The 55,844-nt window shown below is 51.8% G+C and carries 59 protein-coding genes and 1 tRNA gene (1 of these 60 running past the window's edge); 35 read left to right on the forward strand and 25 right to left on the reverse strand.

Annotated features, from left to right (window positions below):
* The 4 genes from HG1285_RS10705 to HG1285_RS10690 form a co-directional block, all read right to left on the reverse strand.
* Positions 1-527, reverse strand: a 527-nt coding sequence (locus HG1285_RS10705; RefSeq protein WP_008287177.1) for a hypothetical protein, incomplete at its 3' end; no start/stop codon positions are given.
* A 13-nt stretch (positions 528-540) separates the two neighbouring features.
* Positions 541-1,470, reverse strand: coding sequence for a hypothetical protein (locus HG1285_RS10700; RefSeq protein ID WP_008287178.1), 930 nt, complete (start codon positions 1,468-1,470; stop codon positions 541-543).
* Positions 1,471-1,474: 4 nt separating this feature from the next.
* The gene (locus HG1285_RS10695) at positions 1,475-1,732 is read right to left on the reverse strand and encodes a hypothetical protein (RefSeq protein WP_157560545.1); all 258 of its coding nucleotides are present in this window, start codon (positions 1,730-1,732) and stop codon (positions 1,475-1,477) included.
* 3 nt (positions 1,733-1,735) lie between these two features.
* Positions 1,736-2,197 carry a DUF1232 domain-containing protein gene (locus HG1285_RS10690; RefSeq protein WP_008287180.1) on the reverse strand — a complete coding sequence of 154 codons (462 nt, stop codon included), beginning with the start codon at positions 2,195-2,197 and terminating at the stop codon, positions 1,736-1,738.
* Between the two features lie 51 nt (positions 2,198-2,248).
* On the opposite strand from HG1285_RS10690, the gene HG1285_RS10685 reads away from it, so the two are divergent.
* On the forward strand, positions 2,249-3,013 hold the full coding sequence (locus HG1285_RS10685) for a hypothetical protein (protein WP_157560546.1): 765 nt from the start codon (positions 2,249-2,251) through the stop codon (positions 3,011-3,013).
* A 19-nt stretch (positions 3,014-3,032) separates the two neighbouring features.
* Positions 3,033-4,163 (forward strand): tRNA guanosine(34) transglycosylase Tgt, encoded by a 1,131-nt coding sequence (gene tgt, locus HG1285_RS10680; RefSeq protein WP_008287182.1) that lies wholly within the window; start codon positions 3,033-3,035, stop codon positions 4,161-4,163.
* Here tgt and HG1285_RS10675 read toward each other — a convergent pair.
* Complete coding sequence (locus tag HG1285_RS10675; RefSeq protein WP_008287183.1) at positions 4,160-5,890, reverse strand: bifunctional 3'-5' exonuclease/DNA polymerase; 1,731 nt, start codon at positions 5,888-5,890, stop codon at positions 4,160-4,162. The genes tgt and HG1285_RS10675 overlap by 4 nt on opposite strands.
* Positions 5,890-6,579, reverse strand: a complete 690-nt coding sequence (locus tag HG1285_RS10670) for a rhomboid family intramembrane serine protease (RefSeq protein WP_008287184.1) — start codon at positions 6,577-6,579, stop codon at positions 5,890-5,892. The genes HG1285_RS10675 and HG1285_RS10670 overlap by 1 nt, the downstream gene beginning before the upstream one ends.
* Here HG1285_RS10670 and HG1285_RS10665 point away from each other — a divergent pair.
* The 4 genes from HG1285_RS10665 to aspS are packed head-to-tail and all read left to right on the forward strand — an operon-like array spanning position 6,569 to position 9,866.
* Entirely contained in the window at positions 6,569-6,973 is a 405-nt protein-coding gene (locus HG1285_RS10665) for a hypothetical protein (protein WP_232219470.1), read from the forward strand. The two genes, HG1285_RS10670 and HG1285_RS10665, sit on opposite strands and share 11 nt — an antisense overlap.
* The gene (locus HG1285_RS17330) at positions 6,970-7,638 is read left to right on the forward strand and encodes an SDR family oxidoreductase (protein WP_008287186.1); all 669 of its coding nucleotides are present in this window, start codon (positions 6,970-6,972) and stop codon (positions 7,636-7,638) included. Before HG1285_RS10665 ends, HG1285_RS17330 begins: the two co-directional genes overlap by 4 nt.
* A gap of 44 nt (positions 7,639-7,682) precedes the next feature.
* The gene (locus HG1285_RS10660) at positions 7,683-7,997 is read left to right on the forward strand and encodes a c-type cytochrome (protein ID WP_008287187.1); all 315 of its coding nucleotides are present in this window, start codon (positions 7,683-7,685) and stop codon (positions 7,995-7,997) included.
* Between the two features lie 57 nt (positions 7,998-8,054).
* Positions 8,055-9,866, forward strand: coding sequence for an aspartate--tRNA ligase (gene aspS / locus HG1285_RS10655; protein WP_008287188.1), 1,812 nt, complete (start codon positions 8,055-8,057; stop codon positions 9,864-9,866).
* A gap of 17 nt (positions 9,867-9,883) precedes the next feature.
* Here aspS and HG1285_RS10650 read toward each other — a convergent pair whose 3' ends face one another.
* A complete protein-coding gene (locus HG1285_RS10650) occupies positions 9,884-10,801 on the reverse strand; it encodes a hypothetical protein (protein ID WP_008287189.1) in 918 nt (305 codons plus the stop codon).
* A 54-nt stretch (positions 10,802-10,855) separates the two neighbouring features.
* On the opposite strand from HG1285_RS10650, the gene HG1285_RS10645 reads away from it, so the two are divergent.
* Genes HG1285_RS10645 through HG1285_RS10620 form a run of 6 tightly spaced genes read left to right on the forward strand, consistent with a single transcriptional unit; the run spans position 10,856 to position 16,255 of the window.
* Positions 10,856-11,851, forward strand: a complete 996-nt coding sequence (locus tag HG1285_RS10645) for a 3-dehydroquinate synthase II (RefSeq protein ID WP_008287190.1) — start codon at positions 10,856-10,858, stop codon at positions 11,849-11,851.
* A gap of 11 nt (positions 11,852-11,862) precedes the next feature.
* On the forward strand, positions 11,863-13,047 hold the full coding sequence (locus HG1285_RS10640) for an amino acid ABC transporter substrate-binding protein (RefSeq protein ID WP_008287191.1): 1,185 nt from the start codon (positions 11,863-11,865) through the stop codon (positions 13,045-13,047).
* On the forward strand, positions 13,048-13,923 hold the full coding sequence (locus HG1285_RS10635) for a branched-chain amino acid ABC transporter permease (protein WP_008287192.1): 876 nt from the start codon (positions 13,048-13,050) through the stop codon (positions 13,921-13,923).
* Positions 13,910-14,830 (forward strand): branched-chain amino acid ABC transporter permease, encoded by a 921-nt coding sequence (locus tag HG1285_RS10630; RefSeq protein WP_008287193.1) that lies wholly within the window; start codon positions 13,910-13,912, stop codon positions 14,828-14,830. The genes HG1285_RS10635 and HG1285_RS10630 overlap by 14 nt, the downstream gene beginning before the upstream one ends.
* Positions 14,827-15,558 (forward strand): ABC transporter ATP-binding protein, encoded by a 732-nt coding sequence (locus HG1285_RS10625; protein ID WP_008287194.1) that lies wholly within the window; start codon positions 14,827-14,829, stop codon positions 15,556-15,558. The genes HG1285_RS10630 and HG1285_RS10625 overlap by 4 nt, the downstream gene beginning before the upstream one ends.
* Positions 15,539-16,255 (forward strand): ABC transporter ATP-binding protein, encoded by a 717-nt coding sequence (locus tag HG1285_RS10620; protein WP_008287195.1) that lies wholly within the window; start codon positions 15,539-15,541, stop codon positions 16,253-16,255. The genes HG1285_RS10625 and HG1285_RS10620 overlap by 20 nt, the downstream gene beginning before the upstream one ends.
* Before the next feature lie 27 nt (positions 16,256-16,282).
* On the opposite strand, the gene acs is transcribed toward HG1285_RS10620, so the two are convergent.
* Positions 16,283-18,184 (reverse strand): acetate--CoA ligase, encoded by a 1,902-nt coding sequence (acs, locus tag HG1285_RS10615; RefSeq protein ID WP_008287196.1) that lies wholly within the window; start codon positions 18,182-18,184, stop codon positions 16,283-16,285.
* 322 nt (positions 18,185-18,506) lie between these two features.
* On the opposite strand from acs, the gene HG1285_RS10610 reads away from it, so the two are divergent.
* Genes HG1285_RS10610 through rsmG form a run of 6 tightly spaced genes read left to right on the forward strand, consistent with a single transcriptional unit; the run spans position 18,507 to position 24,179 of the window.
* Positions 18,507-18,758 (forward strand): sodium/substrate symporter small subunit, encoded by a 252-nt coding sequence (locus HG1285_RS10610; RefSeq protein WP_008287197.1) that lies wholly within the window; start codon positions 18,507-18,509, stop codon positions 18,756-18,758.
* Positions 18,759-18,761: 3 nt separating this feature from the next.
* Positions 18,762-20,387: a sodium:solute symporter family protein gene (locus HG1285_RS10605; protein WP_008287198.1), complete on the forward strand. Its 1,626-nt coding sequence runs from the start codon at positions 18,762-18,764 to the stop codon at positions 20,385-20,387.
* Complete coding sequence (locus tag HG1285_RS10600) at positions 20,384-22,258, forward strand: putative nucleotidyltransferase substrate binding domain-containing protein (RefSeq protein WP_008287199.1); 1,875 nt, start codon at positions 20,384-20,386, stop codon at positions 22,256-22,258. Before HG1285_RS10605 ends, HG1285_RS10600 begins: the two co-directional genes overlap by 4 nt.
* On the forward strand, positions 22,255-22,902 hold the full coding sequence (locus HG1285_RS10595; RefSeq protein WP_008287200.1) for a 3'-5' exonuclease: 648 nt from the start codon (positions 22,255-22,257) through the stop codon (positions 22,900-22,902). Before HG1285_RS10600 ends, HG1285_RS10595 begins: the two co-directional genes overlap by 4 nt.
* Before the next feature lie 7 nt (positions 22,903-22,909).
* Positions 22,910-23,578, forward strand: coding sequence for an orotidine-5'-phosphate decarboxylase (pyrF, locus tag HG1285_RS10590; RefSeq protein ID WP_008287201.1), 669 nt, complete (start codon positions 22,910-22,912; stop codon positions 23,576-23,578).
* Positions 23,571-24,179 (forward strand): 16S rRNA (guanine(527)-N(7))-methyltransferase RsmG, encoded by a 609-nt coding sequence (rsmG, locus tag HG1285_RS10585; RefSeq protein ID WP_008287202.1) that lies wholly within the window; start codon positions 23,571-23,573, stop codon positions 24,177-24,179. The genes pyrF and rsmG overlap by 8 nt, the downstream gene beginning before the upstream one ends.
* Here rsmG and HG1285_RS10580 read toward each other — a convergent pair.
* The 3 genes from HG1285_RS10580 to selD form a co-directional block, all read right to left on the reverse strand.
* A complete protein-coding gene (locus HG1285_RS10580; RefSeq protein WP_008287203.1) occupies positions 24,176-24,571 on the reverse strand; it encodes a hemerythrin domain-containing protein in 396 nt (131 codons plus the stop codon). The two genes, rsmG and HG1285_RS10580, sit on opposite strands and share 4 nt — an antisense overlap.
* Before the next feature lie 76 nt (positions 24,572-24,647).
* A complete protein-coding gene (locus HG1285_RS10575; protein ID WP_032496621.1) occupies positions 24,648-25,337 on the reverse strand; it encodes a biotin--[acetyl-CoA-carboxylase] ligase in 690 nt (229 codons plus the stop codon).
* Between the two features lie 44 nt (positions 25,338-25,381).
* Positions 25,382-26,344, reverse strand: a complete 963-nt coding sequence (gene selD, locus HG1285_RS10570; protein ID WP_032496599.1) for a selenide, water dikinase SelD — start codon at positions 26,342-26,344, stop codon at positions 25,382-25,384.
* A gap of 133 nt (positions 26,345-26,477) precedes the next feature.
* Here selD and HG1285_RS10565 point away from each other — a divergent pair, with 133 nt between their 5' ends.
* On the forward strand, positions 26,478-27,737 hold the full coding sequence (locus tag HG1285_RS10565; protein WP_008287206.1) for a glycosyltransferase family 39 protein: 1,260 nt from the start codon (positions 26,478-26,480) through the stop codon (positions 27,735-27,737).
* Here the strand turns inward: HG1285_RS10565 and selA are convergent.
* Complete coding sequence (gene selA, locus HG1285_RS10560; RefSeq protein WP_008287207.1) at positions 27,721-29,073, reverse strand: L-seryl-tRNA(Sec) selenium transferase; 1,353 nt, start codon at positions 29,071-29,073, stop codon at positions 27,721-27,723. The two genes, HG1285_RS10565 and selA, sit on opposite strands and share 17 nt — an antisense overlap.
* A 21-nt stretch (positions 29,074-29,094) precedes the next feature.
* Here selA and HG1285_RS20475 point away from each other — a divergent pair, with 21 nt between their 5' ends.
* The 11 genes from HG1285_RS20475 to HG1285_RS10505 all read left to right on the forward strand — a co-directional run bounded on the left by HG1285_RS20475 (position 29,095) and on the right by HG1285_RS10505 (position 40,092).
* The gene (locus HG1285_RS20475; protein ID WP_008287208.1) at positions 29,095-29,217 is read left to right on the forward strand and encodes a hypothetical protein; all 123 of its coding nucleotides are present in this window, start codon (positions 29,095-29,097) and stop codon (positions 29,215-29,217) included.
* Positions 29,214-30,965, forward strand: a complete 1,752-nt coding sequence (gene selB, locus HG1285_RS10555) for a selenocysteine-specific translation elongation factor (RefSeq protein WP_008287209.1) — start codon at positions 29,214-29,216, stop codon at positions 30,963-30,965. Before HG1285_RS20475 ends, selB begins: the two co-directional genes overlap by 4 nt.
* 75 nt (positions 30,966-31,040) lie before the next feature.
* Positions 31,041-31,943 (forward strand): selenium metabolism-associated LysR family transcriptional regulator, encoded by a 903-nt coding sequence (locus tag HG1285_RS10550; protein WP_008287210.1) that lies wholly within the window; start codon positions 31,041-31,043, stop codon positions 31,941-31,943.
* Positions 31,944-32,181: 238 nt separating this feature from the next.
* The gene (fdnG, locus tag HG1285_RS10540; RefSeq protein WP_157560550.1) at positions 32,182-35,220 is read left to right on the forward strand and encodes a formate dehydrogenase-N subunit alpha; all 3,039 of its coding nucleotides are present in this window, start codon (positions 32,182-32,184) and stop codon (positions 35,218-35,220) included.
* A gap of 12 nt (positions 35,221-35,232) precedes the next feature.
* Positions 35,233-36,147, forward strand: a complete 915-nt coding sequence (gene fdxH, locus HG1285_RS10535; RefSeq protein ID WP_032496603.1) for a formate dehydrogenase subunit beta — start codon at positions 35,233-35,235, stop codon at positions 36,145-36,147.
* A gap of 2 nt (positions 36,148-36,149) precedes the next feature.
* The gene (locus HG1285_RS10530) at positions 36,150-36,785 is read left to right on the forward strand and encodes a formate dehydrogenase subunit gamma (RefSeq protein WP_008287214.1); all 636 of its coding nucleotides are present in this window, start codon (positions 36,150-36,152) and stop codon (positions 36,783-36,785) included.
* Positions 36,786-36,788: 3 nt separating this feature from the next.
* A complete protein-coding gene (fdhE, locus tag HG1285_RS10525; RefSeq protein WP_008287215.1) occupies positions 36,789-37,625 on the forward strand; it encodes a formate dehydrogenase accessory protein FdhE in 837 nt (278 codons plus the stop codon).
* Between the two features lie 64 nt (positions 37,626-37,689).
* Positions 37,690-38,154, forward strand: a complete 465-nt coding sequence (locus HG1285_RS10520; protein WP_232219471.1) for a glycine cleavage system protein H — start codon at positions 37,690-37,692, stop codon at positions 38,152-38,154.
* A tRNA-Sec gene (locus HG1285_RS10515) sits at positions 38,154-38,252 on the forward strand. Before HG1285_RS10520 ends, HG1285_RS10515 begins: the two co-directional genes overlap by 1 nt.
* 9 nt (positions 38,253-38,261) lie before the next feature.
* Positions 38,262-39,371 (forward strand): cysteine desulfurase family protein, encoded by a 1,110-nt coding sequence (locus HG1285_RS10510; protein WP_008287217.1) that lies wholly within the window; start codon positions 38,262-38,264, stop codon positions 39,369-39,371.
* A 7-nt stretch (positions 39,372-39,378) separates the two neighbouring features.
* A complete protein-coding gene (locus tag HG1285_RS10505) occupies positions 39,379-40,092 on the forward strand; it encodes a hypothetical protein (protein WP_008287218.1) in 714 nt (237 codons plus the stop codon).
* On the opposite strand, the gene upp is transcribed toward HG1285_RS10505, so the two are convergent.
* The 11 genes from upp to carB all read right to left on the reverse strand — a co-directional run bounded on the left by upp (position 40,089) and on the right by carB (position 49,727).
* A complete protein-coding gene (upp, locus tag HG1285_RS10500) occupies positions 40,089-40,703 on the reverse strand; it encodes a uracil phosphoribosyltransferase (RefSeq protein ID WP_008287219.1) in 615 nt (204 codons plus the stop codon). The two genes, HG1285_RS10505 and upp, sit on opposite strands and share 4 nt — an antisense overlap.
* A 15-nt stretch (positions 40,704-40,718) precedes the next feature.
* Complete coding sequence (locus HG1285_RS10495; protein WP_008287220.1) at positions 40,719-41,912, reverse strand: type II secretion system F family protein; 1,194 nt, start codon at positions 41,910-41,912, stop codon at positions 40,719-40,721.
* On the reverse strand, positions 41,912-42,769 hold the full coding sequence (locus HG1285_RS10490; protein WP_008287221.1) for a type II secretion system protein GspK: 858 nt from the start codon (positions 42,767-42,769) through the stop codon (positions 41,912-41,914). The genes HG1285_RS10495 and HG1285_RS10490 overlap by 1 nt, the downstream gene beginning before the upstream one ends.
* A 3-nt stretch (positions 42,770-42,772) precedes the next feature.
* Positions 42,773-43,444 carry a dihydrofolate reductase family protein gene (locus HG1285_RS10485; RefSeq protein ID WP_008287222.1) on the reverse strand — a complete coding sequence of 224 codons (672 nt, stop codon included), beginning with the start codon at positions 43,442-43,444 and terminating at the stop codon, positions 42,773-42,775.
* Positions 43,441-44,064 carry a CDP-alcohol phosphatidyltransferase family protein gene (locus HG1285_RS10480; RefSeq protein ID WP_008287223.1) on the reverse strand — a complete coding sequence of 208 codons (624 nt, stop codon included), beginning with the start codon at positions 44,062-44,064 and terminating at the stop codon, positions 43,441-43,443. The genes HG1285_RS10485 and HG1285_RS10480 overlap by 4 nt, the downstream gene beginning before the upstream one ends.
* The gene (gene ilvC, locus HG1285_RS10475) at positions 44,061-45,062 is read right to left on the reverse strand and encodes a ketol-acid reductoisomerase (protein WP_008287224.1); all 1,002 of its coding nucleotides are present in this window, start codon (positions 45,060-45,062) and stop codon (positions 44,061-44,063) included. Before ilvC ends, HG1285_RS10480 begins: the two co-directional genes overlap by 4 nt.
* A complete protein-coding gene (gene hemW, locus HG1285_RS10470; protein WP_008287225.1) occupies positions 45,055-46,182 on the reverse strand; it encodes a radical SAM family heme chaperone HemW in 1,128 nt (375 codons plus the stop codon). The genes ilvC and hemW overlap by 8 nt, the downstream gene beginning before the upstream one ends.
* Positions 46,179-47,294 carry a rod shape-determining protein RodA gene (gene rodA, locus HG1285_RS10465; protein ID WP_008287226.1) on the reverse strand — a complete coding sequence of 372 codons (1,116 nt, stop codon included), beginning with the start codon at positions 47,292-47,294 and terminating at the stop codon, positions 46,179-46,181. Before rodA ends, hemW begins: the two co-directional genes overlap by 4 nt.
* Positions 47,272-47,472 (reverse strand): MoaD/ThiS family protein, encoded by a 201-nt coding sequence (locus tag HG1285_RS10460; protein ID WP_008287227.1) that lies wholly within the window; start codon positions 47,470-47,472, stop codon positions 47,272-47,274. Before HG1285_RS10460 ends, rodA begins: the two co-directional genes overlap by 23 nt.
* On the reverse strand, positions 47,463-47,948 hold the full coding sequence (locus tag HG1285_RS10455; RefSeq protein ID WP_008287228.1) for an SCP2 sterol-binding domain-containing protein: 486 nt from the start codon (positions 47,946-47,948) through the stop codon (positions 47,463-47,465). The genes HG1285_RS10460 and HG1285_RS10455 overlap by 10 nt, the downstream gene beginning before the upstream one ends.
* Positions 47,949-48,056: 108 nt before the next feature.
* The gene (gene carB, locus HG1285_RS10450) at positions 48,057-49,727 is read right to left on the reverse strand and encodes a carbamoyl-phosphate synthase large subunit (RefSeq protein WP_008287229.1); all 1,671 of its coding nucleotides are present in this window, start codon (positions 49,725-49,727) and stop codon (positions 48,057-48,059) included.
* A 50-nt stretch (positions 49,728-49,777) separates the two neighbouring features.
* Between carB and HG1285_RS10445 the strand changes: the two genes are divergently transcribed.
* Together HG1285_RS10445 and HG1285_RS18735 are read left to right on the forward strand one after the other, a co-directional pair.
* Entirely contained in the window at positions 49,778-50,005 is a 228-nt protein-coding gene (locus HG1285_RS10445) for a hypothetical protein (protein WP_008287230.1), read from the forward strand.
* Positions 50,006-50,020: 15 nt separating this feature from the next.
* Entirely contained in the window at positions 50,021-50,581 is a 561-nt protein-coding gene (locus HG1285_RS18735) for a hypothetical protein (RefSeq protein ID WP_008287231.1), read from the forward strand.
* Here HG1285_RS18735 and guaA read toward each other — a convergent pair whose 3' ends face one another.
* A complete protein-coding gene (gene guaA / locus HG1285_RS10440; protein ID WP_008287232.1) occupies positions 50,582-52,114 on the reverse strand; it encodes a glutamine-hydrolyzing GMP synthase in 1,533 nt (510 codons plus the stop codon). It lies immediately after the preceding gene.
* A gap of 53 nt (positions 52,115-52,167) precedes the next feature.
* Between guaA and bioA the strand changes: the two genes are divergently transcribed.
* On the forward strand, positions 52,168-53,514 hold the full coding sequence (gene bioA / locus HG1285_RS10435) for an adenosylmethionine--8-amino-7-oxononanoate transaminase (RefSeq protein ID WP_008287233.1): 1,347 nt from the start codon (positions 52,168-52,170) through the stop codon (positions 53,512-53,514).
* Here bioA and HG1285_RS10430 read toward each other — a convergent pair.
* Positions 53,495-54,118, reverse strand: a complete 624-nt coding sequence (locus HG1285_RS10430) for a hypothetical protein (protein ID WP_157560551.1) — start codon at positions 54,116-54,118, stop codon at positions 53,495-53,497. The genes bioA and HG1285_RS10430 overlap by 20 nt on opposite strands.
* Positions 54,119-54,170: 52 nt before the next feature.
* On the opposite strand from HG1285_RS10430, the gene HG1285_RS10425 reads away from it, so the two are divergent.
* Both HG1285_RS10425 and nuoE read left to right on the forward strand, forming a co-directional pair.
* Positions 54,171-55,667, forward strand: coding sequence for a glycosyltransferase family 39 protein (locus HG1285_RS10425; RefSeq protein ID WP_008287235.1), 1,497 nt, complete (start codon positions 54,171-54,173; stop codon positions 55,665-55,667).
* A gap of 20 nt (positions 55,668-55,687) precedes the next feature.
* Positions 55,688-55,844 carry the 5' end (the start) of an NADH-quinone oxidoreductase subunit NuoE gene (gene nuoE, locus HG1285_RS10420; protein WP_008287236.1) on the forward strand. It continues 308 nt past the right edge of the window, so 157 of the gene's 465 nt are visible here — the first part of the coding sequence; it begins with the start codon at positions 55,688-55,690; the stop codon falls past the right edge of the window.

The raw sequence follows: 55,844 nt of genomic DNA on the forward strand, positions 1-55,844 counted from the left end.
ACTACTTCTGGATTCGAGCCGTTAAATAGTTTTGTAAAAGCATAACTTATATATGTATCATAAACAGCTACTGCTCTTCTAAATGTTTTAAGCCTCTCTGTAAGTAGCTCCCATCTAAGATTCTTATTTCTTATCAAGTCTTCAGAAAAAAGCAAACCGGACTTTAAATCTTTAAACACCTCTATAGCTTTGACAAGTTCCACATCTTGTCTAATTTTTTGAATCTCTGTAAATAGTTTATCAAGCTTCTCACTAAGTCTTGATATCTGCTTTGAAAGATAATATGTGGATAAAGCTACAGCTGCCAAGGTGAGAACACCAATACCAACGTTCACGTAAGGCATTAAAGGACCTAAAGAGCTCATCAATCCCTGTGTAGTCAAATTTCCTACCTCTCTCATATGAGCAACTATTTTTCCTCCATTTGCTTCTCTTATTACTCCGCCTGTAACTTTATATATTCCCTGCTTTAAACCCTCCAATATAACTGGATCGTTAGGAGGAGAAACCACAATTTCATGTAGCATGATTTAACACCTCCTACTCTGGTAAATCTTTTAAAGTTTCTATAGTTTTGTGGATATTGTGACGCAAAATATAAATGTAAACCACTAAAGGTATGTATTTATCATATTCCCTTGGATTCAAAAGTTTAGAAACAAGAGCAAGTGTGGAAATAATAACTATTATCCATCCAAGCGGTCCAAGTACCGTTGCTACAACCCTTTGTATTATCGCATTAACAGCTAAGGATAATCCAGAGCCAGCTAGTAAAGCTCCCGTATAGTTCCATATGCTGTTTATTACTATGGCAGTTAGTATATGGAATTTAAAGCCAAGAGCTTGCCTTAAAGCTATTAATCCTCCATGTGTAAGTATATAACCCACATTAACTTTCGATAAATCTATATTTTCCATACTAGCATATTTCTGAAGATTTGCTATAATCTGTTTAACTATATTTTCTCTATCATTTTTAGGCATAGTTCTCAAATATGCGTCTAATAACAAATCCACTATAATTTCTTCAAGCTTAATACTCTGCTCACAAGTTAGTTCTATATTTTTATACTCTTCTCTAATCTTACGCAAACTTCTTTTCCACTCCTCATCTTTAAGATCTTTTGCTTTTCTCTCCAGGGCTAAAGTCAAGGCTTTAACACATTCTTGCAGTTGCTTTGGATATTTATCCATATTCCTGAATTTGTCTACAATTCCCATACCCTCAGTCATAGCCTCGTTCATGTTCTCTATGATAGTCTTTATTAGGTCATATTTAATTGGCTTTGTAGTGTTAAAGTTAAGCATTGAATGTAAATTTCTTTTTTCTTCTTTATATTTCTCGTCTCGTATATCGAGATATTTCTTTCCCAATTCTGATATAGCCAACATCTCTTTTAATGTTTCTTCATCAGCGCTTTTTAAAATGTCCCAAACACAATTTTTGAGAGTCGGTCCTTTTTGGCTCATCATTTCACCTCCTTTTTTCTCCTCTATGCACCCTGACCCCCCACGGTGGCCTGAGCTCTATCTTCCCCCACAACTTTGGAGGCTTCCAAGCGCTCGTTGGCATCTTGTAGCCACCGCCAAGGTCTATGAAGTCTTCGTTCTCATCAAGGGGAATACTCGTTTTGTTAAACGGCCTTTCCCTTCGCTTTTTGAAATATTTAAAGAGTGCCAGCCCGAGGAGAATCCTAAGTAGATTCCCCATTACTTCCCTCTTTATCTGCAAAGATTATACACTTTCCGGGAGGATGTTCTCACCGAAAGCCTCAGCTATAAGCTTCTTTAGACTTTCATCTTTCGTATTTTCTACTTTCCATAAGGCGTAATCTTTAACGTCCTCTGATATCATCTTCCAGACAAACATGAGCATGGCAAGGTCGTCCATCTGGCCGAGGATGGGGATCACATCAGGTATGAGGTCTATAGGATTGAGTATGTAGAGGAGAGCTATCGCAACCGCAACTATGGTCCTGTATGGGAGTTCGGTATAGTCGCCGTTCCAGTAGTCCTTGATCAGCATAAGGAGAAGTTTCACCTTTCCGATCTCCCTGCTCAGGACGGAACTTCTTTCCACCTTATCGTAAATCCTGTCGGACCCCCTAACCGCTTTCTCGATGTCCTTTTCCGAAGTTCTTTCGGTCAATCTTTCGAACTCTGCTCTGATCTGGTCCTCGGAAATCCTTTCGCTCATATTTACCACCTCCTCAAGATCTCCTCAATAATATAGCGAATGCAATATATATTGTCAAGTCTTGACATATGTCTTTCGCGAAATAACTTTGTAAGCGTGGTCTTCAACGATTACCTTTTCAAATTGCCCTTCTATGCTCCTGAGAACGTAGAGTTCATACTCGGGATAGACCTTATAACCGATTCTCCATCCTCCTGGCTTGTGTTATCCCCTTTCAGTGGTAGGGTGAAGTTTATTAGGGAATACGACGAGGGTTTCTGTCCTTTCCCTGAGAATCTTTCAACTCTCGTAAACATAGAAAGTATCAGACCAGCTGTAGGCATGGCTTACTTCAGGGTTTTCAGGGAATCGGGGGTTCCCCTCAAGAGGTTCGTGGCCTGTTACCTGATAAACACACAGAGCAGGGAGTGGTTCGTTACTCAGCTCAGGACAGCTGAGGAGATAGTGGGAAGATGGGAGGTCAATCCCAAAGAGAGGCTTAGAGTCTTTTTAGAATATGCCAAGCTCCTGAGGCTCTGGGGTGTTGATCCTGCAAGGCCAAGATGGGAGAGGGGAAAAGATCCCCTGCACAGTTACATGGCAGAGAGGAAATCTGTAGGTCTTGAGGAGATAAGGGCTTACAGAGATGAGCTGACCTTTACAGATCCGAGCTACGAAGCCTACCTGGAAATAATCTCCGCAAGCAGAGGTGTCTTCGATCCCTTACAAAAAGAAGAGCTCATGAGGGCGAGGGCGAGAAGTCTGGGGGTGGATTATGAAGAGGTAATGAGCGCCTGGGACGTGAGATGGTATCTGGAGAGGGTAGCCTGCAGGTAGAGGTTAAAATAAACGATCCATGTTCAAGTTCCAGCTTCTCAAAAAGGACGGGAAGGCCAGAAGGGGAAGGCTGACAACTCCCAGAGGTGTGATAGACACGCCCGTCTTCATGCCGGTGGGGACGCAGGGGACTGTGAAGGCTATGACCCACAGGCTCCTTGAGGAGATTGGAGCGCAGATAATGCTCGGCAACACCTATCACCTCTACCTCAGACCCGGAACAGAGGTTATATCTGAGGCTGGAAGTCTCCACAGCTTTATATCCTGGGAAAAGCCCATACTCACGGACAGCGGAGGGTATCAGGTATTCTCTTTGGCTCAGGGGAGGTTCGGGGACAGAAAATCAAAGGTTAAGGTTACAGACGAAGGGGTGGAGTTCAGGGATCACCTCGCGGGAGACCTTCACTTCTTTACACCCGAAAGGGTCATTCAGATTCAAGAAGTGTTCGGTTCGGACATAATCATGCCCCTTGACGAGTGCGTGGAGTATCCGATAGATGAGGACTACGCCAGAAAAGCCCTTTCAAGGACTTTAAGCTGGCTTGACAGGAGCATAAGAGCCAAAAGGAGGGAGGATCAGGCTCTATTCGGGATAGTTCAGGGAGCCTTCTCGGAGAAGCTCCGCCTTGAGGCTGTCAGGATGACTGTGGAGAGGGAACTTCTGGGATACGCCATAGGGGGGCTCTCGGTGGGAGAGCCTAAGGAGATCATGTACTCAATGGCTGAACTCGTTTGTGAGCACCTGCCCGAGGACAAGCCGAGGTACCTCATGGGTGTGGGCAAGCCGGAGGACATAATAAACGCAGTCGCTGTGGGTGTTGATATGTTTGACTGCGTCGTCCCCACGAGGAACGCGAGGACGGGAACCCTTTACACCTCCCTCGGCGTTGTTAACATAAGGCACGAGAAGTACAAGAAGGACTTCTCACCCCTTGACCCAAACTGCGACTGCTACACCTGCAGGAACTTTACTAAGGCTTACCTGAGGCACCTCTTCGTTGCGGAGGAGATAAGCTCTTACGTCCTGAACACGATCCACAACCTCCGCTTCTACCTGAAAATGATGGAGGATATGAGGGAGGCTATTGAGGGAGGAAGGTTTGAGGATTATAAAAGGGAAACTTTAGAGAATGTGACGAAGAAGCTCTAACCCTTTACCCACCTCTCGTCCACAACGCTCTCTACCTCTACGGGAACGTGCTTTAGAACTATACTTCCAGCATGAACCATGGCGTGCTCAAGGGACTCTTTAATCTGTTCTGCGAGCTCCTGCGGACACTCAACCACTATCTCGTCATGGACGAGGTTGACCACCCTCGCTGAGAGTCCCTTCTTCCTCGTTTCCACATCAAACATCAAAACCGCAAGCTTCAGAAGGTCTGCCCCCGTCCCCTGTATGGGGTAGTTAACAGCATCGGTGAAGGTGCTCGCCCTGTAAGGTCTCCCGAGTAAGGTTGTACCGACAACCTCCTTGTTCTCCTTCAGCTCCCTCTTGACGCTGTCGTGCCAGTCTTTAAAGGCGTGGAAGAACTTAAAGAACTTCTGTCTGAAAACGTCCGCCGCCTCAATCTCAAGCTCAACTCCGTAACTGCTCCTCGCATACTCGGAGAGTCCTCTGGCGGAGATCCCGTATATTAGCCCGAAGTTCATAGCCTTAGCAAGCTGTCTCTCCTCTTTGGTTATCTCCTCCTCGGGCTTTTCAAGGACGAGGCTCGCGGTGTATCTGTGCAGGTCCCTTCCCTCCCTGAAAGCTCTAAGCATGTTCTCATCCTGTACGTACTCCGCCGCAATCCTTAGCTCAATCTGGGAGAAGTCCGCTATCACGAAGAGGTTGCCCTCGGAAGCCCTGAACAGGCTCCTCATGTCCCGAGGTATGTTCTGGACGTTTGGGTTTGAGCTGGACATCCTCCCGGTCACAGCCCCTATCTGTCTGAACTCAGGGTAAACCCTGCCGTTCCTTATAAAGCCCTTCAGCTCCTTGAGCTTGTCCAGAGCCTTCTTTATCCTCCTTATCTCCAGGATGTCCCTGACCTCCTTAACGTGGGAAAACTCGGCGAGGGTCTTGTCGTCGGTTGATATGTTCCCCTTCTGGGTCTCCGGTAGTTCAAGACCGAGCCTGCCCGTAAGGAAACTACCTATCTGCTTGGGCGACATGGGGTCTATTCTGTACTTTATGTAAAAGTCCATTATGAGCTTTTGAAGTTTTTTTTCGTACTCTCTGGATAGCCTCTCTATCTCCTCCTCATCAACGGGTATACCGTTCATCTCCAGCCTGGCTATCTCTTGAACGAAAGCCATCTCAACCACGGTTGCAGGATTTGTAAGACCAAACACCCTCGCCGTCCTGGTTCTAAGAAGCTCTTCACCCCTGTCGGTCTCTCCCAGAGCGTTGAGCTTCTCCCTCATCTTGTAGAAGAGCTCCCTGACAACGAGAACATCGGTGGCAGCGTACTCTATCTGCTGTTTAGTCAGAGCCGTCCTTGACCAGTCCGATAGCTGGAGGGACTTGTCCATGGTGTAACCGAGCAGCCTCTCCGCAACGTGACTGAGAGAGTGCCTCTCGTACCCGAGCAGGAAGCTCCCTATCATGGTGTCAAAGGTCGCGTAGGGGACTATACCGAGTGGGTACATGAACTTGAGGTCAAACTTGAGGTTGTGACCCACCACGCCCTTCTTCGCGATGAGCTCCTTAAGAACATCAACAGCCTCGGGAAGGTCAAAGAGGTCTATGACGAATATCCTCTCCTCGTCTCCCACCTGAAAGAGTCTTATGCGATCTCCCGTCGTTTCCGTGTCTATGAACAGGTAGGGAACCCTCTCAAGGCTTGCGACAGCCCTCCCCAGGTGTGCCTTTTCCGTAACGTATTCATACTTCATTAATAATAATATCTACGCTTCCCTAAGAACTTATCAATCAAAAAGTACCCGGCGACAAAGCCCCCTATGTGAGCCCACCAGGCTACACCGCCCAAACCAACGAGGGGTAGGGAGACTATACCGTTCACAAGCTGTATGAAGAACCAGAGACCTATGAATACAACCGCAGGTAGCTCCATGAAGGTCATGAAGAAGAACACGGGAACTAGGGCGAGTATCCTCGCATGGGGAAAGAGTCGCAGGTATGCACCGAGGATCCCGCTCACGGCACCGCTCGCACCAACCATGGGCACGTTGCCACCACCAAAGGCGAGACTTATGAGCACCTGAGTTATGGCGGCGGCGAGACCCGTAAGAACGTAAAAGACGACATATCTGAACTTCCCGAGCCTGTCCTCAACGTTGTCCCCGAAGACCCAAAGAAACCACATATTGCCTATCACATGGAACCAGCCCCCGTGTAAGAACATGTGGGTCAGCAGGGTGTAAGGCTGTTCAAACACCTTTGCCGGCACGAGACCGTACTGCCTTATGAAGATCTCAAGGGCGTTTATCTGCCCCTGTATAGTTACAAGAACCTTCTGGGACAGGCTCCACTCGTAGAGCCATACGACTGAACACAGGATTATTATCCCAACGTTAACTACGGGGAAGCTCCTTGAAGGGTTTATATCCCTAATGGGTATCATTTTTGGGCGACCTCCGACCACGTATAATACCACATCGGAGGTTGAGGCTATGACAGACCCAGAGAAGATGAAGAGGCTCATGGAGAAAGCGAAGCTCGCGGACGAGAACGTTCAGATAAACTTCGTCATACTTGACTTAGAACCCAAGTGGATGAAGTGCAGGAGGACAAAGAGGCTCGTCTTTCAGTTTCACAGGCTCGGAGACGCGGAAAATAAAACCGGCTGTGGTAAGGAGCTTGACAAATACCAGATACTCCCTGACAGGCAGGAGAACCTCGTGGTCACCCAGGTGAACATGATGCTGGGAGGTCTGGGATTGCTCGTGTTCTTTGACCTCTGTCCCGAGTGCTTCGGGGACGTTAACAGATGCACTCCCCTTGAAGAGAAGAAGTGAGAGGGAAGGTAGTTCTCATAACCGGATCAAGCATAGGCATAGGCAGGCACACCGCCTACGAGTTTGCTAAGGCGGGAGCAAACCTTGTAATCACCTACTACAAAGACAAGGAAGAGGGCGAGAAGACGAAGCTCAGATGTCTTGAGCTGGGCGCTGAAGACGTCTCGCTCCTTCACCTTAACCTGATGGACAACGAGAGTATAGTCAGGTGTGTTCAAGAGACTGCGGAGCGGTACGGAAGGATAGACATACTCATAAACAACGCAGGGGTTTTAGCCTGGAAGCCCCTCAGGGAGCAGAGCTTTGAAGAGATAGGGGAGCAGGTGAGGGTGAACCTGGAAGGACTTATAAAGCTGACAAAGGTAGCCCTTCCCTACATAAGGGAGATGGTCATAAACATAGGTAGCGGTGCGGGGAAAAGGGGCTTTGCGGAGCTCACGACCTACTGCGCCACAAAGTTTGGAGTAAGGGGTTTTACACAAGCCCTCGCTCAGGAGGAGGACAGGGTTAAAGCCTACGTCGTGAACCCCGGAATGACAGCGACGAGAATGACTAACTTCGTCGGTGCAGACCCATCGGAAATAGCCAGGGTCATATACAGGGTGGCCTCGGGAGACATAAGCAAGCCGAGCGGTAGCGATGTGGACGTGTGGGACTACCTCTAATGTGGTATCATGTTATTAGAATTTCCTTAAACGGAGGTGCGGATATGAGGAAACTGTTCGCCGTTATGATACTCGCGGGAGGAATGGCTTTCGCCGCTGACGGAGCCGCCATATTCAAGTCAAAGGGATGTGCATCCTGTCACCAGCCCAACGCTGACACGGTAGGACCCTCCCTCAAAAAGATAGCTAAAGCTTACGCCGGCAAGGAAGCAGAGCTCGTGAAGTTCCTCAAGGGTCAGGCACCCGCCATAGTTGACCCTGCAAAGGAAGCCATAATGAAGGCTCAGCTCACGATGGTAAAGAACCTTCCCGAAGACCAGCTCAAGGCTCTCGCCCAGTACATGCTCAGCTTCAAGTAAGTCCTTCGGGGGCTTTGAGCCCCCTTCCACCCCAAAATCTCCCTATAATATTCCCCCATGATAGAATCCTTCGGCAACTTTAAGAGAGACAAGTACTGCGGTGAAGTATCCTTAGAAGACATAGACAGAGAGCTCAACCTGTGCGGTTGGGTTCACAGGGTAAGGAACCACGGTGGCGTCGTTTTTATAGACCTCAGAGACCGGGAAGGTATAGTTCAGGTCGTTGCCGAGGAGAGCTCCAACCCCACTGCCTACGAGAAGGCTGACAGGGTGAAACCCGAATGGGTGGTGGGTATCAGGGGAAAGGTCAGGAGGAGACCGGAGGGTACAGAGAACCCCAAGCTGAAGACCGGATACGTTGAGGTCGTGGCGGAAGATATAAGGGTTTTCAACACCTCGGAGGTTCCGCCTTTTCCGGTGGAAGAGGAGACCAACGTATCGGAGGAGTTAAAGCTCAAGTACAGGTACATAGATCTCAGAAGGTTCTCCATGATGGAGAACATGCTGTTCAGGCACAAGTTCTACCAACTGACGAGGCGCTTCTTTGAGGAGGAAGGCTTCGTAGAGATAGAGACCCCATTTCTGACCAAGTCAACCCCCGAGGGTGCGAGGGACTTCATAGTTCCTTCAAGGCTCCACCCGGGGAAGTTTTACGCCCTGCCCCAGTCTCCTCAGTTATTCAAGCAGATACTCATGGTCTCAGGGTTTGATAGGTACTTTCAGGTGGTAAAGTGTTTCAGGGACGAAGACCTCAGGGCTGACAGACAGCCGGAGTTCACCCAGATAGACTACGAGATGTCCTTCGTAAACGAGGATGACGTGATCGGCGTAGCGGAGAGGCTCGTGGCACACCTTTTCAAGGAACTGCTCGGCGTTGAGCTAAGCACTCCCTTTGAGAGACTCCCCTACGGGGAGGTTATGGAACGCTTCGGTTCCGACAAGCCCGATAGGAGGTTTGGGCTGGAGCTCATAGAGCTGTCCGACATATTCAAGAACACGGAGTTCAAGGTATTCAAGGGTGTCCTAGACAAGGGAGGCATCATAAAGGCGATAAACTTCAAGGGCAGCAACCTCTCAAGAAAGGAGATAGACGACCTGACGAGGTTCGTCCAGAAGCTCGGGGCTAAGGGTCTCGCCTGGATAAAGGTTGAAGCCGGTAAGCTTGTATCACCGATAGTTAAGTTCTTCTCCGAGGAGGAAACCGAGAACCTCCTTGAGCGGGTTAAGGCTGAAGAGGGAGATGTGATATTCTTCTCGGCGGACAGCAAGGAGATGGTTTACAAGGTTCTCGGAGCGCTCCGCCTTGAGCTCGCTAAGAGTCACGGGCTCATAGATGAGAGCAGGTGGGACGTCCTATGGGTCGTTGACTTCCCCCTTATGGAGTGGGACGAGGAGGAGGGTAGATTTGTATCCCTGCACCACCCCTTCACAGCCCCGAGGGAGGAGGACATACCCAAGCTCAAGGAAGCCCTGAAGACGGACGACATTGAGGAAAGGAAAAGGCTCGTTCACTCGGTAAGGGCGCGCGCCTACGACCTCGTAATAAACGGAGAAGAGGTGGGAGGAGGTTCTATCCGTATCCACACCACCGACCTTCAGGAGGTCGTTTTCAAGCTATTGGACATAGGTGAAGTGGAAGCCCAGGAGAAGTTCGGTTTTCTGCTGGAAGCCCTCAGGTTCGGCGCACCCCCCCACGGGGGTCTTGCCTTCGGACTGGACAGGCTCGTAGCGCTGATGAGGGGACTGGACTCCATAAGGGACGTTATAGCCTTCCCCAAGACCCAGAAGGGGATATGCATGCTCACGTCAGCCCCCGACTACGTCACACCCAAACAGCTAAAGGAAGTTCACATAAAGGTCTCTGAGTGACGCCTGCGGCGTTAGGTTCATACCTCCTGGTATTTAACCTTGAGGTTGAGCTCTTTGACAAAGTGGGAGAAGTCCCGCGTCTGCAGAGCCATGAGCGTGTAAAGGACGAGGTTCTCAAAGCTAACGGGCTCCCTCGGGCGTGCTTCCAGGACAAGGGTTCCGCCGTGTTCTATGAGCCTGGACACACCCTCCACCAGGGTCTTCTCAAACTCGGAAGAGTCCTCAGCGATTGAGTTCTCTATCCCCCTCAGGATATCCCTTTTGAGCTCCTCAACGCTTTTCTTCTTATCCCTCGCCTCCTTCTCAAGGAGCCTGTTCATGAAGCCGGGATCCGTCAACTTCAAGCTGAGCTCGTTCAGGTAAACCCTCTTCAACCTGTTGGCTATACGGGCGACCTTTTCCCTGTCGTCCCCTTCTCCTTCAAGCCCCTTCAGGTCGTTTATGAACTCTCTGTCTATGCCCGTGAGTTTGAAGCTGACCTCCGTCCTGAAGGCGCCCGGAACTTCCACGCCTACCTTCCTGACGAGGAGCTCCTTCGTATCCTCATAGAGGCTCAAAGAGACGTATGTGTTCATACGGACGTCGTCGTAGCCGAGTGCTCTGAGCTGCTCCTCCAGCTTCCTGAAGTCCTTATCCTCCCCCCTCATACCGAAGGCGTACACCTCAATGTCCGTGTCCGTGAGCTTCTTTATGACAAGCCTGTCTATGTGACTGCTACCCTCGTCCGTTACGAGGTTCAGACCGGAAACCTCCACGGTTCCGCTCAGCAGGGAGTAATTGACCTCCCGGTAGGTGCTTTTCTCTTCAAGACCGAACCTCTCAAAGAGCTCCTCTACCTTTTCCTCAGCCTTCTTGTTGGCGTAAACCTGCACCGCACCTACCGCAAAGAGAACTAAAAGGATCGTCCCGAGTATAAAAAGGGGTGCTCTTTTCATTCCTTCCCTCCCAGACCACAGGTATTATATAGGGATTTTGTTATACTTATCAGCATGAAAGAGTTCTGGGTATGGGTAGAGCCTTACGATAAGAAGCTGGTCACAACAGCCCTTGAGTCCGGTGCCACAGCCATAGTCGTGCCGGATAAGGAGAAGGCAAAAGAGGTCAAGAAACTGGCGAGGACGACCGTGATAGCACCGGGGGGAGACCTTGAGCTTGGCAGAGAGGTGGTTTACGTCAAGATTGAGGGGAAGGAGGACGAAGAGAAGGCTGCCAAGTATCCACCTGAAGTAAAGGTCATAGTTGAGACGACCGACTGGACGATAATACCTCTTGAGAACCTGATAGCCCAGAGGGAAGAGCTTTACGCCGTGGTAAAGAACGCCCATGAGGCTGAGGTCGCCCTCCAGACCCTTGAAAAGGGTGTTAAAGGGATAGTTCTTAAGACGGAGGATATAAATGAGATAAAGCGCGTCGGCAAGGCGCTTGAGGCTGCACAGGAGAAGCTTGAGCTCGTCACGGTGAAGATAACGAGGATACTGCCTCTGGGGCTTGGAGACAGGGTTTGTGTTGACACAACCTCTCTCATGAGCAGGGGAGAGGGTATGCTCGTGGGCAACTCTTCTGCCGGCATGTTCCTCGTCCACGCCGAGACGGAGGAGAACCCCTACGTCGCCTCCAGACCCTTCAGGGTAAACGCTGGAGCGGTTCACATGTACATAAGGGTGCCCAACAACAAGACCAAGTACCTCTGTGAACTCAACGCGGGAGATCAAGTCATGGTGTACAACCACGAGGGCAGGGGAAGGGTAGTCTACGTTGGCAGGTCAAAGGTTGAGAGAAGACCCATGCTGCTCGTGGAAGGCAAGTATGAGGACAGGAAGCTAAGCTGCATACTACAGAACGCCGAAACCATAAGGCTGACCAGGCCGGACGGGACGCCCTTGTCCGTGGCGGAGTTAAAGGAGGGCGATGAAGTCCTCGGCTACGTGGAGGAGGCGGGAAGGCATTTCGGCATGAAGGTTGAGGAGACGATAATAGAAAAGTAGGGAGTGCTGAGATGAGGGTTTTAGGTCTTCTATTCTTGCTTTTAGGCTGGAGTCTGTCTGTTGCGCTTTCCCAAGAGGTTCTAAGGCTTGGTGCAGCTGTGTCCTTCACCGGCAAGTACGCCAAGGAAGGTGAGCTACTGAAGAAGGGCTACGAACTTTGGAAGGAGACGGTAAACTCCAGAGGCGGAGTAAAGGTGGGCGACAAAAGGTACAGGGTTGAGATAGTCTACTACGACGACCAGAGCGACCCCAGAACTACCGCCAAGCTCGTTGAGAAGCTCATAACCGAAGAGGGTATAAGGTTCATACTCGGACCCTACGGGAGCTCTCAGGTATTCGCGAGTGCAGGTGTTGTGGAAAAACACAGAGCCCTGATGGTTCAGGGAGGCGGAGCCTCGTCAAAGATATACAAACAGGGCTACAAGCACGTGTTCGGCGTGTTCAACGTAGCGTCCGATTACGGAAAGAACCTGATAGAACTCGCCGTGAGCCTGAAACCAAAGCCCAAGAGCGTAGCCATAATATACGAAAAAGACATATTCTCCGAGGACGCCGCGAGGGGAGCGCTAAAAACCGCCAAGAGGCACGGTCTAAGGGTAGTCCTCTTTGAGAGCTACCCCAAGGGCACCCAAGACCTCTCGTCCCTCATGCTGAAGCTCAGGCTGAAGAAGCCCGAAGTGGTCATAGGGGCAGGGCACTTCAAAGACTCGGTCTTGGTCGTAAAACAGCTGAAGCAGTTCAGGATAAACCCCAAGTTTCTCGGGCTAACCGTGGGACCCCCGGTACCAGCCTTCGTTAAAGCTCTCGGGAAGGACGCCGAGTTCATATTCGGTCCCGTTCAGTGGACTAAAGCCTTCTCATACAAAGACCCCCTCTTTGGCAGCACACGGGGATACGTGAAAGCCTTCAGGAAAAAGTACGGGGAAGAGCCCGAATACCACGCTGCAGGTGGAACCGCCGCAGCCCTTGCCCTCCAGCTCGCCCTTGAAAGGGCAGGCTCCCTTGATATAGACAGGGTCAGAGAGGCATTGCTCAGCATGAAGGAGGAGACCTTCTACGGCATCATAGGCTTTGACGAGACAGGAAAGATAAACACCAAGCCCATGGCTGTCATACAGATACAGGGTGGAAAGCCCCTGACCGTGTATCCCTTTCAGGAAGCTGAACCCGTCTATCCTAAACCTGCCTGGAAGTAAATGGATATCATCCTTCAACTTACGGTTGAGTCCCTCCTTTTGGGCGCCTTTTACGCCTTCATGTCCCTCGGGTTTTCCCTGAGCTGGGGTGTCCTGAACATAATAAACCTCGCCTACGGGAGCTTCATAGTCCTTGGTTCTTACCTGTCCTACAGCCTCTATACCATCCTTGGACTCGATCCCGTCCTGTCCCTGCCACTGAGCTTCGGGTGCGGTTTCCTCCTGGGAACACTCCTCCAGAGGCTCCTACTTCAAAGATTGATGGGCTACGAGCCCTTTATGGTTCTGATACTCACCTTCGGTCTTGACATACTGCTCTCCCACCTCCTCAACCTGATCTTCAAAGCCGACATACGTTCGCTGGACGTCCCCTACGCTGAGGGGAGCTTTCTCCTCGGAAACGTTATAGTCCCCTACGTGAAGCTTTTCGTATTCTTCCTGGCTGTTCTACTGACCGCAGGGCTCTTTCTGTTTCTCACAAAGACGTGGACTGGGCGAGCGATAAGGGCTGTCGCCCTTGACAGGGAAGGTGCCCAGCTCGTAGGCATAGACCCCTCCCGTATTTTCCTCGTGGTGTCCGGACTCGGCACCGGTATAGCCCTATCATCCGGCAACATGTACGGGCTGCTCCAGGGATTCACACCCTTTGACGGAGGTTTCCTCACCATAAAGGCTTTTCTCGTCAGCATAATCGGGGGTCTTGGAAGGGTGGAGAGCGCCTTCGTGGGAGGGATGTTCCTCGGCTTCATGGAGATATTCGTCTCCTTTTACTGGGGTGAGGGCTGGAAGCTCTTCGCCTCCCTCGTGGTGATGACAGCCGTCCTTCTGCTCAGACCGAGGGGTCTGTTTGGTGGAAAGTACTATGGCGAGACCTGAGAAGCTTATCCTTAGCTTTTTGCTCCTTCTGGGATTGCTACCCGCACTGCTGGAGGTGGCAGGGGACTCCCTCCCCTCAGGGTATCTGCTGAGGGTTTTCAGCTCAGCCCTCATGCTCACATCCTTAGCCCTCTCCCAGAACGTCCTCCTCGGGTACACGGGCTACCCCGCCTTCGGGGGCATAGCCTTCTTCGGTGTGGGAAGTTACGCCGCAGGCGTCCTCTCAAAGAGCTTGGGCATGCCCTTTTACCTATCAATACCGCTTGGAGGTATTGTCTCGGCTCTGATAGCCCTCGCGGTGGCACCGGTCCTCATGAGATTGAGGAGCCACTACTTTGCCATAGCGACCCTAGCACTCCAGCTTGCTCTCGCCGAGATGGTGGCAAACCTGGAATTTACCGGTGGTTCCTACGGCATAAACCTTCCCATATACAGGGGTGTCATGGAGGACTACGTATTCTATTTGCTCTTCCTGTTCCTCACGGCCGGACTATTCTTCCTGAACGTGTACATAGACAGGTCTGTGTTCGGGTATGCCCTTAAGGCTATAAGGGAGGACGAGCTCGCCGCTGAGACACTCGGGGTAAACACGCTGGTCTTCAAGAGCGTCTCCTTCACGCTGATGGCTCTGACAACGGGGCTTGCTGGAGGAGTTTACGCCTACTGGATAACTTACATAGATCCCCCCTCGGTCTTTGACCCCCTTCTATCTGTAAAGACCTTCGTCGCGCTGCTCCTCGGTGGGGTGGGGAGCACGGTGGGACCGGTCTTGGGTGCCTTCTTCCTTGAGCTGGTTTCGGAGGTGGTGTGGAGTCGGCTCCTTGAACTGCACGGAGTGGTGCTCGGAGCTCTAATAGTGCTGGTGGTTCTCCTCCTGCCGAGAGGCATAGTGGGGGTGCGGAGATGACACTCCTTGAGGTTAGAGACCTGTACAAGAGCTTCGGCGGCAACAGGGTTATGGAGGGTGTGAGCTTCTCCCTTGAAGAGGGGGAAGTCCTCGGCATAGTAGGTCCCAACGGCTCGGGGAAGACCACCCTCATGAACGTGATATCGGGCATACTCCGAGAGGACAGGGGAGAGGTGTTATTTCAGGGAAAAAAGGTTAGCTCCCTAAGACCGAGCTCCCGTGCCAGAATGGGAATGAGTAGAACCTTCCAGATAACGAGGCTCTTCGGAAACCTGACGGTTCTGGAGAACGTCCTTATACCCCTCCACTACGGCTCCCCCCTGAAGGCTGACAGGAACTTAGCCGAAGAGCTGATAGACGCCGTAGGGCTCTCCCACAAGACCCACGACATGGCGGACTCACTCTCCCTCGCCCAGAGGAAACGCCTTGAGCTCGCGAGGGCTCTCGCCCTCAAGCCTAAACTGCTCTTACTTGACGAGGTTTTCGCCGGTCTGAACCCGGTATCCGTGAGAGAGATAGTGGAACTCCTGAAGAGGTTGAACGAGGAAAGGGGCATAACGCTGCTCCTCGTGGAGCACGTGCTCAAGGCTCTCTTTCAGCTCACCCGGAGGGTTCTCGTCCTGAGTGAAGGGAAACTTATATTTGACGGAAGTCCCGAGGAGATGGCTAAAGACCCGGTGGTGGTGAAAGCTTATCTTGGAGAGAGGTATGGCAGAAAAGGTTCTTGAGGTAAAGGAATTAACGGCAGGTTACGGCGACGTGGAAATTCTCAAGGGTATAACGCTGCACGTCTATGAAGGGGAAGTTGTGGCTATCTTCGGCTCCAACGGCTCGGGAAAGAGCACCTTTCTGAAGGTGGTAGCGGGTCTGTTGAAAGAGTGGGGAGGGAGCGTTCGCTTCTTCGGAGAGACACTCACTCACCTCGCGCCCCAGGAGAGGGTCAAGAGGGGACTTGCCCTCGCCTCTGAGGGCAGGAGGCTCTTCCTGGGTATGAGCGTGGAGGAGAATCTGATCATGGGCTCATGGACGAAACGCTCCCGCGTGAAGGAAAACCTGGACAGGGTTTACTCCTACTTCCCGGAGCTGAAAGGTAAGAGGAAGGATCTCGCAGGAGACCTATCGGGAGGGCAGCAACAGATGCTCTCCATAGGCAGGGCACTTATGAGCGAACCTAAGCTCCTTATGATAGACGAGCTCTCCCTCGGTCTCGCCCCTGCGGTAGTGGACAGACTCGCTGAAACTCTCCTGAGCATACGGGAAAGGGAGAAAATATCCATGCTCATAGTTGAGCAGGAGGTATCCTTAGCCCTTGAGGTATCCAACAGGGCTTACGTCTTTGACTTAGGTGAGGTGGTTGACGAAGGTTATTCGGAGGAACTCCTTGAGAGGGACTCCATAAGGAGAACCTACCTGAGCGTTCTTTAAAAAAGGGGGCGAGGAGCCCCCTTCCTATCAGTCCTCCAGCGTGGAAACGTCTCCGACGTCCAGACCGAGCTCCTGAGCCTTCAGAACCCTCCTCATTATCTTTCCGCTCCTCGTCTTGGGGAGCTTCTCCACGAACTCTATCTCGTCGGGAACTGCTATAGGACCCAGTTCGTTCCTAACGTGGAGCTTGAGCTCTTCAACCAGCTTCTCGGAAGGCTCAACACCCTTCTTGAGTATCACGAAAGCCTTTATTGACTCTCCCTTTACCTCGTGGGGTTTTCCTATGACAGCCGCTTCGGCTACCGCCGGGTGGTCAACGAGGGCGCTCTCAACCTCCATGGTTCCTATCCTGTGTCCTGCAACGTTTATAACGTCATCAGCTCTACCGAGGATCATTATGTAACCTTCCTCGTCGTACGAGGCGAGGTCTCCAGCAAAGTAAACGCCGGGAATAGTATTCCAGTACTTTTCATACCTCTCAGGTTCTCCCCAGCAGGTTCTCAGCATGGAGGGCCAGGGGGTCTTTATGACGAGGAAGCCGACCGTGTCCGGAGGAAGCTTCTTTCCGTCCTTATCAACTATATCAACCTCAACGGTGAACATGGGCTTTCCTGCCTTTCCTGGTTTGGCTGGGTAAGAGGGAACGGTGGTTATCATGTGAGCTCCGGTCTCCGTCTGCCACCACGTATCCACGATCACACACTTGCCCCTACCTATGTTCTCGTAGTACCAGTGCCACGCTTCAGGGTTTATGGGCTCTCCCACGGAACCGAGTATTCTGAGAGAGGAGAGGTCGTACTTAGCGGGCCACTCCTCTCCGTACCTCATAAACATCCTTATCGCTGTGGGAGCGGTGTAGAACACGTTCGCCCTGTACTTTTCAACGTAGCCCCACCACCTTCCCGGATCGGGGTAGTCGGGCGCACCCTCAACCACTATGGAGGTCACACCGTTGGCGAGTATCCCGTAGACTATGTAGGAGTGACCGGTTATCCAGCCTATATCCGCCGTGCACCAGAATATATCGTCCTCGTGGAGGTCAAAGACCACCTTTGAGGTAAAGTAGGTCTGAACCATGTAGCCTCCTGTGGTGTGCAGGACGCCCTTGGGCTTGCCGGTAGTCCCAGAGGTGTAAAGTATGAAGAGGGGATCCTCAGCATCCATAACCTCGGGTTCGCAGTGAGGCTCTGAGTTCTTTATCAGTTCACCGAGGTCAACGAAGAGCTCTCCCTCCTCCTCGGAGAGGACGTCTCCGTCCCTGTCCCACACGACGACCTTCTCCACGAAGTCAAGTCCGTCCACAGCCTTCTTCACGGTGGGCAGCAGGTCTATCCTCTTTCCCCTCCTCTTGGTGTAGCTTGCCGTAACGACTATCTTCGCCTTTGCATCCTCTATCCTCGTTCTGAGAGCTCCCTCCGAAAACCCTGCGAAGACGACGCTATGTATGGCACCTATCCGGGCACATGCCAGCATGACCGCTATAGCCTCTATGGTGTTCGGCATGTATATGGAAACCCTGTCTCCCTTCTGAACTCCGAGCTTCTTGAAACCGTTCGCTATCCTGCTGACGAGCTCAAGGAGTTCCCCGTAAGTTACCTTTTTCTCGTTGTTGTCCTCGTCCACGTATATGTAAGCGACCTTGTTTCTCTTGCCGTTCTCCACGTGTCTATCAAGGCAGTTGTAGGTTATGTTGGTCTTTCCTCCCACGAACCACTTGGCGTAGGGGAAGTTCCACTCAAGAACCTTGTCCCACTTCTTGAACCAGTGGAGCTCCTCGGCGACTTTAGCCCAGAAACCCTCTCTGTCCTCAATGGACTCCTTGTAAAGGGACTCGTAGTCCTTTATCCATGCCCTCTCAACTATCTCCTTAGGAGGCTCGTATTTCTCCTTTACCTTGAGAAGAACCTCCGCCTTTTCCTGTTCAGCCATAGTTCCACCTCCTCTTCCAGTTTGTTTTAAATTTTAAACTCTATTTTTAAACCTAACAACCCAAGTTTTAAAGTAAAACAACGTTTTATTTCAGCTTATAAGCATATACTTATGCGAGCAAATTACCAAGTGTTATCAATGTGTTAAGAATGTGCTGTATGCAATTTGTATTTAATTTATATTAAATACCCATAAAAATTTACTTTTGCCGGCAAAATATGCCTCTTTAAAATAAAACAGTGTTTTATTTAACATAAAATTTGACAACTGAAATCCCGTTTTGTAAACTTTAAAACGAAATTTTAATAAGGAGGTGTGCGGGATGGACAAGGAAAAGCTTGAGGCATACCACCGGGAGAACGTGCGGCTGATAACGGTTCTCCTGGTTATATGGTTCCTTGTGTCCTACGTGGGAGCCCTGTTAGCCAAGCCCCTGAGCAAGATGAGCATATTTGGGTTCCCGATGCACTATTGGGTCAGCGCCCAGCTGTCAGTTATAACCTTCGTTGTCCTCATCTTCGTTTACGCCTACGTCATGAACAAGCTTGACCAAAAGTACGGAGTGGAGGAGTGAGCCATGGAAAACATAGTTGGCTACATCATAGTCTTCGGTATAGTTCTCCTCTTCATGGCGATAGCCATATACAATAGGGCTACCGAAGCGGCTGAGTTCTACGTTGCCGGAAGGAGGATACCAGCCTTCTGGAACGGTATGGCTGTCGCCGCAGACTGGATGAGTGCCGCCTCATTCATATCTATGGCGGGTGCCCTTTACGCTCTCGGATACGATGGTCTCGCCTACATAATGGGATGGACTGGCGGTTACGTCCTGCTGGCTCTGCTTATAGCCCCGTACCTCAGGAAGTTCGGAAAGTACACGGTTCCCGACTTCATAGCAGAGAGATACGAGAGTAACTTCGCAAGGCTCGTCGCCCTCATAACGGCGATAATCATAAGCTTCACCTACATGGTGGGTCAGGTTGCCGGTGTGGGCATCATAATGGGAAGGCTCTTCGGGGTTCCCTTTGAGCTGGGTATAGCCATAGGAATGGTGATCATAATAGCGACCACCGTCCTCGGTGGTATGAAGTCCATAACCTGGACACAGGTTGCCCAGTACATAGTCCTTATAACCGCGTACCTCCTGCCCGTTTCCATACTGGCTACCCAGTGGTTCGGAGTTCCCCTTCCCCAGTTCCTTTACGGAAAGGTTCTCCAGAACATAGTTGAGCTTGAGACCCAGTACGGGCTAACGCCCCACTACGTGGAGCCCTTCGTCAAGTTCAACCTCGCCCAGTTCCTCGCTCTAACCTTCGTTCTCATGGCTGGAACGGCAGCCCTTCCCCACGTTCTGATGAGGTTCTTCACAACGCCCTCCGTCAGGGACGCGAGGATAAGCGCCGGTTGGGCTCTCTTCTTCATAGCCATACTCTACCTAACAGCCCCCGCCTACGCAGCCTTCGCACGATTCGTCATACTCAAGGACGTGGTCGGTAAGCCCATAGACCAGTTGCCCGCATGGGCTCAGAAGTGGGCTGAGACGGGACTCTTCAAGGTTATAGACAAGAACGGCGACGGCATAATCCAGTGGGCTGAGCTAAACATACACAGGGACATAGTTGTCCTCGCAACCCCGGAGATAGCCGGACTCGCCGCCGTGGTCGGGTTCTTCGTCATGGCTGGTGGTCTTGCCGCAGCCCTATCAACCGCTGACGGTCTCCTGCTCGTTATAGCGGCAGCTGTTTCCAACGACCTCTACGCCAAGATGATAAATCCGGACGCTCCTGAAAAGAAGGTGGTTCTCCTCGGAAAGGTCGCCGTTGCGGTTGCCGGTGTGATAGGAGGATTCATAGCTGCCCAGAAGATAGCCTTCATAGTCCAGATAGTCGCATGGGCGTTCTCCCTGGCAACAGCATCCTTCTTCCCCGCACTGGTTCTCGGAGTCTTCTGGAAGCGTCTCAACAGACAGGGTGCGATAGCAGGTCTCGTCGTCGGTCTGCTGGTGACGATAGCCTACATATACCTGAACAAGTACCAGGGCGTATCCCTGTGGGGAATACAGCACACAGCTTCCGGACTGTTCGGGCTCATAGCTAACCTCATAGTCACGGTCGTGGTTACGATGGCAACGCCTCCTCCCTCCGAGAGGATACAGAAACTCGTTGAGGAGCTGAGGTATCCTAAGAAGATACACGGGGTATGATACATGATGTTGAGAGGTTTTTAAGAGAACACTATCCCTTCTCCACGCTCCCAGCGTCCTCTCTGGGGGCTCTCTCTTTCCACATAATAGTCCGCTACTACTCAAAGGATGAGGTCATCTTCACCGAGAATTCAAAGCCCCTTGAGTACCTGTACATAATCCGCAAGGGTGCTGTATCCCTTGAGCTTGACGGACAGGAGATAGACTTCCTCCACGAGGGAGATGTCTTCGGATACCCTTCCCTTCTCAGTGGAGAGCCTCCCACATCAACCGCAAGGGTGGTTCAGGACGCGATACTCTACCTCCTTCCCAAGGAGGTCTTTCTAAAACTCATAGAGAAGTACGAGGAGTTTGAGCTCTTCTTCGCCAGGAGCCTTGCAAAAAAGCTCTCTGCCACAGTGAAGATGGTGAAGACCCCCCTGAAGGACGTGGGCTCCTTAGAGCGGTTCCTTACACTGAGGGTTAAGGACATAAAGGTGAAGGCGGTGCCCCTTTTAAGGGGAGAGGATAGCGTCCTTGAGGCAGCAAGGCTTATGAGGGAGAAGAACTTCTCCTGTGTCTTCGTGGGGAACGGACAGACGGGCATAGTTACCGAGAGGGACATAATCAAACGGGTCGTCGCCGAGGGGAGAGACCCCTCCAGCACACGCCTCTCAGAGATAATGAGCTACCCGGTGGTAGCTGTTGAAGAGGACAGCTTTCTCTTTGAAGCCATAATAGAGATGGCTAACAAGAACATAAGGAGACTCGGGGTAAGCCGGGACGGACGCCTGATAGGCGTTATTGAGGACAAGGACATCATAGCCCACGAGAGCAAGAACCTTGTAGTCCTAATAAAGGAGATAGAGAAAGCCCGTAGCGTTGAAGACCTCCGCTACATATACTCCCTCGTTGAGGACATGGTTATAGACCTCTTCTCGGAAGGTCTAAAGGTGAACTACATTGGCAGACTCATATCGGAGATGAACGACAAGATAATGGCTCGTGCGGTGTTCCTCACGATACAGGAGCTCCAGATGGAGCCACCTGTTCCCTTCAGCATCATGGTTCTGGGAAGCGAGGGCAGGAGAGAGCAGACCCTAAAGACAGACCAAGACAACGCCCTCATATACGATGACACATACCCCATGCTTGATATAGACGTTGAGGAGTACTTCAACCGCTTCGGAGAGATATACACTAAAACTCTCATAGAGATAGGCTTCCCCCCCTGCCCGGGGAACGTTATGGTGTCCAATCCCGAGTGGAGGATGGGCATAGGCAGGTGGGAGGAAAGGCTCAGGAGCTGGCTTCTGAAACCAGAGCCCGAACACACCCTTAAGCTGGGTATATTCTTTGACTTCAGGAATGCCTTCGGCAGCTCCGAGCTGGTTGAGAGGTTGAGGGATTTTATCTTTAATACTCTTGAAGGAGAAGAGCTCTTCATAGCCTACATGCTCCTTGATGCGATAAGATTCAAACCCCCCATAGGTTTCATGAAGAGGTTCGTGCTTGAGACTAAAGGAGAGCACAGAGGCGAACTTGACATAAAGAAGGGGGGTATATTCCCCATAACTCAGGGCGTAAGGGCACTCTCCCTTAAGGGAAAGGCGAGAGAGACCTCAACCCTTGATAGGATAGAGAAGCTCAGGGAGAAAAACCTTCTACCGCCCGACATGGCGTCAGACTTAAGCGAGGCTTACACCTTTCTTCAGACCCTACGGCTCAAGAACCAGATAGAGAAGCTCAGGGAGGGGATGAGTCCGGACAACTACGTGAACCCCGAGAAGCTCGGCAAGCTTGAGAGAGACCTGCTAAAGGATTCCCTCCGCATAGTGGAAGACTTTCAGGGCTTCATAGAGAGAAGGTACACAGCCAGTCTACCGAGATGAACCTCTACCTGAACATAAAGAAGAGTTGTCTCCTGCGCAGGTACGGGTCTAACCCTAACTTCGGAAGGTTTTTCAGGGATGTAAACCTGAAACAGAAGGTTGAAGAGACGACGTTCGTCGTATTTGACACAGAAACGACAGGGCTCGATCTGAGGAGGGCAGAGCTCGTCTCTATAGGTGCTCTCAGGGTGGTAAACTACTCCTTCAACCTCTCCGAAAGCTTCCACAGGTTCGTAAAACCCAAAGAGCTCACGAGGGTATCCGTGGAGATACACGGGATAACACCCCACGAGCTTGAAAAGAAGGCTGAGTCCCACGATAGGGTGCTGGAAGACTTCATGGAGTATGTGAGGGGGAGCGTTCTCGTGGGCTTCAACGTTGAGTTTGACCGGAAGATCGTAGAAAAATACAGCCTTAAAGTTCTCGGTTTACCCCTGTTGAATTACAGGCTTGACGTTTTCCGGCTCTGGAAGAAGAGAGGTGGTAGGGAAGGGAGTCTAAAAGATATAGCGGAGGAGCTCGGCATACCGGTGGTGGGGGCTCACTCAGCCCTTGATGACGCTTACATAACCGCCCTCGTATTCCTGAAACTCCTCAAGAGGTTCAGGGGAGCAAACCTCTCTTCCCTTCCCCTCATGCTTTAATATACCCATGCCAAAGCTGTGCGTCGCCCTTGATGTGGACAGAGAAGAGGCTTACAGGCTAATAGAAACCCTATCTGGCTATCCCCTCGTATTCAAGGTGGGTCCCAAACTCTTCCTGCAGTCCGGCTCTGAGGTAGTAGAGAAGGTAAAGTCCACCGGCTGTGAGCTCTTCCTGGACATGAAGTTCCACGACATACCCAACACCGTGAGGCTCGCCGTGGAGGAGGCTTCAAGGCTCGGTGTGGACTATCTGACCCTCCACACCCTCGGCGGTGCAGAGATGCTGAGAGAGGCTGTGAGCTCAAAGGGGAAGGTCAAGCTGATAGGTGTAACCCTGCTGACGAGCCACGACGAGAGCTACCTGAAGTTCCTGCACACTCGCTTCGTAAGCGTGGAAGAGCTCGTCCTCTACTTAGCCCGCACAGGTAAGGAGGCCGGTCTTGAGGGGGTCGTGTGCTCCGCCGGGGAGGTCAGAAGGATAAAGGAGGAGACGGGGCTCTTCACGGTGGTGCCCGGTATAAGGCTGAGCGGCAACGCGGAAGACCAGAGGAGGGTCTTCACGCCCGAGGAGGCTGTCAGGGAAGGGGCGGACATGATCGTCATGGGAAGGGATATATACAGGAGCGACGACCCCGTGGGGGTCGTGGAGAAAGTCCTGGAGAGCATAGGTGCCTGAGCTTATAGAGAGGCTGTTTTCCGAGGCTGGCTTTGAGCTCTCACAGGAGGACGCAGAGAAGTTCGGGCTCTACCTTGAGGAGCTTAAGAGGTGGAACAGGGTACACAACCTCACCTCCGTAAAGAAAGACGAGGAGATAGTCAGAAGGCACTTCATAGACTCCCTGTCCCTTGTCAGGTGTTTCGTAGAGCTTGGAGTTCGCTGGCAGGGAAAGGTGTTTGCGGACGTGGGCAGCGGTGCCGGCTTTCCGGGCGTTCCCCTGAAGATATACCTTAAGGATATAGAGCTCTTTTTAATAGAGTCCGTGTCAAAGAAGTGTAGCTTCCTGGAATACCTGAAACTAAGGCTAAATATGGACTGGACTGTCATATGCGAGAGGGCTGAGAGGGTAGATAGAAGTTTTGACATAGTAGTATCACGGGCTATGGGAGAGTTTGAGGAAATACACAGAGTCCTGGAGAACCTCTCCAGGGAGTACGTTTTTGTGATGAAGGGTAAGGAGCTTCGGAAAGAGTGGACAGAAGAACTCGGCTATACGCCCTGCAGGGTTGAGGTCAGAGGGCTGCCACCCTCCTATATCCTCTGGAAGAGACTCTCCTAATCTCCTATGTGCATAGCCGTGACCGAGTCCCACTGGGCAACGTGAAGCTTCAACCAGGGAACGAGCTTGTTCTCAAGAAAGTCCATGACCTTCTTGGGGTCTTTCTTCTCCTTCCAGTTGTCGTATACCTCCTTTATCTCCTTCCTCATTTTATCGTGGTCTGCCTTGTGCATAGGGTATCCGAAGAAGTCTGCCTCCTTCATCATGGCTTCCTCAGTTGAAAAGTGGTCTTCCACATCAACCAAGAGCTCATCCATTAGCTTGTCAGCCTTCTCCACGTCGTTAGCCTTAAGAGCGTCGTAAAGCTGGTTTATCAGCTCAATCTCGTCCTCATGGACTGCGTTGAAGAACATGTTCGCCACTTTTTGAATCTCGTTAGGCTTGATCAACATCAAACTACCTCCTTATAATGTGGACACCTTTAAGTTAACATATGTTTGCTGTGAGCAAATGATTACTATCACAAATTTACCTGTAAAGCCTGAGGCTCACGTCACCTGCGACTATACGTTTTTCCCCTGCAGGGGTGTGGAGAAGCAGAAAGCCCTCTTCGTCTATGCCGATCAGTATACCGACCTCAGGTTTATCACCGAGTATGACGACCTCCTCCCCTTTGAACAGGAGCCTGTCCTCTATCTTCTCCTTGAAGGGTTTAAAGCCCTTAAGCCTGTAGAGGTTCACGTTATCCGATATGGAGTCAAGGACTCCCCTGAGAACCACTCTCCTGTCGTGTTCTCTGCCGGTTATGAGCCTCATAGAGGTCGCCCCAACCTCCAACTCCTTCGGAAAACTCTCCTGATTGACGTTGAGACCCACACCCACAACTATCCTTCCGGCGCTCTTCTCAACGAGAACACCCGAGATCTTCTTCCCCCTCGCGTAAACGTCGTTGGGCCACTTTATACCCGTCTTAACACCTACGTGCTCCAGATAGAGGGAGAGCGCAAACCCCACCACCAGAGGCAGCTGAACGAAGTCTCTAAAATCCCTCTCGCAGAGGACGAAACTAAAGTATAAGCCTCCCTCCTGGGACTCCCACCTCCTTCCTTTTCTTCCTTTTCCCTTTTTTTGCCTGTCGGCGACCACAACAGTTCCGCAGGGAAGCTCCCTCTCTTTAGCCAGCTCCTGCGTTGAGCTAACCTCTTCAAACCAGAGCATGTAGGGGAACACAACTTCTATTTTTGCACAAAAGTCAAAACCCTCTACAGGGTTTCAATTGACCCTTCGCCCGTAACGCTCCCAAGAACCCACGTCTTCAAACCTATATTCTCGGCGGTGGATACGAGTTCGGACTCCTTGTCACTATCTACTGTGAACAGCAGCCCTCCCGAGGTCACGGGATCGCACAGGAGCAGAACCTTCCACCACTCCAGCTCGGTTCTCAAGAATTCTCTCACGAAGCTGTGATTGTCCTGAGCTCCCTTTGGGTAGACCTTCCTCTTAATCAACTCAATAGCCTGCGGGTACACGGGCACCCTCTCAAAGTAAATTCTCATCCCCACCCCTGAGTTCTTGCAGATATTCCAGGCGTGCCCTAAAAGACCGAACCCGGTAACATCGGTGCAGGCTGTTGCCTCAACCGACTTCATAAGCTCGCTCGCCCTGTCGTTCAGCGTAAGCATGTTTTCCAGAGCTTCGTTTATGTCCTCCTCTTTCAAGAGCCCCTCCTTAAGAGCCTTGATCATCACGCCCGTCCCTATGGGCTTTGTAAGAACTACAAGCTGTCCGGGTTTTGCACTGTTCTGAGTAACGTAACTTCCTTCGGGACACACGCCGGTGACCGCAAGACCGAACTTGGGTTCCTTGTCGTCTACGGTATGACCGCCGAGAAGAACGGTTTTAGCTTCCCTCAGCTTGTCAACGGCTCCCCTCATAACTTCTTTAAAAACGCCCACATCAAGATCGCAATTGTTGAAGCCTACCACCGCTAAAGCTGTCAGAGGTATGCCCCCCATAGCGTAAACGTCGCTGAGTGAGTTGGCGCTGCTTATAGCACCCCACAGGTACGGGTCGTTTACGACAGGGGTTATGAAGTCTACCGTGTGAACGTAAACGGTGCCGTTGTGTTCGTAAACCCCCGCATCGTCTCCCACAGAAACGAGCGTGTGCTCGTCCATGTAGAGGTCAAGCCCTTCCAGTATCTCCTGCAGGTCTCCCGGACCCAGCTTTGCCGCTCAACCTGAAGAACGAACCAGCTTCAAGAGTTCCATAAAGTGTAAGTTTAAGCTTTCTGGAAGAGGGTTTCTTTAGATTTGATGGAAGCAAGCTCAGGTCTTCTTTAGATAAAATCTAAATAAAGTGAGATACAAACTCTTCCTGCTTCTTTTGTTCTCTCTCTTTCTCTTCATGGCGGGAAACTGGGTTCTGTCCATAACTTCTCCCGATGAAGGGAAGAACCTTGAAGCCTCTCTAAGAATGCTTGAGAGTGGGGATTTTATAGAACCCTGCTACAACTGCAAGCCACGCTTTGAAAAACCGCCCATGTTCTACTGGCTCACAGATATTTCCTTCTCTATCTTTGGTGTGAATGAGTTTAGCTCAAGATTTATATCCGGCATATCTGCTATAGGCACAGATATACTTACCTGGCTCATAGCCTTAGAAATCATAGAGCCTGAGGCTGCGGTCATTTCGGCTATAGTTTACGACACCTTTATCCACAACTGGGTTGAGTCCAAGAGCGCTACCCCCGAGATGCTACTCACCTTCTTCATGACCTTAGGGCTTTTCCTTTTCGTCAAGGGCAGGTTCACACTGGGGTGGTTTGCCCTCTCGCTTGCCTTTCTGACGAAGGGTCCCGTGGGTGTGATCCTCCCCTGCTGTGTTTATCTCCTGTGGAAGAGGAACCTAAAGTTTATCAGTCTGAAAGGTATTGCCCTCTTTTTTCTGGTCGGCTTTTCATGGTACGGTGCGATGCTTTACAGGTTCGGTTTCGCTTACTTTTACAAGTTCTTCATCTACGAGAATATACTCAGATATACAGGGCACAAAAGCATACACCCCTACCCCTTCTGGTACTACATTCCCATAATCGGGGCGAGTACACTCCTTTACCTTCCAGCGATCCCTCGGGTTGTTAGGAACTGGGACAGGAAGCTGAACCCCTTGCTCCTGTGGTTCCTCTTCGTCTTTCTCTTTTACAGCCTCGCTAAGAACAAGCTCCATCACTATGTTCTCTTCCTTTACCCTCCGTTGGCTGTAATCTTTGCCTCTTACGTTGGTAAAAGGTATCTAAAGGCTGTCCTTATCATTTCCACACTGCTCGTGCTAGGTATTCTAATGTATGCCCACACCCTTGAGGAAAAGCGTTTTGTTCCCAAAGCTGTGAAGGTTATAAAGGAGCTCAAACCTAAAAATGTATATTTTTACAAGATAGAGAACTCCGCCATAGTCTTTTACACGAGAAGGTGCATAGAGAAGGTTAGAAACTTGCGGGAGATTAGGAAAGGAAACCTAGTTATTACTAAGGAGGGGTACACAAAGGAATTCACAAAAGCTCGCGTTCTGACACGCGGAGATGAGTTCGGCAAGAAGCTTGTTCTCATTCAAGTTGAGTGAGAGCTCTGAAGATATCCTTTAGCTCTTGGTTGGACACAGTCCTCATATCAAGTAGGAGCCAGTCCTTCTTGACCCTCCCTACAACAGAAGGATTGGAAAGTCGGAGTGCTCTTGAGAGCTCCTCTGTGCTCAAACTTTTATGTCTCAGAGAGACGCAGTAGGTTTCAAGCTCCAGCTGGGGAAGTGAACCACCACCGGGCTTTGCCCGGTCCTTCAAGACCTCAACCTCAAGACCCTTGATCCTTTTCAGCATGCGGGCGAGTTTTTTTGCCCTTCCCCTGAGGACTGTGAGGCTTTCCGTGAGCATCCTCAGAACGGGTATCTCTTCAGTCCTCCCTTCAAGATAAAGTCTGAGGGTCTTCTCCAGCCCCGCCAGGGTGAGTTTGTCCACCCTCAACGCCCTCACCATGGAGTTTCTCTTCATTGCCTCCACGAGCTCTCTCTTCCCGAGGATGATACCAGCCTGGGGTCCCCCCAAGAGCTTGTCTCCGCTTCCTGAGACCACGTCAACTCCTCTGGAAATACATTCCTTAAAACTGAGCTCTGCGGTGTTTACCCCAAAGTCTCTCGGAGACACGAGAAGACCGCTTCCCGCATCGTAGTATGTGGGTATCCGATACCTCTTCCCGAGAAGGGCGAGCTCCTCAAGGCTCACCTCCTCAACAAAACCCTCCATGTGGAAGTTGCTCCTGTGAACCTTCATCAGAAGTGAGGTATCCTCACAAATAACCCTTTCGTAATCTTCTATCCTCGTTCTGTTGGTCGTACCCACCTCCCTCAGCCTTGCCCCCGAGCTCTCCATTATGTCCGGAATCCTGAAACTACCCCCTATCTCCACGAGCTCTCCCCTTGAGACCACGACCTCCTTTTCCTTTGCCAGCGTGTTCAGGACGAGGTAAACAGCCCCGGCGTTGTTGTTTACCACGAAAGCTGACTCAGCACCCGTGAGCTCTTTCAGCAGTCCCTCAACGTGGGAGTTTCTTGAGCCTCTCTCCCCCCCTTCAAGGTCGTACTCAAGGTTGGAGTACCCCAGTGCTACCTCTTCTATGAAGTCCACCACCTCCCTGTGGAGCGGTGCCCTTCCGAGGTTCGTGTTTATGACCACGCCTGTGGCGTTTATAACCCTCCTGAGACTGGTCTTCAAAAGCTCTCCGATCCTTTTCTCTATGTCTGCGTATACGTTTGTCGTGTCCTTTATCTTGCCGGCTCTAAGGAGCTTTCTGTACTCCTCCGTGACCTCCCTCGCCGCTCTCTTGACTACCTCCTCCGGGTAAGAGTTCCTGAACCTCTCCAGAACCCTGGAGACCTGAGGAATGTTCCTCAAGAGCTCATCCATAGGTGCTATTTTATTATCCTGATGAGACTGGTGCTTCTGATAGGCGTCTTGTTCCTCCTGCTTTCCTGTTCTGCGAAGAATGGAAGTGAGCAGGGCTTTGACATGGGCGTGCGTGGAAAGGTAGAGATCAGGTATGGAAAATGAAGTTCGTCCTGTTTGCGACCGCAGGTCACGTTGACCACGGGAAGACGAGCCTCATAAGAGCCTTAACGGGTATAGACACGGACAGGCTACCGGAGGAGAAGAGGAGGGGGCTAACCATAGACCTCGGTTTCGCCTACCTTGACTTTCCCGAGGAGGGACTGCGGCTTGAACTCATAGACGTCCCTGGACACGAGAGGTTCATAAGGAACTCCGTTGCCGGACTGTCCTCAGTGTCCGGTATATTGCTCGTGGTGGACGCCGGAGAGGGCGTCATGCCCCAGACCCGTGAACACCTGTCGGTAGCCAAACTCCTCGGCATAAAGCACGGCGTAGCCGTCCTTACAAAGATAGACAAGGTTGAGGGTGAGATACTTGAGCTCGCGGAAGATGAGCTGAGGAACTTCTTGGGGGAGGAGGACTTTGAACTGCCGGTCGTTAAGGTATCTTCCCTGAACGGTGAGGGTCTGGAGCTACTCAGGGATAGGCTGAGGGAGGAAGCCCTGAAAGCCCTTGAAAATAAAGAGGAGCTTCCCCTCAGGGTGCTGGTGGACTCCGCCTTCGTGGTAAAGGGTTATGGGACGGTCATAAGGGGCAGCTGTGTGGAGGGGAAGGTCAGGGAGGGAGACAGGGTGGTGGTTGAGCCTCTCGGGGTGGTATCAAAGATCAGGAAGATTCAGAACCACGGAAAGTTCGTCAGGGAGGCTCAGGCAGGGGAGAGGGTTGCCCTTAACCTTCCCGACGTGAACTACGATGAGGTTAAGAGAGGTTTCTGGGTTCTCAAGCCCGGCTCATATATAAAGAGTGGTCGCATGGTGGTGCGCTCCGAAAGTCTTCTCAAGCCCGGCAGGCTTTACAGCTTCTTCTTCGGGATGAGAGAGGTCAGGGGTCGTCTCTCCCATGTCGGGGAGGGTATTTTCATACTGAGACTTGAGGAAGGTGTGGTCGCTCGCAGGGGGGATAGAGCTGTGGTTCTTGATCCTACCGGCAGGCTGGCAGGAGGCGTTGAGGTTATCCACCCTTACCCGAGGGTTTTGAAGAAGTCCTTTATAAAGGAAAACGCTGGGCTTCTCCTTGAGAGCTACGAAGAGTATCTGCTCAGGGAGATGGGTCCCGTGGGGCTGTCAGGAGAGCTCTTCAGAAAGCTCACAGGTAGGGCGCCGAACACGGGCATCCTTGAAAGAGTTTCTGTAAAGGTGGGAGACAGGTTCTATTCAAAGGAGTTCGTGGAACACTTGAAGAAGAGGCTTGAGCTGTTCATTAAGGAAAGGATAGGGGAGGAGGGATACGGTGTTCCGAAGGCGGAGCTTACGGAGAGGTTTGGGCTCAGCAACACCCTCTTTGAATACATAATTTCGTCTCTAAAAAACTTCAGGCTCCTGGGGGAGCACGTGGTAGACGAGAGGAATTCAGACCTAACGCAGAACGCCGACTTCATAAGGCTCAAGGAACTCCTGAGGGAGGGCATAAGGGAGGAGAGGGAAATACTCTCGGCGGGTGTGCCGAAAGAGGTGCTCAGCCTGTCCATAAAGAGAAGACACGTTCACAGGCTCGGAGAGTTCCTGATAATTTCAGAAGAGCTTTTAAGGCACTACGAAGAAAAGCTCCGGACTTTAGGGGAGGGCTTCACCGTTCAGGAGGCGAAGAAGGCAACCGGTCTCACGCGAAAGTTCCTCATACCCCTGCTTGAGCACCTGGACTTCCTCGGAATGACTGAGAGGAAGGGAGACAGAAGGGTATGGAGGCGCTGAAAGACGACCTCTCTATGATTAGAAACCTACCGTCCGTTAAGAGGACTGATATAATCAGGCATTAGGGGGTGTGGGTTGCTGAGGGACGTTGACCTCAGGCTGTTAGAGATATTCTGCTGTGTTTACGAGAAGAAGAGCCTGACGGAAGCTACCAAGTGCCTCCACTCCTCCCAATCAACCATATCCTTCCACCTCAAGAACCTGGAAAAGCAGGTGGGACAGAAGCTCTTTTACAGGAAGGGGAAGTCCCTCGTGCCGACCACCATAGCCGACAGGCTCTACGACTACGCAAGGGAGCTCATGGACTTTAAGCTCAGACTGCTTGAGGATATAGGGCGATACTCGGGCAGGAAGGGGGGCGTGGTTCGCATAGGTGCGAGCAGTGTTCCCGGCAACTATATACTGCCAGAGTTACTCGGAGAGTTCATAGAGAATTACAAAGGTAACGTAAACGTTGAGCTCCTCATAGGTGATAGCCTTCAGATATACGGTGAGGTTGTAAAGGGCAGGCTGGACTTCGGTGTCATAGGCTACCTCCCGGATAGAAGCGGTGTGGAGTTCACCGAGTTTTACGAGGACAGGATATGGACGGTAGCAAATCCCGAACTTGAAGGAAGGACTCTCTCCCTGAACGAGCTGAAGGACATCCCCATGGTTGTCAGGGAAGAGGGTTCAGGGACGAGGAGGAGGGTGGAAGACATACTCATGCGATACGGGCTCTCCCTGAGGGATATGAACGTGGTGGGAACCTTTGGAAGCAACGACGCCGTCAAAAGGGCACTCAGATTCGTAGTTGGGTTCTCCTTCCTCTCGGAGCACTCTGTTAGAAACGATAACTTCCTTATAAAGCTCAAGGTGGCTAACTTTGAGCCCATAGTTAGGAAGTTTTACATGGTTAAGGACAGAAACAGACCCATACCGAACGTCGCTCAGGAACTCATGAACTTCTTACTTCTACGCTCTAAAACGATGTTTTAAAAAATCTTGCTAAATATTAAAACCCTATCATTCAAATTTTGAATATAACGGAATTGGTATATAAAGAGATTAAGATAATTTTAAAACCGCATACACCCTTTATACCAGTCAGTCCAGATTACACCTCCGGAGAAATATTTCAGGGCAAGAAGTAGCCTTCCAAGGACTACAAGTATCCCCCTTAGCTAAAGGTGGCTACCTTTAAAGTCATGAGTTCGTTTCCTTAGGAGGTGCGAGCATGGAGGTATCAAGGAGGGGTTTTCTCAAGCTCTCGGCGGGAGGTCTGGGAGCGAGCGTCATAGGAGGTCTGGGCTTTGACCTCACCCAGGCACACGCCCGCGTAAGGGAGCTAAAGATAGCCAAGGCTAAGGTCACCAAGAGCATCTGTCCTTACTGCTCCGTTTCCTGCGGAGTTTTAGCCTACTCCCTCTCGGACGGGGCTATGAACGTGAAGGACAGGATAATCCACATTGAGGGCAACCCGGACGACCCCATAAACAGGGGAACGCTCTGCCCCAAGGGAGCCACCCTTAGAGACTTCGTAAACGCCCCGGACAGACTCACGAAGCCTATGTACAGACCCGCAGGGTCTTCGGAGTGGAAGGAGATAAGCTGGGACGAGGCTATAGAGAAGTTCGCCAGGTGGGTGAAGGACACCAGGGACAGAACCTTCGTCCACAAGGACAGGGCAGGGAGAGTCGTGAACAGGTGCGACTCCATAATCTGGGCTGTGGGCTCACCACTCGGGAACGAGGAAGGATGGCTCATGGTCAAGATCGGAATAGCCCTCGGGCTTTCGGCGCGAGAGACCCAGGCGACTATATGACACGCACCGACGGTGGCCAGTTTGGCCCCAACATTCGGCAGAGGAGCGATGACCAACAACTGGGTAGACATATCCAACGCCGACCTCGTCTTCGTCATGGGAGGGAACCCGGCTGAGAACCACCCCTGTGGATTCAAGTGGGCTGTGAAGGCTCGCGAGAAGAGGGGTGCGAAGATAATAAACATTGACCCCAGGTTCAACAGGACTTCGGCGGTTGCCGACATATTCGCCCAGATAAGACCTGGCTCCGACATAGCCCTCCTGGGAGGTCTCATAAACTACGTCCTACAGAACGAGAAGTACCAAAAGGAGTACGTGAAGATACACACCACAGCCCCCTTCATAGTGAGGGAGGACTTCGGCTTCAAGGACGGGCTCTTCACGGGATACGACCCTAAAACGAAGAGCTACGACAAGACGACGTGGGATTACGAGTACGACCCCAAAACGGGATACCCCAAGATGGATCCTACCCTCAAGCATCCCAGATGCGTTCTTAATATCCTCAAGAAGCACTACTCCCGTTACACACCGGAGGTCGTGGAGAAGATAACGGGGATACCCAAGGAAAAGTTCCTCCAGATAGCGGAGGAGGTGGCAAAGTGCGGAGCTCCCGACAAGAACATGACCATACTCTACGCCTTGGGGTGGACTCACCACTCCTACGGCACCCAGCTCATAAGAACCGCCTGTATGCTCCAGCTCCTCCTCGGAAACATAGGGGTTGCGGGAGGTGGTATAAACGCCCTGAGGGGTCACTCCAACGTTCAGGGCATGACAGACCTCGCGGGACAGAACAAGAACCTCCCAACGTACATAAAGCCTCCAAAACCGGAACAGCAGACCCTGCAACAGCACCTGAGGGCGAAGACCCCAAGGAAGCTCCACCCAACGAGCATGAATTACTGGGCTAACTATCCCAAGTTCTTCATAAGCTTCCTCAAGTGCATGTGGGGTGATTCCGCAACTCCCGAGAACGATTTCGCCTACGACTACCTCTACAAGCCCGAAGGGGGATACAACTCCTGGGACAAGTTCATAGACGACATGTACAAGGGAAAGATAGAGGGCATGGTCACGGTAGCCCTGAACTTCGTCAACAACACGCCCAACGCCAAGAAGACCGTCAGGGCACTCAAGAACCTCAAGTGGATGGTAGTGATGGATCCCTTCCTGATAGAGAACGCCCAGTTCTGGAAGGCGGAGGGGGTGAACCCTGCTGACATAAAGACGGAAGTTCTTGTCCTTCCAACAGCGACCTTCCTTGAGAAGGAAGGTTCTATGACCAACAGCGCGAGGTGGATAAAGTGGAAGTACAAGGCTACCGACCCACCGGGGGACGCCAAGGACGAGTACTGGATATTCGGAAGGTTCTTCATGAAGCTGAGAGAGCTCTACGAGAAGGAGGGAGGTGCCTTCCCAGACCCCATACTGAACCTCGTGTGGACTTACAAGAACCCCTACTACCCGACCGCCGAGGAGATACTCACCGAGATAAACGGCTACTATACGAGAGATGTGGACGGACACAAGAAGGGAGAGAGGGTCAAGCTCTTCACCGCACTCAGGGACGACGGCTCTACCGCCTGCGGAGGATGGCTCTACTCCGGGGTCTATCCACCGGAGGGCAACCTCGCAAAGCGAACGGACTTACACGATCCGCTCGGGCTCGGAACCTATCCCAACTATGCCTGGAACTGGCCTGCCAACAGGAGAGTTCTCTACAACAGGGCTTCCGCTGACGCAAAGGGAAGACCCTGGGACCCTGAAAGACCCCTCCTCAGATGGGACCCAGAGCTACGCAGATGGGTGGGGGACACACCCGACACAGCTGCTACCGCGCCTCCGGAGAAGGGGATAGGAGCCTTCATAATGCTACCCGAAGGCAGGGGAAGGCTCTTCGCGGCAAAGAGCTACGCCACCTTTAAGGATGGACCCCTGCCTGAGCACTACGAGCCTTACGAGTCTCCCGTCACGAACGTTCTTCATCCAAACGTTCCCCACAACCCGGTTGCGAAGGTTTATAAGGCTGACATAGACCTGCTCGGCACACCGGATAAGTTCCCTTACGTTGCTACAACTTACAGGCTCACGGAGCACTACCACTTCTGGACTAAGCACATATACGGAACCTCTCACCTCGCTCCCGTGATGTTCGTGGAGATACCCGAAGAGCTCGCCAAGGAGAAGGGCATAGGCAACGGAGACCTCGTGAAGGTGGAGACCGCAAGGGCGTCCATAGAGGCTATCGCCCTCGTCACGAAGAGGATAAAGCCCCTACAGGTCGCCGGAAAGACCGTTTACACGGTGGGCATACCAATACACTGGGGATTTGAGGGGCTCGTCAAGGGAGCAATAGCCAACTTCATAACCCCCAACGTGTGGGACCCCAACTCAAGGACGCCTGAGTTCAAGGGTTTCCTCGCAAACATTGAGAAGGTTAGGGCTTGAGGAGGTGGTGGCATGAGCACTTTGACAACAGGTGGAACAGTAGGTTTAGGTATAAGGCGTATGTCTGCAACGGACAAACCCGATACGAGCATAAAGAGCTATCCCGAACTCGCCATACTCGTTGACATATCCTCCTGCATAGGTTGCAAAGCCTGTGAAGCTGCATGCCAGCAGTGGCACGACCTCACACCCCCCATAATGACCCCCGAGGAGGTCGTCCAGAGGAAGATAGCGGGCTACCAGTCCCATCCCGACCTGAGACCAGACCTCTTCATGCTCATGAAGTTCAACGAGGGCGAGAGTGATAAAGGGTTTGTCTGGTTCATAACCAAATACCAGTGTATGCACTGCAGGGAACCCGGCTGTCTCGTAGCCTGTCCTTCCCCCGGCGCTGTAATCCAGTACCAGAACGGAGTTGTGGACTTTGACCACTCCAAGTGTATAGGCTGTAAGATGTGCGTCGTAGGATGTCCCTTTGACGTCCCGAGGTACGATGCCAACAACAAGCCCTGGAAGTGCAACTTCTGCATAGACAGGGTTGAGGCAGGACTGGAGCCTGCCTGTGTAAAAACGTGTCCAACTCAATGTCTAACCTTCGGTCTCAAGGAGGACATGGTTGAGAAGGGCAAGAAGATAGTGGAGAGCCTGAAGAGCAGGGGTCTGGACAAGGCAACCCTCTACGACCCGCCGGGAGTCAACGGTACGGGCTACATATACGTCCTGCCCCACGGGGATAACGTAAAGGAGTACAACTTACCGGAGAACCCACGGATCGACGCCTCCGTTACCCTGTGGACGGGACCACTCAAGACTCTGGGAAGCATAGCCTTCTGGGGTACGATCGTGGGTCTGTTCCTCCAGCTGATAATCTGGGGACCTATAAAGGTTCTCGGAGGCAAAGAAGAGAGCAAGAGTGAGGAGGGTTGATCATGGCTGTTGAGAGCACAAAGGTGTATGAGGAGCAGATAGAGAGGTTTTCAGCCTTAGACAGGGTGCTCCACTGGGTTACCGCCCTGTCCTTCCTTTACTGCCTCCTATCCGGTATAGGGATAGCCTATCCCAAGTTCCACTGGTTCCTGACGCTTCTCGGTGGTGGTGAGTTTGCACGCTGGCTCCACCCGTGGGCTGGCGTCGTCTTCTCCATAGGTGCTGTCCTCATGATACTAAAGTGGGCGAGGGACATGGTGATAACGGGAGAGGACGTGCTGTTTTTAATGAAGATCAAGGCTTACATATCCGGTCGCCACGATGAGCTACCCGAGGCAGGCAAGTTCAACGCCGGGCAGAAACTCTACGCCTGGGTCGTCTTCATAAGCGCCATAGTCTTCTTCCTGACGGGGATAGTTATATGGTTCCAGGAGGACTTTAGCATGGGGCTCGTGAGGTGGTCTGTGGTTATTCACGAGCTTGCCTTCATAGTTGCGGGTGCCTTTACGATAATACACATTTACATGGGAACCATAGGGGTGCCCGGTTCCTTATGGGGAATGATAGGAGGAAAGGTCTCCGCCACTTGGGCGAGATTCCATCACCCGAGGTGGTACAGAGACATAAAGGGAAGGTGAAGTATGAACACCTTTAAGCAGAAGGAGAGAGAGTTTGCCCTCTCAAGACTCATGCATTTGAAGGAGAAGTTCCCCGAATCCTCCCAGATACTCAGCTTTATGGAAAGGATATTAGAGTTTCAGAACGAGCTCCTTGCGGAGCTGTCGGAGAAGGGAGTTTCTATAGACCTCTCCGGGGCGGAGAGCAGGATAAGGTCGGGCAAACCAGCCCTTAATCTCAGCTCCGTAAACTTTGAACCCTATCTGACCTACATGGAAAAGCTCCTCGCGGTGGTAGAAGAGGCTGGAACCGAGGAGATGAGGAAGAAGGCTCGTGAGGTGGGGGAGACGGGAAGGGAGGGGGTGAGGGAACTCCTCTCAAGATTTCTAAGGGGTGAGGAGACAGACCCTGTGGTGAGGATGCTCTTTACCGCACTGCTCCAGCCCATTTTATACCTGTCTGCGGACAGGGTCAGCTTCAACCAGGAGGGCTGGCTAAGGAACACATGTCCCGTTTGCGGTTCAAAGCCTTCAGTCTCGTTCCTGATGGACACGGAGGAATGGGAAGGGGCGAGGTTTCTGAGGTGTAGTCTATGCCTGACTGACTGGCTCTACGTAAGGACTAAGTGTGTGGAGTGCGGCAACTCGGAGGACGATAAGCTGAACTACTTCGTGAGCGGTGAGATAAACCACATAGAGCTCCAGACGTGCTCCCTCTGCAACAGGTACATAAAGATAGTGGACATGAGGAAGGACGGGCTCGCCGTGCCAGACCTTGAGGATGTAGCGACCGTGAGCCTTGACCTCTGGGCAGAGGGAGAGGGATACGTAAAGGTGGAAAGGAACCTCTTAGGTTTCTGATATGCTCAGGAGAGAGTTTCTCAGGGTACTGTGCCTGTTACCCCTGCTATACTCAGGTAGGGCAATGGGGAAGGATCTTAAAGTCCTTGGGTGCACGATAAAAGACGACAGGCTTTACAGGGTTGAGCCTCACAGGATGCTCTTCCAGTGGGTGAAGGAGGAAGGAAAGGGCGTTTACTCCGTAGGCATGATGTCTATTCTCGCCGCCCTTAGCTATCCCCTGTACTCCATAAGGGTCAAGCCCGTTGGGACGCGCCTTGAGTACGATGACAACCTCGCCACCGTTGAGGCTGGGAAGAGGATAGCGACCTTTCCCACACCTCTCTCGGGGGAAGTGGTCGCTGTGAACGAAGAGGCTGTAAAAGAACCTGGGCTGATAAACCGCAAGCCCTATACTTACTGGATAGCTGAGATAAGGGCTACCAGACCGGAAGAGCTAAAGGGGCTGAAGAGGGCTGAAGAGGTCTCTGCCGAGGTGAAGGAGGTTATAATCAACGAAGATATAGACTGTTCTAAGGTGGAGGAGTAGGGAGAGGTTGGTAGGCTGGTGCCGCCCCGGGACTTCAAATCCCGTGGGAGGTCCCGCGAGGGGTCTCCGGAGGGTTCAATTCCCTCCCTCTCCCGCCAGGGGGAGACATGAGAAGGATATACCTTGACAACGCGGCAACCACGCCACTGCTCCCGGAGGTTAAGGACTTTATCTGTCGTTCTATTGAAGTATTCGGCAATCCCTCAAGCCCCCACAGGGTAGGTGAGGAAGCCCGGGAACTCCTTGAACTCGCAAGGGAGAACGTAGCCAGCCTGCTGGGAGTCTCACCTCCGGAGATCATATTCAACTCATGTGCCACAGAAGGGAACAACAGCGTATTCATAAGCCTGTCGTTCACAGGCAGAAGGGGCAACGTAGTCATATCCTCAATAGAGCACAAGTCCGTCAGTGCGGTTGCCCGGGAACTCGGGAGGAACGGAATAGTTGTGCGGGAGGCTATCGTCAACAGGGAGGGAGTTGTAGAGCTTGAACACCTTGAGAGCCTGATTGACGGAGACACGCTCCTCGTATCCGTGATGAGCGTGAGCAACGAGTTCGGGACAGTTCAACCGGTGAGGGAGATAGCTAAGCTGTGCAGGGAAAAGGGAACTCCCTTACATACCGATGCGGTTCAAGCTGTGGGTAAGGTGAAGCTCTCTCTGGAAGGGGTCGGATACGCCACCTTTTCAGGGCATAAGTTCCACGCCCCAAAGGGCGTCGGTTTCATGTATATAAAAGAAGGGATATTCTTTAAGCCCCTTCTCGTGGGAGGTGGGCAGGAGTTCGGCTACAGGAGCGGCACCGAGAACCTCCACGGCATACTCGCTATGGCGAAGGCGCTTGAGCTCATATACGAGGACTTTGAGAAGAACACTGAACGCTTAAGACATATGAGGGATACCTTTGAGAGACTCCTTGAGGAGAGGGTGCCCGGCGTCAGGATAGTTGGGAAGCACGCGAAAAGAAACCCTTCCATATCCGCGGTTATCTTTCCCGGAAAGACAGGGTGGGAGATCGTTGAGAGCCTTTCTCAGGAGGGGCTCTTCTGCTCTTCGGGCTCAGCCTGCTCCTCGGGAGAGGTGATTCCCAACGAACACCTCTTAAAGATGGGGTACTCGGAGGAGGAAGCCACACGCATGGTTCGCTTCTCCTTTGGGCTTTTGAACAACGAAGAAGAGGTTTACGAAGCTGTGGAGAGGGTTGCGAGAGTTTTATAATAAGCCCATGAGAAGCTTAATACTTTCGGGCGTTCTCCTGGGGAGCTCTCTGGGGTTTGCCCTTGAAGTCTACGTATCTCCCAAGTACTTCCTATGGGAAGAGTTTGACTCCTCGGGAAACAAGCTCCTTGACGAAACCGGGCTCATCTTAGGTCTGGGGCTGAGGGGAGATGCCGGGTTCTTTACGGGAGAGGCAGAGCTTTACGGGGGAACGGTCAGATACGACGGGCAGACGCAGGCTGGAGACCCTGTTGAGACGGACACGAACTACTTAGGCGTATCGGCTGCAGGAGGGGTTTGGGGTGAAGCTGGCTCAACTGTTAGACTCAGAGGGGAACTCCTCTACCGTTCCGAGCTGTGGGTCAGGGACATAGAGTCCACTTCAAAGGCTGTAGGTTACTCAGAAACCTGGTTCTTTGACTCCATTGATTTAGGCTTGAGGCTATCCTCAGGTGGCACCTACGCCTATGGCAAATACAGGTATATGTTCAGGGATGCACGTATGCAGGCGTCCCTCACAGGGGTGCCGGAGCTGAGCCCCAAAAAGGGACAGGCTTACGAGCTCGGTGCAGGTTTAAAGGGAAGTTCCTACGGCATAGAGCTGTCTTACTCCTACGTCAAGTTCAGGCGCTCTGAACCTAAACCCTACGGTAGCGGTTACGTCCTCCAACCAGAGTCAGTCAGGCAGATTATCTCACTTAAGTTCATATCCCTCTTTTAGGAAAAGAGCCTGTCCCCCATGTCCCCGAGCCCAGGTACTATGTACCCCTTGTCGTTCAACCTCTCGTCTATGGATACCGTGTAAAGTCTGTGTTCGGGGTAAGCCTTATCTATCCTTTCAACGCCCTCAGGTGCACAGATTATGTGTAAGCTCGCCGTGGACGTCGGTTTATGTCTCTTCACCTCGGAGAGGGCTTTAAGCAGAGTTCCGCCTGTGGCGAGCATGGGGTCAAGGATAAGAACCCTCATTCCCTCCAGATCTGGAAGTCTTGAGTAAAAGACCTTAGACTCAAGGGTCTCCTCATCCCTCTTTATCGCTATAAAGCCGGAACTGGCGTTCGGCAAGACCCTCAGGGCACCCTCCAGCATCGGAACTCCAGCCCTGAGTATGGGGACAAAGACCACATCCTCTTCCCTAACAAAGTCAAACTCTCTTTTCCCAAGCCAGATTTCTATCTCTCTTCTGTGAAGCTCAACCTCTTGCAGAGCCTCATAGACCATCAGCACAGCTATATCCTCAAGGAGCCTGCGTATCACCTCCCTCGGTGTTGAAAGGTCTCTTATCCTGTTAAGCTTGTGAACGAGTATTGGGTGTCTAAGCTCTCTGACCAAGGCAATAAAATTTTACTACCTTCTTATGCCCGAAGTTATCTCGGTCAGGGGGAGCAGGACGCTGACCACTATCACGCCCACTATGACACCTATGATAAGTATTGAGACAGGCTCTATCATCCTGACCCAGAGGTTTATGAGCCTGAGGGCTTCCTTCTTGTATATCTCCGAAGCGAGCTTGAGCATCCTCTCCAGCTCTCCGCTGTTCTCCCCCGTCTCCACGAGGTTCACAAATAGAGGAGGGAATATACCCGTTCTCCTGAGCACCCAGGACACGCTCCTTCCCCTCTCTATCTCCTCAGACAGCGCCTCAAGCTTATCCTTTATGTAGGTGTTGGAAACGCTCCCGGTTGCTATCCGGAACGCGTTCGTTATGGGGACAGCCGAGAGAAGGGTCATATACAGGGTGTAGGCAAACCTTGAAATGTTGAAGTAGAAACCCACCTTACCGACCACAGGTATCTTCAGAAGAAGTTTATCCATCCTCTCCCTGCCTACGAGCTTTCCCCTATAAAAGAACGCGAGCACTATCAGGGGAGAGAGGTACAGAGCGTAGGTGAGCATGTCCGATAAGAGTATGACGACCTTGGTTACGAGGGGCAGTTCTCTGCCAAAACCCTCCAGCACCTTGGCTATCTTGGGAACGACGAACTTTATGGCTACGAATAGGGCAAAGATGCTGAAGCCTATGACCACCGATGGGTAGGTTATAGCCCCAACTATACGGGACTTCATGTCGGCAACCGTTTCAAGGTGTTTCCCAGCTATGGCAAATATCCTCTCAAGGTTCTCTCCCGTCTCCGCGGCGGTAAGCATCTCCGAGAGAAACTCTGGGAATAGACCGCTCCTTCTGAAGGCTGATGATAGGGGCTCTCCTCTCTCAACGCTACCCTTAATCTCAAGGAGTGCACTTGCCACCCTCTCGTCCTCTGTCTGGGAAGCCACGAGTTCAAGGGCTCTGGCAAGGGATATACCAGCTTCAATGAGGACGGAGAGCTGGAGCAGGACGAAGGAAAGCTCCTCTTCCGAGGGACCTCTAAGACGGAACTCTCTCTTCCAGATCGGTTTATTATGGCTAACGGGCTCAAGGGAAAGGGGAACAACACCCTCACCCTTCAATCTGCTCACAGCCTCCTTCCTGGAGGCTGCTACGAGCTTTCCCTTTACCCTTCTCCCTTCCTTCACGCCCTCATAGAAGAACTCAGCCATCAGTACATCCTCTTGTATACAACTTTGTCCTTACTCCTGTCGTAAACCAGCTCAAGGGTAGTCTCAACATCTCCCGTCTTGACTGTAGCCTTCACCCTGAAGTGGGTGCTCTTAACATCTATTATCTTCTGAATCCTGTACAGCACGTCAAAGCTGACGCCCTCCACAAGAACGAGGTCGTTCACCTTCCTGAAGGGGTTTGAAGCCCTCCTCTCCATTATCCTGTCTGCGACCGTTGAATCTATCCTCGGGTCAAGAGCCATGAGTATATATTTAGGCGCAGTGTTTATGTTTATTTTCCCAGAGGAATAGGTCGTTACGAGGCTCAGGAGCCCCGGGTAGCTCACTTCCCCCTCCGTCCTGCCGTAAAGCTCCTCGTCGGTCATTCCCAGAAAGCGGAGCTCCTCCGGAGAGTCCATGGGAGCCCTTTTCACAGGATACTTACTATCAAAGCTATGGGACTCCTTCCCGAGCCATGCAAGCAGCCGCGATGTGTATCCGGGACTTATCTCCAGGAGTTGCAAAAGTCTCTCAAACACCTCACGGTAAACCTTGTCTTCCCCAACGCTGTTCAGATTCAGGAATCTATCCTCGTCGTATACGAGCACTTCAAGCTCCCCCTTGTCGGTCTTCACCACGAAGGGAAGAGCCCAAGGGTCTGAGAGAGCATCGTAACTCTGGTTTTCCCTCCTCAAGCCCTGAAGTATGTAAGGGAGCAAGGACACGAGGGCATGGTAAGACTGCTGTTTTATATACAGCTTCTCAACGAACCTGCCGGAGGAGGTAGCTGAATGTAAAGCTGTTACCACGTATCCGGACAGTAAGACAAAGAAGGAAATAACGAGCGCTATAAGCAACTTTTATCTCGCCACTTCCCACTCCGTTATGAGCTGGTTGCCTCTCTTGAAGTGAGACCTGAGTCTCAGGTGCAGTATGTCCTTTAACTTCTTAAAGCCCTCTCCTCCGACGAGCGTAGGGACGTTCTCTCCTCCCACTATCACCGGCAGGTGTATGAGCCTTATCTCGTCCACCTTTTTTCTCCTCACGAACTCCCAGTTTATTGAGGCTCCGCCCTCCACCATGAGGGTCTTTATGCCCATCTCGTAGAGTTTTGGAAGCAAGAGGTCAAAGTCCACCAGCTCGTCTCCCGCCACTACCACCTTTGCACCCTTCTCCTCTATCTTCTTCACCCTCTCTTTGTCAGCCCTCTCGGTGGTGGCTATTATGGTGGGTGCGTCCTCGGTGTTCAGGACGTTGGCGTCAAGGGGAACGTTGGCGGTGGAACAGGGTATTATGCGGGTAGGGTTCTTACCCTTTACGTACCTGACCGTAAGGCTCGGGTTATCGGTTCTGACGGTCTCACAGCCCACCATTATCCCGTCCACCTTAGCCCTTATCTCGTGGAGATACCTGTAAGCCTCCTCGTCCATCAGGCTCATCAGCTCCTTGGAGGAGGCACCTCTGTATAGGGTGAGCTTTCCATCTATACTCACCTCGGAGACTATTATCACGTAGGGTCTCTGTTCCATCATTCGTACTCCTTCCCGTAGTGTTTGTATAGGTATATCACCCTCAGCAGGAGTGAAAGGAGGGTGAGCAGGGCTATTATCTTTATCCCGAAGTTGAGACCTATGGGGAAGTGGGCACGTTCAAGGAGGGCAAAGCCTATAAGTGTCAGGTGTGTCTCGGGTCTTCCGAAGAAACCCACACCCTCAAGGGGGTCTTTTATCTTACCCTTTACCCTTTCCGAGTAGCCTATCTCAGCGTAGGCGACGGGCTTTATGAAGGAGTGGAGCATGGACACCACCACAGCGGTAACAGCCACAAAGGGCGAAGCGAAGGCGAAGCCCACCGCACCCAGAACGAAGCCATCAACCCACTTGTCCGCCACCCAATCAAAGACCGCACCGAACTTAGAAGTCCTCTCCGTCTCACGGGCTACAACACCGTCCAGCAGGTCAAAGAGACCCGACAATATGAGCAGTCCCACAGCGGTGAGAACCTTCTCCTTATAGAAGAAGTAGGCGGACATGGTTCCCAAGAAGAGGGAGATCAGGGTGATCAGGTTAGGGTGTATTCCCGTCCTCGCTAAGGCGAGACCTATGGGAACGTAGAGCTTCTTCAGGTTCTCCCTCTTGCTGGTTAGGTTCATTTAAGCTCCTTCCCTGTTATCCAGGGCATCATCTTCCTGAGTTCTTCTCCCACCTTCTCTATGAGGTGTTCTCTGTCCCTCTCAAGTAGGGCGTGATACACGGGTCTTCCAGCCTTGTTCTCAAGCACCCACTCCCTTGCGAACTCTCCCTTCTGAATCTCCTTGAGTATCTGTTCCATCAAGGGCTTTACCACTTCGTATATCCTATCGCCTCTGGTTACGTCTCCGTACTTGGCGGTGTCGGATATAGAGTACCTCATTCCCGCTATACCGTACTGGTATATGAGGTCAACGATGAGTTTGAGCTCGTGGAGGCACTCAAAGTAGGCGACCTCCGGTTGGTATCCGGCTTCCGTCAGGGTCTCAAATCCAGCCTTTATGAGGGCGGTAACGCCACCGCATAGAACAGACTGCTCACCGAAGAGGTCGGTCTCCGTCTCTTCCTTAAAGGTCGTCTCTATAACTCCAGCCCTTGTGGCTCCCAAGCCCTTTGCATAGGCGAGGGCTTTATCAAGACAGGTCCCGCTGGCGTCCTGATATATGGCTACCAGAGCGGGAACGCCCTTGCCTTCTTCATACATCCACCTGACGAGGTGTCCGGGTCCCTTGGGCGCTACCATGAAGACGTCCACATCACCGGGAGGGACTATCTGCTTGAAGTGTATGTTAAAGCCGTGAGCGAAGGCGAGAGCCTTGGAGGAGTTAAGGTTAGGCTCCACACACTCTTTATAGAGATCAGCCTGTATGGTGTCGGGAACCAAAAACATTATTATGTCCGCTACCTTACTTGCCTCGGAGGGCGTCATAACCTCAAAGCCGTCCTTTTGAGCCTTTTCCCTTGACCTGCTCTTCTCATGAAGACCTATAACCACATCAACACCGCTGTCTTTAAGATTCAAAGCGTGGGCGTGCCCTTGGGATCCGTAACCGAGTATGGCAACCTTCTTTCCCTTGAGAGGATCAAGGGTTGCGTCGCTGTCGTAGTATATCTTAGCCATTCCTGACCTCCGTTGAGTTTCTATCAGAATTATATAACAGGACTTCCGTAATTATTTCGTTGGACAGAAGCATGTATTCCTCTCTTATACCGAGCCTTCCTCCCTTGATCTCAAAGAACCCCCTCAGGCGCTCAGGGATAAGCTCCATATCCTCCTCCCCAAGTCCCCACTTCAACCTGAGCCTGAGCATCAACTCCTCCTCAAAGAGATCCTCTTCATTCAGAAGAACCTCACTCTGCAGGGGTTTCTTCCCCTCCGAGAGGGCTTTAACATAACTCATGACGTTCTTGGTGTTTCCGTACCTCCGTCCCCCAAAGAAGCCCCAGGCTGAGACGCCGAGACCGAGGAACTCCTCCATAGTCCAGTACAGGAGGTTGTGTTTGCACTCCTTTCCGCCCTTAGCCCAGTTGGACACCTCGTACCTCTCGTAACCGAGCCCTTTCAAACCCTTCCAGAGCCTATCGTATATATCCCCGAGGGTTTCTTCCTCTGGTATCTCCAGCTCCCCTCCGAGGATTTTCATACCCATAGGGGTGTTCTCGTGGGGGGTGAGCATGTATGCGGACACGTGGTCTGGGTTAAGCTCTCCTATACTTTCAAGCTCAATTTCTATATCTTCTACCCTCTGTCCCGGGTAACCGTAAATTATGTCTATGCTAACGTTTTCAAAGCCAGCGTCCCGTGCGTGGATATAGGCTTCTAAGGATTCCTGAACGCCGTGCTCCCTGCCGAGCCTCTTCAAACCCTCCTCTGAAAAGCTCTGAACACCGAGGCTCAGCCTGTTTACACCGGCTCTCAGGAGCTCCCTGAACTCCCCGAACCTGTAGGTTTCTGGGTTGCACTCAACGGTTACCTCCTTCAGCCCTGAGAGGTCAAATATAGAGCCGAGTTCATCTATAAGAGCGCCGATCTGCCCGGGAGAGAGCAGCGTGGGAGTCCCGCCTCCTAAGTAGAGGGTCTCCAGACGGATGTTCAGATCTCTGTAAAGCTCCGCTTCCCTGAGAAGGAAAGCTGTATAGTCCTCAAAGCCAACGGGCGACCTGACCAACGACGTGAAATCGCAGTAGGGGCACTTGTAAGAACAGAAGGGTATATGGACGTAAAGCCCTCTTATCATCATTCATAATTTACTTCCCTGGAGAGGAGGGGCACGGCGCCGGTAAGCTCTCTGTATATGCTCATCAGTATGCCGACCATTATGCTGAAGGTAAGCATTGAGCTACCCCCAAAGCTCACGAAGGGAAGTGGTATACCCACAACGGGAAAGAGACCCAGCGTCATGAGTACGTTCACGGAGTACTGGAAGAAGAGAAGGGAGAACACCCCAGCGACGAAAAGGGTCTCGGAGCTCGTCAGGGTAAGGGTGAAGTAGTAAAAGATCCTCAGCAGGAAGAGAAATACGAGCAGTATAAATACGGAGGTTCCCAAGAAGCCGAGCTCCTCCCCTATAACTGAGAATATGAAGTCTGTATGGGCTTCTGGCAGGAACATGAGTTGAGACTGGGTACCCTTCAGAACACCCTTTCCTATCAGTCCCCCCGAGCCTATGGCTATGACGGACTGTATGAGCTGGTAACCGCTTCCCAGATAGTCGCTGTAGGGGTCTATAACTGCAAGGATCCTCTTCTTCTGGTAATCCTTAAGTAAATTCCACACTAAGGGTGATGCCAGTGCAAACGCAAATCCGGTCAGCAGAAAGCACCTGAGTCGTACCCCTCCCACAAACAACATAACCACGAGGGGAACGAAGTAGGTTGCCGTTGTACCGAGGTCTGGCTGCTTAAGGGTCACGAGAGCCGGTATGGAGAAGGCGAACACTAAAAGGAGAACCTTCCTGTCCCTCAAGCCCTTTATGTAGGGCAGGACGTAGGCTGTCAGGAGTATAAGGGACAGCTTCATAAACTCGGAGGGCTGAATGTTTATGAACCCTAAGTTGAGCCATCTCTTGGCTCCATATACCTCCTTTCCCATTATAAGAACGAGAACCAGCAGGAAGAGGTTAAAGAGGTATATGTAAAGGGACAGGTCAAGTATGTTCCTGAACTTCTCGCGGGCTATGAGCACTATTATCAGCCAGCTCAGGGCTATGTAGAGCAGGTGCTTTTTAAAGAGAACGGGCATGCCCTCGCTGTAAGAGGCGCTGTAAACACCCACCACACCGAACAGCTGAATACCCAGAAGAAGAGAGAGAAGAACCCAGTCTAAGCTCTTAAGCTCCCCCAGAAATCGCATTTATAACCCTTATATTATCACCCTCCTCCACGTACTCTTCCTCTGATATTACCTCGCCGTTCTTAACAACGAGAGAGGAGAGGGGCGACAGCCCCAGCTTCTTAAGGAGTTCCTTAGCCTTAAGCCTCTTTCCTTCTACTTCTATCTCCCTGCCTCTATAGAGCACCTTTATGGGCATCTGCTGGTATCTGATTCTACCTCATCTATGGCGTCTAAGAAAGCCTCAAAGGGTCCCATGTTCCTCATGGCGACGAACTTTGGTCCCTTGAACTTGAGCCTTCCAAACATCATGGCTTTCATAGGTCCGTACTCCTTCCTCCCCATCTCAAGCCATCTCTTCGTGTCAGCGTACATAAGGAAGTCGTTCCTTGTCCTCTCGTCCTTTTTAGGACCCCCGTAAACGCACACAGCCTTTCCGTTCTCGTTCTTGATCGTGAGCTGAACCATCTTGTCCTTGCCGCAGTCCTTCCTGTAGAGAAAGAGCCTCCTCTCGGGAACCTCGTTCCAGGCACCGTTCTGACCGAGCCCATCCACGAGCGTCGGCGTGTTGTTCCAGACCTCGCAGAAGGACTTAGCCCATTCGCTGTCCATGAAAACGGGCTGCGCAAAGCCGACACCTCCAGCCAGCAAAACGCTTAAAACGAACCTCTTCATTCTTCCACCTCCCTGTGGGTATGTGGCTTACTATTAAAGCCCTTTGCTGGAGTTTTCGTAGATAAGAGTTTTTAATGGTTTAAAAAGGTTTAAAAATATGCTAATAATCTAATCTTCGTCCAGGATAGCTTCCCCATCCAAAGAGTAGTATGGAACTTCGTAGGAAGAGTAATAGTAAGGGGTGTAGGCTACGAACTCACCCGCGCAGGTGTCCACACCCTTGAAAGCTGGTCTTATGGAGTACCTCTCCCTTAGCTCCCTTACGACGCTCTCTTCAACGCCCTTTATCATGGCTATCTCTCTATCCGAGTATCCCAGCTCCTTAGCCTCTCTGAGAAGCTCCTCGTTGAGCTCTCCTTTTCCGAGATTAGTTTCAAAGAAGACTATCTCCTCAAGGTTGAAGAGAAACCATGGGTCTATCCTAGTGTATTCGTGTATCTCCTCAATGGAGTAACCTCTCCTGAAAGCTTCCGCTATATACCAGAGTCGTTCCTCGTTGGGTGTCCTCAGGTTCTTTACGAGCTCGTGTTCCGCCACCTCTATCCTGGGAAAGGCGAGTCCGTACCTGTCCAGCTCAAGACTTCTGATCGCCTTGAGTAAAGATTCCTTGAAGGTTCTGCCTATCGCCATGACCTCTCCCACCGACTTCATCATGGTGGTCAGGGTCGTATCAACCTCGGGAAACTTCTTGAAGTCAAAGCGGGGGATCTTAACGACCACGTAGTCTATGGAAGGCTCAAAGGATGCGGGTGTGAACCTCGTTATGTCGTTCTTGAGCTCGTCAAGGGTGTAACCCACCGCCAGCTTTGCTGCCACCTTGGCTATGGGAAAGCCCGTTGCCTTGGAAGCGAGGGCTGAAGACCTTGAAACCCTTGGGTTCATCTCTATTACGTAGAAGTCTCCGTTTTCAGGGCTGACCGCAAACTGTATGTTTGAGCCCCCCGTATCAACCCCTATCTCCCTTATGACCGCTATGGAGGCGTCCCTGAGTATCTGGTACTCCTTGTCGGTAAGGGTCTGGGCGGGTGCAACGGTTATGGAGTCTCCCGTGTGGACGCCCATGGGGTCAAAGTTCTCTATTGAACACACTATTATCACGTTGTCGGCTTTATCCCTTATGACCTCAAACTCAAACTCCTTCCAGCCTATCAGGGACTTATCCAGGAGAACCTGATGTATGGGTGAGGTCTTTAGAGCCACCTCAAGCTTGTGTTTGAACTCCTCCACGTTGTAGGCGATAGAACCTCCAGTCCCCCCAAGGGTGAAGGCTGGTCTGAGTATGACGGGGAAGCCTATCTCCTCAACAGCCCTTAAACCCTCCTCTTCGGAGGATACGACCGCGCTCTCAGGCACCTTGAGTCCGATGTTGTTCATGGCTTCCCTGAAGAGCTCCCTGTCCTCCCCCCTCTTTATGGCTTCGTAGTTCGCCCCTATCATCTCCACGCCGTAGGCGTCCAGTATCTTCTCCTCGTAAAGCTTGACCGATAGGTTAAGGGCTGTCTGTCCGCCGAGGGTGGGGAGCAGGGCGTCGGGTCTCTCCCTCCTTATAACCTCCTCAAGGATCTCCTCGGTTAGAGGCTCTATGTAGGTTCTGTCTGCGACCTCCGGGTCTGTCATTATCGTTGCCGGGTTGGAATTCACGAGGACTACCTCGTAGCCTTCCTGTCTCAGAGCTTTGCACGCCTGAGTCCCGGAGTAGTCAAACTCTGCAGCCTGACCTATAACTATGGGACCGGAGCCTATGATGAGTATCTTCTTTATGTCTTCTCTCTTGGGCATTAAAAATGATATTATAGTAAACGATAGAATGCAGATAGGAGGGAACGGATATGAAAAATATCAAAACCATACTCCCGGTTCTCGGAATAACCGCTCTGGCTCTGCTGGGTTCGTCCTGTGCGAGCAAGTCGGACGTTGATGCCCTCAGACAGGAGATTGAAACCCTGAAGAAGGAAACGGAAGAGGTAAGGAAGGAAACCGAGGAGCTGAAGAAGGAAACGGAAGAGGTCAAGGCTATGGCTGAGGAGATAAACAGGAAACTGGAAGAGGGACAGTAATCAGGAGGAGAGAGAATGAGAAGAGAACTGGTAGCACTTCTTCCCCTCGTTGGGCTTTCGGCGGTGTTCGTCGTGAACCAGTCCTGCGCCACGAAATCTGCCCTGGAAGAGACGGAAAAGGAGCTTGATCAACCTAAGGAGAACATAGCCCAGGCTAAGGAAAACCTCAAGAGTGCGAGAGCAAACATAAACGATGCGAGAAGCCTCCTTGAGAGAGCCAAGGAGAGGCTGGCTCAGAGAGAAAAAACTGAGGAGGAGGTTCCCGAAGTTACACAGCAGCAAACCGAAGAGGCACCTGCGGTGGCTGAAGAGTACAAGACCTGGAAGGTGGGCTGGTGCGATACCCTCTGGGACATATCCTCCAAGGTTTACGACAACTCCCTTTACTGGCCCGCTATATACAACCTGAACAGGGGAAAGATAGGCTCAGACCCCTGGATACTCGCTCAGGGAACCGTCCTCAAGTATAAAGCTGAACTAACGGAGGAGGAGAAGAGAGAGGCTGTCAAGGAAGCTATAGAGTGGGACCTCAAGTACAAGGACAGACCGAGGTCACCCAAGTGCCCACCCAAGTGATCACTCCCACTCTATAGTGGAAGGGGGTTTGGAGGAGACGTCGTAAACGACCCTTCCTACCCCTCTGACCTCGTTTATTATCCTCCGCATGACGTGGTCTAAGAAGTCGTAGGGAAACCTGTACCAGTCTGCGGTCATCCCGTCTGTGCTCTCTACAGCCCTTAGGGCTATCACCTTTTCGTAGGTTCTAACATCGCCCATAACTCCGACGGAGCGTATGGGAAGCAGAACTGCGAAAGCCTGCCATATCCTGTCGTAAAAGCCGTTCCTCTTGAGCTCCTCTATAAATATACTGTCAGCCTTCCTGAGAACCTCAAGGTCTTCCCTGTTAACCTCACCCAGTATCCTTATCGCGAGACCGGGTCCAGGGAAGGGGTGCCTTCCCAGGATATCCGTAGGGATACCGAGCAGTTTACCTATCTCTCTGACCTCGTCCTTGAAAAGCTCCCTGAAGGGTTCAAGGAGTTTAAGGTGCATCTTCTCGGGCAGTCCACCCACGTTGTGGTGGGTCTTTATCTTTGCAGAGCCCTTTATTCCCGCGCTCTCAACCACGTCCGGGTACAGCGTTCCCTGAAGGAGAAATTCCGCACCTTCCACATTCCTCGCCTCCCTCTCAAAGACCTTTATGAAGGTGTTTCCTATTATCTTCCTCTTCTCCTCAGGGTCTTCAACTCCCTTCAGTCTTTCAAGGAAGAGATCGCTCGCATCAACGACCTTCAGAGGTAATCCGAGCGCCCTTAGGTTCTTCTCAACCTCCTCCCTCTCACCGAGTCTCAGAAGTCCATGGTCTATGAAGAAGCAGTGGAGTCTGTCCCCTATAGCTCTGTGAACGAGCACACTCGCCACCGTTGAGTCCACACCCCCAGAGAGGGCTGCTATGACGTGGGCATCTCCCACGGTCTCCCTTATCTCCTTCACCTTCTCCTCTATGAAGTCCCCCATCTCCCAGTTCCTGTGGGCTCCGCACACTCCATAAACGAAGTTCGCAAGGAGTTCCTTTCCGTAAGCTGTATGCACCACCTCGGGGTGAAACTGGAAGCCGTAGAACCTCCTGTCGGAGGAGGCTATAACCGCATGGGGAGAGTTGTCAGAAATTGCAAGGGTCTCAAAACCCTCAGGCAGGTCGGAGACCTTGTCCGCATGGCTCATCCACACATCAAACTCGTCGGGGATACCCTCAAATATCGTGTCCCTCTTGATCACCCTCAGACGGGCTCTCCCGTACTCCTGATGGTCTGACTTCTCAACCTTACCACCGAGCTGATAGGCTATTACCTGAAGTCCGTAACATATACCGAGTATAGGAACCCCGAGGTCGTATATGTTCGGGTCGGGGAGGGGAGCGTCCTCGGAATAGACCGATGCGGGACCTCCCGAGAATATCAACCCGTAGGGTTCCTTTCCCCTGATCTCCTCAAGGAGGGTGTCCCAGTGGACTATCTCGCTGTAAACGCCAAGCTCCCTTATCCTCCTTGCTATAAGCTGGACGTACTGGGAGCCAAAGTTAACTACGAGAACTGGTCTTCTCTTCATGGAAATATTTTAATTAACTCACCCTCACGCTCTCTTGGTTAAAATTAAGCACCATGGAGATAGGTCCGGAACTTCTGGAAAGGTGGGATAAAGAACACTTCTGGCATCCCTTCACCCAGATGAAGGTTTACAGGGAAGAGGAGAACATAATCTTTGAGAGAGGAGAGGGCGTTTACCTCTGGGATATACACGGGAAGAGGTACATAGACGCCATATCCTCTCTGTGGTGCAACGTCCACGGGCACAACCATCCAAAACTCAACAACGCCATAATGAGACAGCTCTGCAGGGTAGCCCACACCACCACGCTGGGAAGCTCCAACGTTCCCGCCGTACTCCTGGCAAAGAAGCTGACCGAGATCGCACCCGAAGGTCTTACAAAGGTCTTCTACTCGGAGGACGGAGCGGAGGCTGTGGAGATAGCCCTCAAGATGGCATACCACTACTGGAGAAACAGAGGGGAGGAGAGGAAGGTATTTATAACCCTCTCCGAAGCCTACCACGGGGACACCATAGGGGCTGTGAGCGTGGGTGGGATAGACCTCTTCCACGGGACATACAGAGACCTTCTCTTTGAGACCATAAGGCTGCCTTCCCCCTACCTATACTGCAAGAAGGAGTTTGGAGAGCTGTCTCAGACGTGCCTTGCAGACCTTGTTATGAAGCTCCAGGAACTCCTGAGGGCACGCAGGGACGTGGTTGCGTTGGTTCTGGAAAGCGGTATTCAGGCGGCGGCGGGTATGCTCCCCTACCCGAAGGGTTTTCTGAAAGAGGTCAGAGAGCTTACAAAGAAGGAGGGTGTCCTCCTCATACTGGACGAGGTTGCGACCGGGTTCGGCAGGACGGGGAGCATGTTCTACTGCGAACAGGAGGGGGTCACCCCGGACTTCATGTGCCTCGGGAAGGGAATTACGGGTGGGTACCTGCCCCTCGCGGCAACCCTCACGACCGACGAGGTTTACGAGGCTTTCTTGGGAGAGTTCGGGGAGGCAAAGCACTTCTATCACGGTCACACCTACACGGGGAACAACCTCGCCTCGGCGGTCGCCTTAGCGAACCTGCAGGTCTTTGAGGAGGAGAACACCCTTGAGAACCTGAAACCCAAGATAGACCTTCTCACCGAAAGGCTTAAAGAGTTCTGGGAGCTTGAACACGTGGGAGACGTTAGACAGCTGGGCTTTATGGCTGGAATAGAGCTGGTCAAGGACAGGGAGAAGGGAGAACCCTTTCCCTACGGTGAGAGGACAGGCTTTAAGGTCGCCCGTAAGTGCTGGGAGAAGGGTGTGTTCCTGAGACCCCTCGGGGACGTGATGGTTCTCATGATGCCTCTCGTGATAGGAGAGGAGGATATGAACTACGTTCTGGACACTCTGAAAGGCGCTATAGCCGAGATCGGTTGAGCTTGAGCAACTTCTCCTCGTAATAGCCCAGCCAGAGTGCCTCCTCGGGCACCTTTTTAAACTCCTCCTCACTCTCAACGTGGGTGAACACCACAGCTGATTTGGTGTTCTCCTCAAACATCACAACGAAGGTCTCTATCGCCTCAGGTGAGAGACAGCTCAGCTCCTTTATGGACACCTTCACGTAATCAGGGGAGAACCTCCTCACGAGATCATAGTCCTCAAAAGTCAGGCTCACACCGGAGAAACTGATAGGTGCAGGAAATTCGTACCTCGCCGTGTTCAGCACCCTTTCAAGTTCCCCAGCATCTTTGCTGAAGGCTTCTTTTATCTCTTCAAGGGTCAGCTCAAGAACAGCTATGAAGGGTATGTCTTCAGATTCGCGGAAGAGCTCCCTGAGCCTGTCTTCCTCCTCTATCAGGGTGGGCAGGTTAACGTTCAGGAAGAGGAGGAAGCCGTCCTTCCTGTCCTTCACGAAGAGTATGTTCCTGTGCAGGTTTACGAGGTCTTCCCTCGGCGGGAAGTTACGTGCCTCCATGCCAAAGAATATCTCGTAACCCACCCGTTTATCGCCCCTGTAAACGCCCATTAACCTGATACCCATCCTCCCACTCCCACAACACGGAGTTAAGTCTCAATATAGGTAAAATTCTTATATGTTCAGGCTTTTCTTCCTCGCTGTCCTGTTCCTTTACTTCTACAACCTCGGGCTTAACCAGGTCTGGCAGCCCAACGAAGCCTTCTACGCCGACGCGAGCAAGAACATGCTGAAAACGGGCAACTTCCTCACCCCTGTATTCAACGGGGAGCTTAGGTTAAACAAGCCTCCCATGACCTACTGGCTTACAGCCCTCAGCTTTTTCATCTTCGGTGTGAACGAGTTTGCCCTGAGATTCTTTCAGGTTCTCGCCGGGCTCGGGACTGGTCTCATAACCTACCTGTTTGCAAAAAAGCTCTCAGGAAGGGAATCTGCCCTTTACGCCTTCCTCGCCCTGACTTTATCCTTCCAGTTCATAGCCAATGCCAGATACACCTCCCCCGAGGTGCTCCTGAGCTTCTTCATAACCCTCAGCCTGTACCTGTGGTTTATAAGCTACGAGAGGAAGAGGCTGCTTCTGTTTGTCCTCGCCTTACTCTCCTCAAGCTTGGCAGTCCTGACGAAAGGTCCTGCGGGCTTTGCTATACCCGCCGGCATAATATTTGTTTACCTCCTGCTCACCGACCGCAGGGAGGTCCTTAAACTCAAATACTACTTGGGAACCTTCTTCGTTTTCCTGACGAGCGGTTGGTGGTTTTTATACCAGTACCTCGTAAACAGGGAAGCCTTCCTGGAGGTTTTCGTTAAGGAAAATATAAAGAGGGTTTATGCCCTGCAGGAAGACCCCTTCTACTTCTACGCCCTTGATATAAACGTCTCCTTCCTGCCTTACTCCTTCGTGTTTTATATGGCTCTCCTCTGGGCTCTCAAAAACAGGAGGAGGGAGCTCCTGTTTCCTATCGTCTGGTTTTCCACCGTATTTCTGGTCTTCTCACTGGTCAAGATGAAGATACCCGTTTACATAATGCCAGCCTTCCCTGCCATGGCAGTTATAGTGGGCACCTTCCTCTCAGAGGGCGGCTACAGGAAGTTCTTCGTTCCATCGTCCCTGTTCCTAACGTTTTTGATAACCACAGCCGTGTGGGTAGGCGCTTTTCTCTTCAAGTTTAACCTTCCCCTTCTGGTTCTTATAACAGCGTTAAGCCTGGGCTTCGTCCTTGCGAGACGCTTTAACCTCGCCCCAGCCGTAGCCGGTTTTGGACTACTTCTGTATCTGGCGGGAGTCCTGCTGCCGGAAATAGAAAAGCATAGACCTTACAGACAGATAGGTGAGAAAGTTCGCGAGATAGACCCTTCGGGTGAATTCAGGACTTACGAGGTGGGAGCCTTCCATTACAGCCTCCCCTTCTACGCGGACAGACCCGTAGTCAGAAACGCAAAGCCTGAGGATGTGAGTCCGCCCGCCTTGGCCATAGTCAAAGAGGATCTCTTGGAGTGTGAAGCCCTCGGAAAGTGGAAGCTCTACAGGGGTTCGGAGTCCCGCTTCTTTAAGTTTCTGAGAGATATAAAGAAGAACAGAAACTTTCACGATTTTAAGCTTTGCATTTTCCCTTAGGGTATGTAAAATTTATAACCATGTTTGAGCAGGAACTCCTTGAGAAACTTAATCAGCACATAAACTACTTCCCCCGCAAGGAACAGGCGATACTCGTCTGCCTCCACGAGATACAGGATCACTACGGCTACGTGCCTCCAGAGAGTTTAAGACCCCTTGCGGACATGCTTGACCTAC

The sequence above is a fragment of the Hydrogenivirga sp. 128-5-R1-1 genome (assembly GCF_000171895.1).

Bases quoted from the DNA above. Each gene is read 5' to 3' on its own strand.
- HG1285_RS10505 (WP_008287218.1), top strand. From the start codon at position 39,379: ATGAGAAGCTTAATACTTTCGGGCGTTCTCCTGGGGAGCTCTCTGGGG.
- HG1285_RS10670 (WP_008287184.1), bottom strand. From the start codon at position 6,579: ATGATACCCATTAGGGATATAAACCCTTCAAGGAGCTTCCCCGTAGTT.
- HG1285_RS10480 (WP_008287223.1), bottom strand. From the start codon at position 44,064: ATGAACCTAACCAGCAAGAGGGAGAACCTGAAGAAGCTCTACGTTCCC.
- HG1285_RS10690 (WP_008287180.1), bottom strand. From the start codon at position 2,197: ATGAGCGAAAGGATTTCCGAGGACCAGATCAGAGCAGAGTTCGAAAGA.
- HG1285_RS10575 (WP_032496621.1), bottom strand. From the start codon at position 25,337: ATGCTCTGGTTTGAAGAGGTTAGCTCAACGCAGGAGCTGGCTAAAGAG.
- HG1285_RS10595 (WP_008287200.1), top strand. From the start codon at position 22,255: ATGAACCTCTACCTGAACATAAAGAAGAGTTGTCTCCTGCGCAGGTAC.
- fdhE (WP_008287215.1), top strand. From the start codon at position 36,789: ATGAACACCTTTAAGCAGAAGGAGAGAGAGTTTGCCCTCTCAAGACTC.
- HG1285_RS10460 (WP_008287227.1), bottom strand. From the start codon at position 47,472: ATGCCCATAAAGGTGCTCTATAGAGGCAGGGAGATAGAAGTAGAAGGA.
- HG1285_RS10635 (WP_008287192.1), top strand. From the start codon at position 13,048: ATGGATATCATCCTTCAACTTACGGTTGAGTCCCTCCTTTTGGGCGCC.
- HG1285_RS10485 (WP_008287222.1), bottom strand. From the start codon at position 43,444: ATGATGGAACAGAGACCCTACGTGATAATAGTCTCCGAGGTGAGTATA.
- hemW (WP_008287225.1), bottom strand. From the start codon at position 46,182: ATGATGATAAGAGGGCTTTACGTCCATATACCCTTCTGTTCTTACAAG.
- guaA (WP_008287232.1), bottom strand. From the start codon at position 52,114: ATGAAGAGAAGACCAGTTCTCGTAGTTAACTTTGGCTCCCAGTACGTC.
- selB (WP_008287209.1), top strand. From the start codon at position 29,214: ATGAAGTTCGTCCTGTTTGCGACCGCAGGTCACGTTGACCACGGGAAG.
- HG1285_RS10580 (WP_008287203.1), bottom strand. From the start codon at position 24,571: ATGTTGATCAAGCCTAACGAGATTCAAAAAGTGGCGAACATGTTCTTC.
- HG1285_RS10645 (WP_008287190.1), top strand. From the start codon at position 10,856: ATGAAAGAGTTCTGGGTATGGGTAGAGCCTTACGATAAGAAGCTGGTC.
- HG1285_RS10620 (WP_008287195.1), top strand. From the start codon at position 15,539: ATGGCAGAAAAGGTTCTTGAGGTAAAGGAATTAACGGCAGGTTACGGC.
- aspS (WP_008287188.1), top strand. From the start codon at position 8,055: ATGATAGAATCCTTCGGCAACTTTAAGAGAGACAAGTACTGCGGTGAA.
- carB (WP_008287229.1), bottom strand. From the start codon at position 49,727: ATGCCCAAGAGAGAAGACATAAAGAAGATACTCATCATAGGCTCCGGT.
- HG1285_RS10675 (WP_008287183.1), bottom strand. From the start codon at position 5,890: ATGAAGTATGAATACGTTACGGAAAAGGCACACCTGGGGAGGGCTGTC.
- HG1285_RS10455 (WP_008287228.1), bottom strand. From the start codon at position 47,948: ATGAAGAGGTTCGTTTTAAGCGTTTTGCTGGCTGGAGGTGTCGGCTTT.
- HG1285_RS10605 (WP_008287198.1), top strand. From the start codon at position 18,762: ATGGAAAACATAGTTGGCTACATCATAGTCTTCGGTATAGTTCTCCTC.
- HG1285_RS10430 (WP_157560551.1), bottom strand. From the start codon at position 54,118: ATGGGTATCAGGTTAATGGGCGTTTACAGGGGCGATAAACGGGTGGGT.
- bioA (WP_008287233.1), top strand. From the start codon at position 52,168: ATGGAGATAGGTCCGGAACTTCTGGAAAGGTGGGATAAAGAACACTTC.
- HG1285_RS10660 (WP_008287187.1), top strand. From the start codon at position 7,683: ATGAGGAAACTGTTCGCCGTTATGATACTCGCGGGAGGAATGGCTTTC.
- selA (WP_008287207.1), bottom strand. From the start codon at position 29,073: ATGGATGAGCTCTTGAGGAACATTCCTCAGGTCTCCAGGGTTCTGGAG.
- HG1285_RS10630 (WP_008287193.1), top strand. From the start codon at position 13,910: ATGGCGAGACCTGAGAAGCTTATCCTTAGCTTTTTGCTCCTTCTGGGA.
- HG1285_RS10640 (WP_008287191.1), top strand. From the start codon at position 11,863: ATGAGGGTTTTAGGTCTTCTATTCTTGCTTTTAGGCTGGAGTCTGTCT.
- HG1285_RS18735 (WP_008287231.1), top strand. From the start codon at position 50,021: ATGAGAAGAGAACTGGTAGCACTTCTTCCCCTCGTTGGGCTTTCGGCG.
- HG1285_RS10610 (WP_008287197.1), top strand. From the start codon at position 18,507: ATGGACAAGGAAAAGCTTGAGGCATACCACCGGGAGAACGTGCGGCTG.
- ilvC (WP_008287224.1), bottom strand. From the start codon at position 45,062: ATGGCTAAGATATACTACGACAGCGACGCAACCCTTGATCCTCTCAAG.
- HG1285_RS10700 (WP_008287178.1), bottom strand. From the start codon at position 1,470: ATGAGCCAAAAAGGACCGACTCTCAAAAATTGTGTTTGGGACATTTTA.
- HG1285_RS10665 (WP_232219470.1), top strand. From the start codon at position 6,569: ATGGGTATCATTTTTGGGCGACCTCCGACCACGTATAATACCACATCG.
- HG1285_RS10510 (WP_008287217.1), top strand. From the start codon at position 38,262: ATGAGAAGGATATACCTTGACAACGCGGCAACCACGCCACTGCTCCCG.
- rodA (WP_008287226.1), bottom strand. From the start codon at position 47,294: ATGCGATTTCTGGGGGAGCTTAAGAGCTTAGACTGGGTTCTTCTCTCT.
- HG1285_RS10425 (WP_008287235.1), top strand. From the start codon at position 54,171: ATGTTCAGGCTTTTCTTCCTCGCTGTCCTGTTCCTTTACTTCTACAAC.
- HG1285_RS10445 (WP_008287230.1), top strand. From the start codon at position 49,778: ATGAAAAATATCAAAACCATACTCCCGGTTCTCGGAATAACCGCTCTG.
- HG1285_RS10530 (WP_008287214.1), top strand. From the start codon at position 36,150: ATGGCTGTTGAGAGCACAAAGGTGTATGAGGAGCAGATAGAGAGGTTT.
- HG1285_RS10600 (WP_008287199.1), top strand. From the start codon at position 20,384: ATGATACATGATGTTGAGAGGTTTTTAAGAGAACACTATCCCTTCTCC.
- HG1285_RS20475 (WP_008287208.1), top strand. From the start codon at position 29,095: ATGAGACTGGTGCTTCTGATAGGCGTCTTGTTCCTCCTGCTTTCCTGT.
- HG1285_RS10495 (WP_008287220.1), bottom strand. From the start codon at position 41,912: ATGGCTGAGTTCTTCTATGAGGGCGTGAAGGAAGGGAGAAGGGTAAAG.
- HG1285_RS10625 (WP_008287194.1), top strand. From the start codon at position 14,827: ATGACACTCCTTGAGGTTAGAGACCTGTACAAGAGCTTCGGCGGCAAC.
- HG1285_RS10520 (WP_232219471.1), top strand. From the start codon at position 37,690: ATGGGGAAGGATCTTAAAGTCCTTGGGTGCACGATAAAAGACGACAGG.
- fdxH (WP_032496603.1), top strand. From the start codon at position 35,233: ATGAGCACTTTGACAACAGGTGGAACAGTAGGTTTAGGTATAAGGCGT.
- tgt (WP_008287182.1), top strand. From the start codon at position 3,033: ATGTTCAAGTTCCAGCTTCTCAAAAAGGACGGGAAGGCCAGAAGGGGA.
- acs (WP_008287196.1), bottom strand. From the start codon at position 18,184: ATGGCTGAACAGGAAAAGGCGGAGGTTCTTCTCAAGGTAAAGGAGAAA.
- pyrF (WP_008287201.1), top strand. From the start codon at position 22,910: ATGCCAAAGCTGTGCGTCGCCCTTGATGTGGACAGAGAAGAGGCTTAC.
- HG1285_RS10650 (WP_008287189.1), bottom strand. From the start codon at position 10,801: ATGAAAAGAGCACCCCTTTTTATACTCGGGACGATCCTTTTAGTTCTC.